This window comes from Thiomicrorhabdus heinhorstiae, from assembly GCF_013391765.2.
Classification (GTDB): Bacteria; Pseudomonadota; Gammaproteobacteria; order Thiomicrospirales; family Thiomicrospiraceae; genus Thiomicrorhabdus; species Thiomicrorhabdus heinhorstiae.
Map to the genome: position 1 here is coordinate 1 of NZ_JACBGI020000008.1, position 57,671 is coordinate 57,671.

54 protein-coding genes and 1 other RNA gene (1 of these 55 running past the window's edge) are annotated in these 57,671 nt (G+C 47.9%); 34 read left to right on the forward strand and 21 right to left on the reverse strand.

Annotation, left to right across the window (positions count from 1 at the left end; all coding sequences use genetic code 11):
- Positions 1–55: 55 nt before the first annotated feature.
- The 5 genes from H8792_RS05840 to H8792_RS05860 all read right to left on the reverse strand — a co-directional run bounded on the left by H8792_RS05840 (position 56) and on the right by H8792_RS05860 (position 4,735).
- Entirely contained in the window at positions 56–955 is a 900-nt protein-coding gene (locus H8792_RS05840) for a DMT family transporter (protein WP_185978006.1), read from the reverse strand.
- A gap of 22 nt (positions 956–977) precedes the next feature.
- Positions 978–1,820, reverse strand: a complete 843-nt coding sequence (locus H8792_RS05845) for a sugar phosphate isomerase/epimerase family protein (RefSeq protein ID WP_185978007.1) — start codon at positions 1,818–1,820, stop codon at positions 978–980.
- A gap of 16 nt (positions 1,821–1,836) precedes the next feature.
- Complete coding sequence (locus H8792_RS05850) at positions 1,837–2,619, reverse strand: N-acyl homoserine lactonase family protein (protein ID WP_185978008.1); 783 nt, start codon at positions 2,617–2,619, stop codon at positions 1,837–1,839.
- 16 nt (positions 2,620–2,635) lie between these two features.
- Complete coding sequence (locus H8792_RS05855; protein WP_185978009.1) at positions 2,636–3,649, reverse strand: fatty acid desaturase family protein; 1,014 nt, start codon at positions 3,647–3,649, stop codon at positions 2,636–2,638.
- 99 nt (positions 3,650–3,748) lie between these two features.
- Complete coding sequence (locus H8792_RS05860) at positions 3,749–4,735, reverse strand: ABC transporter substrate-binding protein (protein WP_185978010.1); 987 nt, start codon at positions 4,733–4,735, stop codon at positions 3,749–3,751.
- 651 nt (positions 4,736–5,386) lie between these two features.
- Between H8792_RS05860 and H8792_RS05865 the strand changes: the two genes are divergently transcribed.
- A complete protein-coding gene (locus H8792_RS05865) occupies positions 5,387–5,674 on the forward strand; it encodes a hypothetical protein (RefSeq protein ID WP_185978011.1) in 288 nt (95 codons plus the stop codon).
- Here the strand turns inward: H8792_RS05865 and H8792_RS05870 are convergent.
- The 6 genes from H8792_RS05870 to H8792_RS05895 form a co-directional block, all read right to left on the reverse strand.
- Positions 5,671–5,919 (reverse strand): hypothetical protein, encoded by a 249-nt coding sequence (locus H8792_RS05870; protein ID WP_185978012.1) that lies wholly within the window; start codon positions 5,917–5,919, stop codon positions 5,671–5,673. The genes H8792_RS05865 and H8792_RS05870 overlap by 4 nt on opposite strands.
- Before the next feature lie 114 nt (positions 5,920–6,033).
- The gene (locus H8792_RS05875) at positions 6,034–6,768 is read right to left on the reverse strand and encodes a transglutaminase-like cysteine peptidase (protein ID WP_194947649.1); all 735 of its coding nucleotides are present in this window, start codon (positions 6,766–6,768) and stop codon (positions 6,034–6,036) included.
- Positions 6,769–6,928: 160 nt separating this feature from the next.
- Positions 6,929–7,909 carry a glucokinase gene (gene glk / locus H8792_RS05880; RefSeq protein WP_185978014.1) on the reverse strand — a complete coding sequence of 327 codons (981 nt, stop codon included), beginning with the start codon at positions 7,907–7,909 and terminating at the stop codon, positions 6,929–6,931.
- A 53-nt stretch (positions 7,910–7,962) separates the two neighbouring features.
- Positions 7,963–11,151 carry a glycoside hydrolase family 15 protein gene (locus tag H8792_RS05885; protein ID WP_185978015.1) on the reverse strand — a complete coding sequence of 1,063 codons (3,189 nt, stop codon included), beginning with the start codon at positions 11,149–11,151 and terminating at the stop codon, positions 7,963–7,965.
- 409 nt (positions 11,152–11,560) lie between these two features.
- Positions 11,561–12,052 carry a hypothetical protein gene (locus H8792_RS05890; protein ID WP_185978016.1) on the reverse strand — a complete coding sequence of 164 codons (492 nt, stop codon included), beginning with the start codon at positions 12,050–12,052 and terminating at the stop codon, positions 11,561–11,563.
- A 190-nt stretch (positions 12,053–12,242) separates the two neighbouring features.
- The gene (locus H8792_RS05895; RefSeq protein WP_185978017.1) at positions 12,243–12,848 is read right to left on the reverse strand and encodes a TetR/AcrR family transcriptional regulator; all 606 of its coding nucleotides are present in this window, start codon (positions 12,846–12,848) and stop codon (positions 12,243–12,245) included.
- Between the two features lie 772 nt (positions 12,849–13,620).
- Between H8792_RS05895 and H8792_RS05900 the strand changes: the two genes are divergently transcribed.
- The 10 genes from H8792_RS05900 to eutB all read left to right on the forward strand — a co-directional run bounded on the left by H8792_RS05900 (position 13,621) and on the right by eutB (position 24,949).
- A complete protein-coding gene (locus tag H8792_RS05900; RefSeq protein ID WP_185978018.1) occupies positions 13,621–14,688 on the forward strand; it encodes an ABC transporter substrate-binding protein in 1,068 nt (355 codons plus the stop codon).
- A 30-nt stretch (positions 14,689–14,718) separates the two neighbouring features.
- A complete protein-coding gene (locus tag H8792_RS05905; RefSeq protein WP_185978019.1) occupies positions 14,719–15,984 on the forward strand; it encodes an NAD(P)/FAD-dependent oxidoreductase in 1,266 nt (421 codons plus the stop codon).
- 7 nt (positions 15,985–15,991) lie between these two features.
- Complete coding sequence (locus tag H8792_RS05910) at positions 15,992–17,233, forward strand: YlbE family protein (RefSeq protein WP_185978020.1); 1,242 nt, start codon at positions 15,992–15,994, stop codon at positions 17,231–17,233.
- Entirely contained in the window at positions 17,230–18,159 is a 930-nt protein-coding gene (locus H8792_RS05915) for an ABC transporter permease (RefSeq protein WP_185978021.1), read from the forward strand. Before H8792_RS05910 ends, H8792_RS05915 begins: the two co-directional genes overlap by 4 nt.
- Positions 18,156–18,989, forward strand: a complete 834-nt coding sequence (locus H8792_RS05920) for an ABC transporter ATP-binding protein (RefSeq protein WP_228766968.1) — start codon at positions 18,156–18,158, stop codon at positions 18,987–18,989. The genes H8792_RS05915 and H8792_RS05920 overlap by 4 nt, the downstream gene beginning before the upstream one ends.
- Before the next feature lie 44 nt (positions 18,990–19,033).
- A complete protein-coding gene (locus tag H8792_RS05925; protein ID WP_228766969.1) occupies positions 19,034–19,354 on the forward strand; it encodes a 2Fe-2S iron-sulfur cluster-binding protein in 321 nt (106 codons plus the stop codon).
- Between the two features lie 42 nt (positions 19,355–19,396).
- Complete coding sequence (locus tag H8792_RS05930; RefSeq protein WP_185978023.1) at positions 19,397–19,801, forward strand: RidA family protein; 405 nt, start codon at positions 19,397–19,399, stop codon at positions 19,799–19,801.
- A 1-nt stretch (position 19,802) separates the two neighbouring features.
- Entirely contained in the window at positions 19,803–21,038 is a 1,236-nt protein-coding gene (locus tag H8792_RS05935) for an NAD(P)/FAD-dependent oxidoreductase (protein WP_185978024.1), read from the forward strand.
- 283 nt (positions 21,039–21,321) lie between these two features.
- Entirely contained in the window at positions 21,322–22,740 is a 1,419-nt protein-coding gene (locus H8792_RS05940) for an ethanolamine ammonia-lyase reactivating factor EutA (protein ID WP_185978025.1), read from the forward strand.
- The gene (eutB, locus tag H8792_RS05945) at positions 22,733–24,949 is read left to right on the forward strand and encodes an ethanolamine ammonia-lyase subunit EutB (protein WP_185978026.1); all 2,217 of its coding nucleotides are present in this window, start codon (positions 22,733–22,735) and stop codon (positions 24,947–24,949) included. Before H8792_RS05940 ends, eutB begins: the two co-directional genes overlap by 8 nt.
- A 101-nt stretch (positions 24,950–25,050) precedes the next feature.
- Here eutB and ssrA read toward each other — a convergent pair.
- Positions 25,051–25,404: a transfer-messenger RNA gene (gene ssrA, locus H8792_RS05950) on the reverse strand.
- Between the two features lie 237 nt (positions 25,405–25,641).
- Here ssrA and H8792_RS05955 point away from each other — a divergent pair.
- Positions 25,642–27,033, forward strand: a complete 1,392-nt coding sequence (locus H8792_RS05955) for a sensor domain-containing diguanylate cyclase (protein ID WP_185978027.1) — start codon at positions 25,642–25,644, stop codon at positions 27,031–27,033.
- A gap of 80 nt (positions 27,034–27,113) precedes the next feature.
- Here the strand turns inward: H8792_RS05955 and smpB are convergent, their stop codons facing one another.
- Positions 27,114–27,593: an SsrA-binding protein SmpB gene (smpB, locus tag H8792_RS05960; protein ID WP_185978028.1), complete on the reverse strand. Its 480-nt coding sequence runs from the start codon at positions 27,591–27,593 to the stop codon at positions 27,114–27,116.
- Positions 27,594–27,671: 78 nt separating this feature from the next.
- Positions 27,672–28,421, reverse strand: coding sequence for a hypothetical protein (locus H8792_RS05965; protein ID WP_185978029.1), 750 nt, complete (start codon positions 28,419–28,421; stop codon positions 27,672–27,674).
- Positions 28,422–28,600: 179 nt separating this feature from the next.
- On the opposite strand from H8792_RS05965, the gene H8792_RS05970 reads away from it, so the two are divergent.
- Positions 28,601–29,032 carry a type II toxin-antitoxin system RatA family toxin gene (locus H8792_RS05970; RefSeq protein WP_185978030.1) on the forward strand — a complete coding sequence of 144 codons (432 nt, stop codon included), beginning with the start codon at positions 28,601–28,603 and terminating at the stop codon, positions 29,030–29,032.
- A gap of 17 nt (positions 29,033–29,049) precedes the next feature.
- On the forward strand, positions 29,050–29,328 hold the full coding sequence (locus H8792_RS05975) for an RnfH family protein (protein WP_185978031.1): 279 nt from the start codon (positions 29,050–29,052) through the stop codon (positions 29,326–29,328).
- Between the two features lie 32 nt (positions 29,329–29,360).
- Here the strand turns inward: H8792_RS05975 and H8792_RS12580 are convergent, their stop codons facing one another.
- Complete coding sequence (locus H8792_RS12580; protein ID WP_228766970.1) at positions 29,361–29,621, reverse strand: outer membrane protein assembly factor BamE; 261 nt, start codon at positions 29,619–29,621, stop codon at positions 29,361–29,363.
- Between the two features lie 310 nt (positions 29,622–29,931).
- Here H8792_RS12580 and fur point away from each other — a divergent pair, with 310 nt between their 5' ends.
- Positions 29,932–30,342, forward strand: coding sequence for a ferric iron uptake transcriptional regulator (gene fur / locus H8792_RS05985; RefSeq protein WP_185978033.1), 411 nt, complete (start codon positions 29,932–29,934; stop codon positions 30,340–30,342).
- 112 nt (positions 30,343–30,454) lie between these two features.
- Here fur and recN read toward each other — a convergent pair whose 3' ends face one another.
- On the reverse strand, positions 30,455–32,128 hold the full coding sequence (recN, locus tag H8792_RS05990) for a DNA repair protein RecN (RefSeq protein WP_185978034.1): 1,674 nt from the start codon (positions 32,126–32,128) through the stop codon (positions 30,455–30,457).
- 76 nt (positions 32,129–32,204) lie between these two features.
- Positions 32,205–33,080 (reverse strand): NAD(+) kinase, encoded by an 876-nt coding sequence (locus tag H8792_RS05995; protein WP_185978035.1) that lies wholly within the window; start codon positions 33,078–33,080, stop codon positions 32,205–32,207.
- Positions 33,081–33,249: 169 nt separating this feature from the next.
- On the opposite strand from H8792_RS05995, the gene hrcA reads away from it, so the two are divergent.
- The 14 genes from hrcA (at position 33,250) to H8792_RS06065 (ending at position 49,097) form a co-directional block, all read left to right on the forward strand.
- Positions 33,250–34,275 carry a heat-inducible transcriptional repressor HrcA gene (gene hrcA, locus H8792_RS06000; RefSeq protein ID WP_185978036.1) on the forward strand — a complete coding sequence of 342 codons (1,026 nt, stop codon included), beginning with the start codon at positions 33,250–33,252 and terminating at the stop codon, positions 34,273–34,275.
- A 112-nt stretch (positions 34,276–34,387) separates the two neighbouring features.
- Positions 34,388–34,951 carry a nucleotide exchange factor GrpE gene (grpE, locus tag H8792_RS06005; RefSeq protein ID WP_185978037.1) on the forward strand — a complete coding sequence of 188 codons (564 nt, stop codon included), beginning with the start codon at positions 34,388–34,390 and terminating at the stop codon, positions 34,949–34,951.
- 142 nt (positions 34,952–35,093) lie between these two features.
- Complete coding sequence (gene dnaK / locus H8792_RS06010; protein ID WP_185978038.1) at positions 35,094–37,010, forward strand: molecular chaperone DnaK; 1,917 nt, start codon at positions 35,094–35,096, stop codon at positions 37,008–37,010.
- A 318-nt stretch (positions 37,011–37,328) separates the two neighbouring features.
- Positions 37,329–38,483: a molecular chaperone DnaJ gene (dnaJ, locus tag H8792_RS06015; RefSeq protein ID WP_185978039.1), complete on the forward strand. Its 1,155-nt coding sequence runs from the start codon at positions 37,329–37,331 to the stop codon at positions 38,481–38,483.
- A 35-nt stretch (positions 38,484–38,518) separates the two neighbouring features.
- On the forward strand, positions 38,519–39,319 hold the full coding sequence (dapB, locus tag H8792_RS06020; RefSeq protein ID WP_185978040.1) for a 4-hydroxy-tetrahydrodipicolinate reductase: 801 nt from the start codon (positions 38,519–38,521) through the stop codon (positions 39,317–39,319).
- 182 nt (positions 39,320–39,501) lie between these two features.
- Complete coding sequence (locus H8792_RS06025; RefSeq protein WP_185978041.1) at positions 39,502–40,353, forward strand: NlpC/P60 family protein; 852 nt, start codon at positions 39,502–39,504, stop codon at positions 40,351–40,353.
- A 307-nt stretch (positions 40,354–40,660) separates the two neighbouring features.
- The gene (gene carA, locus H8792_RS06030; protein WP_228766971.1) at positions 40,661–41,806 is read left to right on the forward strand and encodes a glutamine-hydrolyzing carbamoyl-phosphate synthase small subunit; all 1,146 of its coding nucleotides are present in this window, start codon (positions 40,661–40,663) and stop codon (positions 41,804–41,806) included.
- A 25-nt stretch (positions 41,807–41,831) separates the two neighbouring features.
- On the forward strand, positions 41,832–45,047 hold the full coding sequence (gene carB / locus H8792_RS06035; protein WP_185978042.1) for a carbamoyl-phosphate synthase large subunit: 3,216 nt from the start codon (positions 41,832–41,834) through the stop codon (positions 45,045–45,047).
- Between the two features lie 112 nt (positions 45,048–45,159).
- On the forward strand, positions 45,160–45,636 hold the full coding sequence (gene greA, locus H8792_RS06040; protein WP_185978043.1) for a transcription elongation factor GreA: 477 nt from the start codon (positions 45,160–45,162) through the stop codon (positions 45,634–45,636).
- 230 nt (positions 45,637–45,866) lie between these two features.
- A complete protein-coding gene (locus H8792_RS06045) occupies positions 45,867–46,220 on the forward strand; it encodes a hypothetical protein (protein ID WP_185978044.1) in 354 nt (117 codons plus the stop codon).
- Positions 46,221–46,299: 79 nt separating this feature from the next.
- Positions 46,300–47,106, forward strand: coding sequence for a ferritin-like domain-containing protein (locus tag H8792_RS06050; RefSeq protein WP_407701667.1), 807 nt, complete (start codon positions 46,300–46,302; stop codon positions 47,104–47,106).
- Positions 47,088–47,762 (forward strand): class I SAM-dependent methyltransferase, encoded by a 675-nt coding sequence (locus H8792_RS06055; RefSeq protein WP_185978045.1) that lies wholly within the window; start codon positions 47,088–47,090, stop codon positions 47,760–47,762. The genes H8792_RS06050 and H8792_RS06055 overlap by 19 nt, the downstream gene beginning before the upstream one ends.
- A gap of 17 nt (positions 47,763–47,779) precedes the next feature.
- Positions 47,780–48,694 (forward strand): ROK family protein, encoded by a 915-nt coding sequence (locus H8792_RS06060; protein WP_324187599.1) that lies wholly within the window; start codon positions 47,780–47,782, stop codon positions 48,692–48,694.
- Positions 48,695–48,761: 67 nt separating this feature from the next.
- Positions 48,762–49,097, forward strand: a complete 336-nt coding sequence (locus H8792_RS06065) for a thioredoxin family protein (protein ID WP_185978046.1) — start codon at positions 48,762–48,764, stop codon at positions 49,095–49,097.
- A 14-nt stretch (positions 49,098–49,111) separates the two neighbouring features.
- On the opposite strand, the gene H8792_RS06070 is transcribed toward H8792_RS06065, so the two are convergent.
- The 3 genes from H8792_RS06070 to H8792_RS06080 form a co-directional block, all read right to left on the reverse strand.
- Complete coding sequence (locus H8792_RS06070) at positions 49,112–49,972, reverse strand: SDR family NAD(P)-dependent oxidoreductase (RefSeq protein ID WP_185978047.1); 861 nt, start codon at positions 49,970–49,972, stop codon at positions 49,112–49,114.
- Between the two features lie 83 nt (positions 49,973–50,055).
- The gene (gene trxA, locus H8792_RS06075; protein ID WP_185978048.1) at positions 50,056–50,430 is read right to left on the reverse strand and encodes a thioredoxin; all 375 of its coding nucleotides are present in this window, start codon (positions 50,428–50,430) and stop codon (positions 50,056–50,058) included.
- Positions 50,431–50,574: 144 nt separating this feature from the next.
- Positions 50,575–51,963 (reverse strand): class II fumarate hydratase, encoded by a 1,389-nt coding sequence (locus tag H8792_RS06080; RefSeq protein WP_185978049.1) that lies wholly within the window; start codon positions 51,961–51,963, stop codon positions 50,575–50,577.
- Positions 51,964–52,510: 547 nt separating this feature from the next.
- Here H8792_RS06080 and H8792_RS06085 point away from each other — a divergent pair.
- From H8792_RS06085 to H8792_RS06100, 4 genes are all read left to right on the forward strand, one after another.
- Complete coding sequence (locus tag H8792_RS06085; RefSeq protein WP_185978050.1) at positions 52,511–53,158, forward strand: response regulator; 648 nt, start codon at positions 52,511–52,513, stop codon at positions 53,156–53,158.
- 85 nt (positions 53,159–53,243) lie between these two features.
- The gene (locus tag H8792_RS06090) at positions 53,244–53,462 is read left to right on the forward strand and encodes a PilZ domain-containing protein (protein ID WP_185978051.1); all 219 of its coding nucleotides are present in this window, start codon (positions 53,244–53,246) and stop codon (positions 53,460–53,462) included.
- A gap of 11 nt (positions 53,463–53,473) precedes the next feature.
- A complete protein-coding gene (locus H8792_RS06095) occupies positions 53,474–54,748 on the forward strand; it encodes a hypothetical protein (RefSeq protein WP_185978052.1) in 1,275 nt (424 codons plus the stop codon).
- Entirely contained in the window at positions 54,736–56,235 is a 1,500-nt protein-coding gene (locus H8792_RS06100; protein WP_185978053.1) for a glycosyltransferase, read from the forward strand. Before H8792_RS06095 ends, H8792_RS06100 begins: the two co-directional genes overlap by 13 nt.
- Positions 56,236–56,288: 53 nt before the next feature.
- On the opposite strand, the gene H8792_RS06105 is transcribed toward H8792_RS06100, so the two are convergent.
- Entirely contained in the window at positions 56,289–56,912 is a 624-nt protein-coding gene (locus H8792_RS06105) for a DUF5610 domain-containing protein (RefSeq protein ID WP_185978054.1), read from the reverse strand.
- A gap of 207 nt (positions 56,913–57,119) precedes the next feature.
- Between H8792_RS06105 and prfB the strand changes: the two genes are divergently transcribed.
- Positions 57,120–57,671 (forward strand): peptide chain release factor 2 gene (prfB, locus tag H8792_RS06110; protein ID WP_185978055.1). Its coding sequence is split into 2 segments (ribosomal slippage): positions 57,120–57,191 and positions 57,193–57,671, totalling 1,095 coding nucleotides; it runs 544 nt beyond the window's last position; the frame shifts between segments, so codons are not numbered across the junction.

Consider the following 57,671-nt stretch of genomic DNA (forward strand, 5'->3'; position numbering starts at 1 on the left):
TAGTTAAATTATTTTTGAGTGGAGTTGGGTCTTTTTAACTATACAGAATGTTTTATTAAAGAGAGGAAACCTCTCCATTTTGGTGCGGTTTTTCCGGTTTACTTTTTTGTGGAATGGTTTCCAGAAGAGCGGCAACCAGAATCAATACGCCACCAAGCATCTCCAAACCGTCCATCGTTTCGCCGAGAATAAAGCTGGCAGACACCACTGCAGTCACCAGCTCCAGAATTAGAATAATCGACGATTTACCGGCCTCCATTTGCGTAACCGCCCATTGGGTTCCCAAGTTGGCTAATAGCACCCAGAGAACGGCAAAGGCCAACAGAGTCAGCCAAATATTGAACGAGACCTCCGGAATGACTTGTTCGTCCAGCTGGCTAAACGCCATCAGTGCAAGAACTGCTGCGCCCAAAAACATAAAATTCAGTTTCAGCATGACCGGAACTTTTGATGAAGCGCGGAAAACGATGTTGTTCATGGCAAACAGGAAGCCGGATAACAGGGCCAGACCGTCGATCCAGCTCGGCGGAGAATAAAAAGCATTCATGCCGCCGACGACCAAAAAGGCACCGATGATGGAAAGCCCCATACCAAGCCAGCGAAAGGGGGTGATCTGTTCACCCAGAAACAGACGCCCGCCAAGCACCCCCCACAAGGGAACCAGATAGAAGAGCACCATCACACGGATTACGTCACCGAAAATCATCGAAGTATTAAACGCCAGCTGAGCACCGCCGCCCAGCAGCATAATTCCCAGAAGTGCCGGCCAGTTTCCGGCGATCTCTTTTCTGAAGCGCCAGATAAGCGGGATGGTGATCGCAAACATGATCAGGTATACCAAGAAGGTGATGGCGATGCCGTTGAATCCCTGCTCATGCAGAAATTTCAAGGGCAGCCAGGTAAGCCCCCATAAAATGGAGGCACCAAGTAGAGCGATAATGGCGATAGATTGCATAGGTTTTAATATTCCGAAAAGGTTAAAGCGCGTCGAGACAATCTGAATAGGCTTGTCTTACCCGCTTGTTCATCCACTGGTTGACTTCCCACAGGTCGACAACGGGCATTTGTGTATAGGGTTGCAAATGGCAATAACCATCCGGGCCGAATTCCGGCGTCATGCTGATTTCATCCGCAGTATGCCGATGCTTGTACTGCCAGATCTGTTGCCAGAAATTAAGGTGCGAATCGACCGCCGTTTGATATTCAGGAGCGCGGGGATCCGGAACCTGCGGTCCTTGGTCGTAACCAACCCGGGCATGGATATGATAGATTTGCGGAATCAGTTGTTGCAGGGTTTCCATTTCCGAATCCATCAGCCTTTCGCAGACAACACACCAGTGACTGATATCGGCTGTCAATTTGAGTTCCGGCAGGGCTTCGGCAATCCGTAGTGTGCTCCAAGGATTAAAAGTCGGGCGGCTGCGGTGAGTTTCAAAGCTTAATAACAGACCGAATTCTTCCTCCAGACGCATCGCATGTTCGAAAAAAACAATCGCCTCCGATTCGGACCAGGCATCACAGCCGACGATACAGGTTGCAAACAGGGGACTGAGCGGTTGCGATTTCTCAATCTGCCGTTTGATATCATCCAGATGTTGCGGTATTGTCCAGCTGCGATCCGGCACATAGTCGTTGCCGGTGACGATTTCGGCAATATAATCGCACTGGTGAATCTGCAGGGTTTCCTGCCATTGCGCCTGTCTTTTCACCGACGGCGCCCGGCCTTCGATACCGTCAAAACCGGCGAATTTCGCTTGGGCGCAAGCGGATTCGATCGGCAGGGTATTTCCCCAAAGCGTTTTAAAAGTTTTTAGTCTCATGGCAGGTGTCTAGACTCTACTCGAAGTAGTTTGGAAAACGGTTTGTTTTCAGGTAAAACTGCCAGTCGTGGTTCGGCCAAAGGTCGGCTTTCTCTTTTTCGCTCAGCGACTTTAACTTGCGGATACTGTCGATCGCCAAGGCTTCGTTGTCCTGCCAGCAAAGTCCGGGCGCGACTTCATCCCGAATGTTTTCCACCAGATCGGCGGCATCGCCGGCCAGGATAATCGGCGGGCCTTTTGGCAGTTCGATCATCATCGACATGTGGCCGGCGGTATGCCCCGGTGTTTCGATGGCATTTACTCCGGGAACCAGTTCGTATTCGCCGGTTTGGATTTTCCAGTTCAGCGGCAGCTCGAAGTCGTTGGCGAAGTAGGCGTCGTCGGCCGGTTCTTTGGCGGCTTTCATTTCCTGTTGATGGACGTGAACTTCCGCGCCGCAGAATTCACACAATCCGCCGGCATGATCGAAGTGCAGATGGCTGCAGAATACCATGTCGATGTCTTCCGGTTGCAGTCCGAGGATTTCCAGTTTATTCGGCAGACGCTGTTCTTCGGTCATATCCGGCGGTCCGAAAGGAAAACCGTCGTGCTCGTAGTACTGGGCACGCAAATCCGGCTGATTGATTTTCTGATAGTCGCAGCCGACATCGAACAGGATGCGTCCGTTGTTGGTTTCGATCAGGTAGGCGAGAATCGGTGCCTTGATGATTTCGCCCTGGCCGCGTCCGCGGGTCGAAAGGGTTTTCTCATAGGTGTGTTCACCGGTGAGAATCGACCAGAATTTTTTCACTTGAGTCATGAGTCGGGTTCCGTATTTAGTGCGCCGTTAGGAATGACACGCCGTCGACACCGATAAAGGTTTCGCCTTCATCGTGTTTGACCGGCAGATCGATCGGATCGCCGTTGAGAATTCTTGGTATCCGGTAGTGATGGAAGCTTTTAATTAGGTGGCGGAAGGTTAAAACCTGCTGATCGTTATCGCCGTATATCTGCTGATGCAGTTTCGGCAGTCGATACCAGGGCTGAAGCTGCTGATGGTGATGCACATTGTGGTAGCAGAAATTCAACACTAGCAAATTAATCCACGGATATTTCACCGACAGCAAATTCGAGTAGGTGTTGTGCTCCTCGAACTCGCGATCTCTTAAACGTGCTTCCGGGCCACGCGGCGAGTCGAGGGTTTCATAGACTTCATAGGTGTGCTGATGTATATCCATAAAGCGCATGACGGTCAAGAACAGCAGATACGATAGGGCGTACAACCACAGGAAGTGAATCGAAATCGACGTCAGCCAGGCGAAGAGGGCAAGGCGCACGATCAGAACCGACAGCACGCGTACTCGTCTTTGACGGCGATTGGCCTTAACAAACGGTAACATAATCACCAGTAAGTGCATGAGGATTTCCAGAGCGGGAATATATGCCCACTCCAGCGTTTGCAAAGTCTTCAGAAGAATCGGATGTTTTTCCAGAATTGGGCGGAAGTCGAAACTGACGATGTCGGCTCGATCCGAATGATGGCGGTTATGCTTATGCACTATGTCGTCAAAGTGCGAGTAGCTGCAACCGGTAATCCATAACAGCAATTCGCCATACCAGCGATTAGCCTGCTTTTTACGGAAAACGCTTTGATGAGCCGCTTCATGAATAAGATAAGCGGCGATTACCATTGAATGGGCAAACCACAAGACCCCCAGCAGGTTGAAGTACCAGGTATCGATCAACATCCAGTATCCGCCGATCAAATATCCGCCCAGTGAATAAGCGGTCGCTAGCAGTGTAGGCAGTAGCGCATCGTCGTGTCTGAAGGTTTTCGAATTCGAAGGCATCGTGGTTTACTCACTTTCAGGTGAAAATAAAATGCAGCAACCTTATTGGGTTGCTGCGTTCGAGAGGGTTCGAAGTGTTGCTTCGATTTGATCCGGTACTTATAGACCGTTCGTCAGACTACCGTCAAAGTAAGCATCGACATCCTGTGGAGTGTCGTACACTTTGTTATTGACGTTGAAGTCGTCAGAGATTTTTGAAGAACCGTAGATAGAATCCAGACCCGGACCTTTTTTGTAAGCCGTTTTTGCTTCTTCCAAAGTCAGTAGTTTGGTTCCTTTCAAGAAAGGTGCATATTCTTCAGCGGTCAGACCTACGCGAGAAGCCATGATTTTCAAAGCGTCGTCACGAGTTTTAGGGTCATTGATGTAGGCAACGACTTCATACCAGACTTTTAATACTTTTTCCCAGTCCGCTCCGCGAGATGCCAAGCTTGCAGGGTTGACAGAAAGTCCGTCGTAAATGATTCCCGGTTTGTCGTGAGAGGTGAAAATAGCGGTTGAACCAGGAACCAGTTTTAGCGCCTGACCTGAGCTTGGTTGCCATGCAACGATAGCGTCAACTTCACCAGAAGCCAAAACTTGCGGAGTTTCGTTGGTAGGAACGTTAACCAAAGTCACGTCAGATTCGCTCATGCCGTTTGCTTCAAGTGCAGTCAAAAGCAGCAGGTGACCGACGAAACCAACTTCAACACCGACTTTTTTGCCTTTCAAATCTTTAACGGATTTGATTCCAGGCTGACCGACAACCATGTCGTTACCGTTAGAGTAGTCGTTGATAGCGATCATGACACTCGGCGCACCAGTTGAACCGGTAACCAGAGCGTCACCGTTGGTCATGCCGACGGCATCCAGTTGTCCGGCTGCGAAAGCTTCCATGGATGCAACGTAGTCGAACCATTCAAATTGCACATCGACGCCTTCTTTCTCAAACCATTTTTTCTCAATGGCAACTTCCCACGCTACCCAGCCCGGCCAGTCGCTGTAACCGATTTTCAATGGTTCGGCGGCATTGGCAATCCAGGAAAGGCTGCTTAAAGATAAAACCGCAGCAAATTTTGCCGCTTTCTTAAAGACTCCAAGGTTCATAGGTGATTCTCCGTTTTATTGATTATTACGAAACTTGTTAAAGGTAATAACTTATAAGCAAGAACTAATTTATGTTTTTAAAAAATACATATTTATCAATGTGTTACTATATTTTGGTGTTTTTATAATGGCGCTTAACTACTTGAATTTGATTTATTTTGGTTGTTTTTTGTTTTTTTGTGGTGCGAAAAGGGGCGCGTTGTACATTATTTTCTCCGGTTATTCAGAGAAGTTTTCCCGATATGTTTAATATTCAATCGTAGTGCTTTGATATTCATAGACAAGAACAGCACGATTTTGCGGATACTATTTTGCTTAGACGCGTAACAGATAGCATCCCGCGTTGTTTAACGGTTGGCTGCATTGTTTGTAAAGAAAGCCGGATGCGTAGACATCCGACAATAGGAGGAATAAAAGTATGAAAATCGATGAAATGGGCTGTGTTAAGCCTTTCATAAGTAGTCTTAGGGAAGAGCATTTTCTGACTTACATTATGTTGTAAGTTGGCGGATTCATTGATGATTTCAATCAAGTTGTCGGAAACTCATTCTGAAAAAGGCGATAAATCTTTTGTCAGACTTAAATAAGAGTGTGGCGGAGGAAGTGTGCTATATTAGATTTCACTAATAGAATTTATTAGGGAGAATAAATATGTTTGATTCCGTAGTTGAATTATCCGATTCGAGTTTTATACTTCTTGCTCTTGGCGAGGGTGCGAAACCGACCTTTAAAGCAGTTCACACCGATCGTAACTTTTTAGCGGCTTTGGGAGATGAAATGGTCTATCCCGAAAAATCGCAATTCGTTCGCTTTCAAGTGATTCCCGCCAAAGATATTTTCTCGCTTAATTACCCGGGTACGCACTTTGATCATGTTCTTGAAGCGATTATCAAGAATATTCTGCTGGGGCAGAATGTCGAGCAAGTGGTCAGAATTTAGGTTCGGCCGATTCCGAACATACGTCCAAGGAATCTGAGAAAAACAAATATCGCTACCGCTAACCAGGCAAATACAAACCACTTAAGCACTTCGTATAAAGATCTGAAATTATCCGCTTGGGCGGAAAGTCCTTCCACCGTTATCAGACCGTCTTCAGCCGTCGATAGAGCCTGAAGCGCGACGATTAGAAAAATCGCGCCAAGCAGTGCACCGCCGTACCAGGTGATTTTGCTCCAAATATCCATTCTCGTTCCTTCTATGGAGTGATTTGCTAGACGATATAGTCTATAGATTAATGGTTCGAAGATAAAGCGTCGATCTTCACTAGGGTTTGCTTGAATGCATAGCGAAATTAAAAACTAAAAAAAGCTAAAAAATCCGGATTTTTCTTCTTTATCCCGTTTTAACAGAGTGTAATTCGACGGTCTCTGAAGATAATTTTTCCACCGCTTGATTGTCGAGACATCAAAGGTTTTTTCATAGCCGTTTTTTTGCCCGTTAACCAGATAACCGGTTTTTTCGTTGAATTTATAAATAACCATCAGGTCAGCACGATCTTTGAGCGGAAATGCCACCTTAATTTCGTTGTCCAAAACCAGAGGCGAGTTATTGTCTTCTTCGCCGTAGAGCAGAACCATATGTGGTTCCAGTGTCGGAAGTTTGCGCACGTAAGCCAGATTGAGGGATGTGATCGGCACATTCAGATTGCGTAGAGCGGTGTATTTGGCGATCGAGTAATCCTCGCAATCACCGGCGTCTTTTGCCAGAAATTCAAACGGGGTAGCCCAGTAGTCCTCGGTTTTCCAGATTGAGTAATCGGAGTTGTAGGGAATTTCATTAAAGCGCTGATTAATGAATTTCACCTGTTGGATTTCAGGTAAGTTTTTGGCTTGTTGCAAAATCTCATTCCAGGTTTCCAATCGGCGGGGAGCGAAATAGCCGTAATTCTTTTCAGAATCGCGGATGACCTGATCCGAAATCAGAGTTGGCGAAGGCTCTTCACGATAGGTGGAACAGCTGGACAGGCTTAGAGTACCAATGAAAGCGAGCAAAAGCAGTCCAAGTGTGTAGCGGGGGTTTTTGAAATTAAGCATGAGACGTTTTTACTGGTTAACTGTTTGCTGAATACTTTACCGCAAAACCGTTTTCAGCGCTGGAGAAGATAGCAAAGGGCGTTTTCAGGTTAAAGTTATGGGTATTTTTTAGATAATTAACTACCTGAAGAAAGATAGATAATTATCTGTAATTCAAAGGTTATTTTATTACTTTTGATGCAAAGTGTGCTGCTCCAAGCAGAGGCGCTTCCGGATTGTCGACGATGCGAACCGGAATCTGCTCGATTGCGTGTTTCATCCGTCCCTTATCAAGGAATCCCTGCATAAATTCACCGGCTTCAAGTGCCGAACGAATTTTCGGTGCGATGCCTCCGGCAATATAGACGCCGCCAAGTGGCAAAGATTTCAAGGCGAGATTTCCAGCTTCGGTGCCGTAGATTCTGCAGAACAGCCGCATCGCTTCCTGACACAAAGCATCCTGCTGCTTCAGCGCCGCTATACTGATTACTGCATTGCGGTCGCCTTGCTGCATCTCCGCTTCAAGTTCAGGGGTTTCCTTGGCAAATCCGCTGCTTTTCAAAAAGTCGTATAGGTTACCGAAACCGTTGCCGGAGAGAATGCGTTCCATACTGACATGGCCGTTGAAGCGTTCTCTTAAAAAGAGCAGTAACTGATCTTCCTGAGCATTCTGCGGAGCAAATTCGCAGTGACCGCCTTCGGTCGGCATGGCATGGTGTTCCCGACCGTCAAAAAACAGGATCGCCTCGCCCAGGCCGGTTCCGGCGGCGATGACGGCGATGTGTCCCGGTTTTTCATCGGCATGCGGGTTCAGTTCATAGAATTGGTCGAGACGCAGGATGCCGTAAGCGGCCGATTCCAGATCGTTTAACAGATGGACTTTGGGAATGTTCAGTTCGGCACTGATTTCCGCGGCATCGATTATCCAGGGCAGGTTCGTTGTTACGCAACGTTGGGCTTTAATCGGCCCGGCGATTCCGAATACGGCTGCGGCAAGACCATCTTCACCGCCTAAAAATTCCAGCAACAGGTCTTCAAAACGCGAGTGTTGTCCGCTGGGGAAGGTCTCCTTACGGATTTCCTGCAGTTGGCCGCCATCGGTTTGGTAAATGGCCAGTACGGTTTTGGTTCCACCGACATCGCCTGCCAGAATTCGAGCCATAATCATCTCCTCTAGATGCCTCGAGAGCGAAAAAGTAATTCGCCTGTTGTTTCTTATTTTTCTTTATGCAGAAAACGGAAAGCTTCTACTATGGCATTGGCAACTTCATGTGGTGCCGAGTAGTAGAATTCCTGCCATGCCTGTTCGCGCATGCCTTCGTAGGCGATCATTTCATTGCCTTCTTTGGATAGCCAGCGCAAACGTACCGCATGACCGACCAGCACATCCAGGAACATGGAATCATCGGTATGCATGTCGGGATTGGCTTTCATTATCAGACCGAGCACCATCAGAGCTTCATAGTACAAGCGGCGAACTTCCGGTACAGGAGTCTTGTTCAGCAGATGGTCGACCTTATCCTGAAACAGTTTTTCGCCGCGAGTCATATTGGCGGATAAGGCGTGATCCAAGCGGCGTTTCGGATTCCATTGGTCGCCGATAATCAGCCCGGCTGTCTGGTTGACGACATCCCATACACCTTCGTAGAAACCTTCCGGATAACGTCCGATACTGCCGTTGATCTTACGCCAATGGTGCCAGTCGTCGGCATCTCCAAGTTCAGGGTCCATGTCGGCGGCAAATTGCGGAAGAACCAGATCGTCATCGCTATTGTCGAATTTCATCAGTTCGCGCTGGTAGAGTTCTTCCTGCACGTCGGCATAGTGTTCCAGAACATATTCAAGGGCCTGAGCGATTTCGAACGGTGCCTTGGTCATAAGCAGATCCAAGGCGTCGTCGGCGCTGAAATCCTCTTCGGTATGACGGATATGGCCGGCGAGAAGCTGTAACAGTTGTCCGGTACGGATCAGAGTCATATTGCTCAATAGTTTCGGGCGCGATTTGATGATTAGTCCGAGATTCAAAATCAGCTCTTGAGTCAGAATCTGCGCCCGAAGATCGTCGGAGTTGAACTCTTTGATGATGCGCATGATTTCACCGGCACCGGCCGGTTGTCTGAAAGTCGAATGCTTACTGTATTGGCGGGAAACGCTCAAAGCGATTTTACGCACCAGAATTTCGGTTACTGCGCCTTCCAGATTGATGTCGTGCTTATTGAGCCATGCGGCGGCTCGACGGGTAATATCCCAGGTGTTCTGTTCACTGGCGCGAATATAGACTTCTTCCATCAGCATTTCAAGCTGGCAGGCTTCGCCGCCAGAGCCTTTCAGGCCGGTATCAAATTCTCCGCTATGACGGCTGAACAGAACTTCCAGAATGCTGAACTGATCCTGCAGATTGTCGACATGGATCAATTGTGCGACCAGCGCTTCGTCACTCCATTCGTTGCATACGGCAAGGTCCAGTGTGGATTCGGATTCTTCGCCGATTGGTTGCAATACCAGGCAAGGGTTGCTGCGCATCTGCTGTTCTTCATCTCTACCCGGAGCTTGCTGAAGGTAATGCAAACTGCGGCGCGCCGAAGTCGGGATGAAATTCTTTATCGGACCTAATTTCACCGGAATATCACTGCATCGTCCGTGTCGACACTCTTCCATAAACTCCAGTAAGGCCTGGTTGCCGCCTTTGCTGAGCATTCCCTGATTGATCACCATCACGACTAGCGGTCGACCCGGTAAATTCCACTGGCGGTAAATATAGCCCATTTCCATTTTTAGACGTCGCACCAGCATACGATTGTCCTGGGTCAGATAGAAATCGTGGCGGTTGAGAAACTGTGGCTGGAAAATAAAGCGGTTGCCCTCAAATTCGTATACGCAGGAAGTTGCCAGACCGCGCGGGTTTCTGTGCGGGCGTCCGCTGAGTCCGAGGCGTTCGCAGCGTCCGAGCCATTCAAAGGCGTCGGCAAGCGAGCTGGCCTGCAGAATATGGATCGGTTTGAGTTGATCAAGGGTTTGCGTTACCAAGCCGTATTCATGCAGCTTGTCACGTACGCTGTCGTTTTCGGCAACCAGAGAGAATTGAATCTGTTTGCCGAGGTTTCTGCCGATGTAGGTGTGGCGATCCAGAGGATCGATGTCTTCGGCATCCAACAGGCCGTCCTGTACCAGTGAGCCGAGAATATACAGACTCTGTGCCCAGACCAGAGGAACGTTTTCATTTGGTTCGCGTTCCTGTGATCCCGGGTTTTCACGTTCGGCTTCGATTTTGTCCAATGGAACAAAATACAGTTCCGGCAGCAGTTTCTGGCCGTTCTGTTCGACCAGAAGTTCTTCGAGCTTTTCGCGGTATTCTCTGGCCAGTTCCGGTTGATCGGTAAACAGGTAGTGGAGCAGCAGATAGGTGAAGAACAGCGGCCATTCGCATTCGATATGTTCGAACTGTTTCATCTCTTCCGGTTCGTAGTGCAGTCGGTTATGATCTTCGTTCGCCGCCTGATGACCGTCGCGCAGGAAACGCTTGCATCCGTAACGTCCGGCTAGCTTTGTTACCACTTCGTTTAAAGTCAGGTCGACCAGTTCCGAGTCTTCAACCGCAAATGCCGGATAACCGATCACGCTCAGGGTGGCGGCGTCGACTTCCTTGGAAAGCGATTCGGACGGCAGGGCGGTTTCAAGGGTGATGCGTGCGCGGGCGATTTCGTCCGGAACGACATGGATTACGCTGTCGATACCGCCTTCGGAACCGAAACAGTTAAAACCGTCCATGGCTTCCAGAGCGGCTTTGGCCATCCCGACCGAGCTGCTGTTGACTTCGGCGATCCCGTGGTTGATTTTGTTGCCGCGCTCCCAGATGCCATAGTCAGGAGTACGGTAAGAGCGACCGATATAGTGAACGAGGTTTTGCACGAACTGCACTTCGTCCATCGAGAAGATGATTCGCAAACCGGAAGCGGTCATTTGGCCCAGCATCAGCAGATATAGACTGGTTGCATCCAATTGCAGGTGACCCCATTCGTCGTCACCGACGACCGGATCACCGCTGCCGGTAGCGTATTTTGCATGCAACGCATCCAGAGGGTCTTGTGTGTATTTAAAGGCTTCTACCTTGTGGGATTGCTTCATCATGGCGATCAAAAGACCGCGCATCAATTTTACAACGCTTTGTTCCAATAAGACCGCGCGTCCTTTGGTATCGTCTACCTTGCGATATGCCAAGCCAAGTCCCCAGGCTGCGAGAATACTGTAGACATTATCGCGGACCCAGGCATCGGTATAGTCGCCGTGGGCGGTGATGGCTGTACTGGCGGGGAGTAAACCGGTGATTGGGTTTTGGCGGGCAAGAATAATGTCTGATACTTGTTGGTAGTAGCGGTCTAATGTTGGTAAAACGTCATTGTTCATATTGTTTGTTTCCTATCTATCCTGATAGTTTCCGTGTAATGGGAGATGGATGTTTAGGGAATCTTTCAATCTTCTAACATGATTTCGGGAATAAGTGGAACCTAACGGTAGGTGTCCGCTTGTTCGCAAAAACATATTTTTGTATTTCGAGTGCTACCGGGCCTTGTGTTTTATTTTTGCTTGTCGAATGGTCTTGTTTTTAAGCCGTTCAATCGTAGTAAGGTCGGATTTGTAGGTTTTTTCGATTTAAAGGAATTCCAGAGAAATCTTGGATTAATAATAGCAGAGAGTAGGGAATGGTAAAGCTTCAATTAGCATAGTTAGTGAAATAATGGCTTCTCCGCTGATGAGCGAAGCGTCTGACGCTGTTATGGAGCGTTTCCGGTGTTAAAGACAAATTTATTCAACTTTATTTTACGGTGCAAACCGACGACCATCGTTTATAGGCTTTGCTAAATCCCTGCAATGAAATTTTGTCAGCGAGATAACCGTCGCTATAGGTTGATCGAGCCTTAATATAAAGATGATTGCCTCGTTTCATCTGGTGTACCAGCAAGAAGATTTGCGCCTGAGTAAAATCGGTAAAGGCAATTTTTTTATAGGTTGGCAATGAACCGGCGACCGACCCGGGTTCTCTTTTATCAATTCGAAAATCGATATTGGCGTTTGTGTTTTTTGCGGAAAAAATCCTGTTGGATCTTATCGTGTATTGCTTTTCCCCCTTAAAACACTCAAAGCCAATGCTGTTGCCTTTTTCGCCGGGTGAGGACAGTAACAGAGTCGATACATCATCGGTTATAGGGTCAATATCTATAGAAACTGCCCATTTTCCAAACTTTTCCGAGCCTGCAGCGGTGTTCGCCGATAGCAATGCCAGCGCTAGAAAGGCAATCGGATGCATGAAATATTTCCTGTTAATCACCGTCACGAATAAATTCTCAGTTATTGATGGAGCAAAGATAGTCTTTGAACAAAGATACTACGGATAAAGATATTACGAATTATGCCATCATGCAACGGATTTGCAGTTTGGAATCGTTAGGAACGAAGGAGTCGATTTTCTGGTTTTACCGGAGAAGTGGCAAACAGCATCAACTCTGTTCGATGGCAGTGTCTACAAGTACCTTGGCCGCCATTTTGGCGTGCATTGCCGGTTCCGAAGATTGTAGTGTCACTGCACCGACAATCGCACCGTCGACGAGTATGCCGAGTTGTTCAGTGATCAGGCGAGGGTCCATAACTCCGGCCGCTAAGGCCAGTTCACGGATAAAATTGTTGGTGTTTTCCCGGTGTTGCAGGGCGAGTTCCTGAATTGATTCGTCCTGCTTATGGTTTTCCATCACAGCGTTGATGAAAGCGCAGCCAAAAAATGACTCATCTTCGAACCACTCCTTAAGTGCATCGAATATGCATAGCAATCGATCGCGTGGCGAAACAGCGTTGTTATTTATATAGTCACGGAACCAGTCGAGCCATAATATGCTTTCTCGTTCCAGTACGGCACGCACAAGGTTTTCTTTGGAGTTGAAATGCTTATAGAGGGTTCGGCGTGCGACACCGGATTCGTCCAGCACTTTTTTAATGCCGGTGGCGTGAATGCCGTCACGACAGAACAGTTCGTTGGCCACAGATAACAGACGTTCCGAAGAACAGTTGTCCGTTTTGGTAGCATTGCGCTGGTAGCATACGCGTTTCAAGCCGATTCTCCTGACTGTTGTAAGCTTCTCGCTTTGAGTGACATGCTGAAGAGTTTCCTGCGAGATTATTTGACCGGATATTCCCAGGAAGTTAAGCCTCCGAGAGAATTGCCGGTTTTGCAGCCCTTTCAACAATGTGCTTGAGAGTTTTAATGACCAAGGTTCAAGTTAAGCAAAAATCACCTGCTTAGGGTGAAGATTCTCATCTCCAGGTTCCTTTAAGAACACCTCTTTCTATGCGCTTATGATGCTTTATCTCAGAGTTCAAATCACGCTATCAAAGATCTCATAATTCTGTTTTCAAGGTTCTGACGATCAGCGGCATTCTACAAGTGGGATGCTTGCAATATTGTTCTTCGATTTATTCGTTAGTATAAGTTCGAAGAATTCGGACCTTTAATTTCGCTATCTTAAGGATGAGGTCTCTTTTAGTCAATGTCTGTTGCTGGCTTGGAAAAGTGTTTCGAGCGTGAACATAAATCGAAAACCGTGTTACAGAATGGTGCGCAAGCATATTAGATGTTCCTTAATCGTGCGCAATATTCTTTCCGGGCGACGTCTTTTTTCTGTAGGTGGTAGTAAGTAAAAATATATAAAAATCAATAATTTATTGATTGTTTTTCGGTCTTTTAGGCTTCAGGTTTTTTATTGGCACGTCTTTTGTTTAGTTAGCATGGAGACCGATTGGTCTCCTCTCTTCCCATCGTTCAATGAGGGCAGCCAGATAATGACTGTCTGATTGATTACTTGTATTTTTGTAGGAGCTACACCCATGAAAAGCGACTTATTTAACTGGTTTCGATCTCACGACCTTATCAATAATAAAACTGATGAAACTGATCACGGACGCCGTGATTTTTTACGTACCGGCTGTTCTTGTTGTGCGACGCTTGCGCTGACTCCGGCGGCTGGCGTCATGCTTGCGGCGGCTGGTCGAGCGGAAGCCGCAGCTACCGGTACGACTCTTAAAGTCGGCCATTTACCTGCCGGATGTGTATCGCATGTATTACTGGCAAAAAAACGCGGTATGTTCGCCAAGGCCGGACTTAAGGTTGACCTGGTTCAGTTCAACGGCCCGGCAGATAATATCCGTGCATTGGTCGCCGGCGAACTGCAGATGATGCACAACCCTTGGACTACAACCATGGCTGCTTATGCCGAAGGCAGTAAAGACCTGCGCATCATCGGCGGTTCCGGTCTGGCCGGTATCGAGCTGGTAGCGCGTAAGGGCAGTGTTGCCAATGTTAACGAATTCATCGGAAAAGCCGGCAAGAAACTCCGCGTAGGTACATTGCGTCTGGATACGCTTGAATTGGTCGCCCACGGTGTGATGTCTCAAAACGGCGTCTCTTATGACGATTACGATATGACCTTCTTCCCAAGTATGGTTGGTATGGGTGAAGCACTCATCAACGGTTCCGTAGATGTATGTACCTTGGCTCAGCCTTATGCAGAAATGGTGGTGAAAGAATCGGGCGGTATCTATCTGGCCGACAGTAACGATGTATGGGGGCCTGAAGCGCCTGACTGCGTTATCACCTCTACGGAAGGTTTCATGAAAAGCGAAGGTGCCATGGCAACGGACTATATGGCTGTGCTAAAAGCATCCGCAGAATCTTTCTACAATGATTTCGATGCCGCGCTGGATGATTTGCAACCTCTGTACGGCGTACCACGCGAAATCCTTGCTATTGCTCTTAAACGTCAGTCACCGGACCCATTACTGAATGCCGCTGGTGTATCCGGTATTCGTAAGGGTGTGAAGTATCTGATCGAACTCGGTTACTTTAAAACCAATATTGCCGACGAAGTACTTAGTCTTGGCCATCAGCCGGTCTGATATTAAGGATGGATTTCAAAGGGAGCAATAATGAGTGAAATAAAACGATACGATACGGTGATCGTCGGCGCGCGCGCCGCTGGTGCATCGTTGGCGATCGAGCTGCAACGCCTTGGTCAGCGCGTTGCAGTGGTTGATCGCGCGACTTTTCCTTCGGATACCATGTCCAGCCACGTGGTGTATCCGAATACCCTGAAGCGCTTCGAGCGCCTGGGGGTTTTGCAGGAAATTCTTGATAACGGGCCACCGCCTCTGTACACCTCATGGATTCATGAAAACCGGATGTTTGTTGCACCGCACGCGCCGATCGACGGTCGCGACTGGGCCATCTGTATACGTCGCATAACTCTGGACGCCATTATGGTCAATAAGGCGCGCGAAGAGGGCGCGGACATTTATGAAGGTTGGACTATGACCGAACTACTGGGTTCAGGCACTGAAGAGGATCCGGTGAATGGTTTTATCGCCAAAAAAGGCGATCAGGTGATTCAGTTTGAAGCCGATGTTGTAGTGGGTGCCGATGGGGTCAATTCAACCGTTGCCCGATTGGTTGGAGCGCAAAAACGTAAGATCATGCCGACCGATACCATGTTGTATTTTGCCTACTGGAAAGATGTGGATACACGCAACACCCAGGATTTCTTTTTTGAACCACCGTGGGTTCACGCCCACTTTCCTGCAGATAACGGCTATCACGTGATCACCATGAACGGTCCGATCAGCGAACGTGCAAATATCAAAAACATGGATGATTTTTACATGGAACGGCTGAAGTCCATACCTGCACTCTGGTCGCGGTTGGAAAATGCGCAAAAGGTGTCACGCGTCATAGGTACGCCGAAGCTTGAAGGCTACTATCGTGATTCTGTTGGCCCGGGCTGGTTGCTGGTCGGTGATTCTTCTCACTTCAAACATCCTGCTGGTGCACAGGGAATCGGCGACGCTTTGCATGCCAGCGAAGCGGTAGCGCCGATGATTGTGGCAAACAACTATCGCAGCGAGTATCCGAAATGGCGTGAAAGCGTATCCCGCGAACTCTATGCGTTTTGTAAACACCTTGCCGAAGTGCCTACGGATGAAGGCATGCGCAAAGTAATCGATGCAGCAATTGCCGATCCGATTCTGGCACGCAATCTGATTGATGTGTGGTGCAGAACCTCCAGTCCGTGGAAGGATGTGATTCCTCGCGCGCCATTCCTTGCCGGCATTATGGGGGAAAGTGTCGATGCGGTACTGGCTCCTTATGAAGATGAGGCTGAACTTCCTCAAGTAGCGAACCAAGTAGCAACGGCTTGAGAATGCGATGATAAATCAGACAAACAATTACGACGCGGCCAATCGTCTTGCGTTGGATCGCATCATTGCCTGCGAACCCGCACTAGTCGGTATCGAACCGGCGCAGACCGCGCTCGGTTTACGCGAGGGGGAGCTGGGGCATGCAGGTCCTCCGTTCGCCGATGACGAAATCCTGCCGGCAACGGTACTCAATGCACTGGCCGGTGCCGCAATGATCGAAGGCTGGGCAAAAACGCTGCATGAGGCGCAAGGCATGATCGAAAATCGGGAGATTACACTGCACAGCAATCACGCTCTCGGCACAGTCTCGCCTATGGCTGGAGTGGTTCGACCGTCGCAACCTCTGATGCGGGTGGAAAATCGCAACGGCGAAGGTGTGTGTTATGCGACCTTTGCCGAAAGTGGCCGCCGGGCACTGCGTTTCGGTGTCTATGACGATCAGGTTGCCGAACAGCTGGCATTTCTGGAAGAGCGTGTGGCACCTGAAATTGCCGCCTGTCTGCCGAAAGAAGGTTTGGCAGTGTTGCCATTGGTGGCGGAAGGTGTACGCCTTGGCGACGACGTGCATCAACGCAACATTGGCGGGATGTATGCATTTATCAAGGCGCTGCCGAATCTCGATACTGAGGTTCGCAGTTGGTTGCTGGATAACCCGCAGCATTTTCTTAATTACGCCATGGCTTCCGCTAAATTATGTCTGGATCGTGCACGCGGTATCGAAGGCTCCAGTGTCGTCGTCGCCATCGCCCGTAACGGTAATATGTGCGGAATTCAGCTGGCGGGTACCGGAGAAGAATGGTTCTGCGCGCCGTCCGGCATTCCCGACGGAGGATTTTACCCGCCATTCGGTCTCGATGACGCTCAACCGGATCTTGGCGATAGTGCCATTATGGAGGCTTTCGGGCTTGGCGGTACTGCAGCACATTGTTCGCCTCAGATCGCCGGTCTGTTAAATACGCCATGGCCGGCAGCGGTGAACGCCGGGCGTTTGCAACGCAGCTTTTTTCTCGAAGGACATCCGTTAATGAACCCTGTACTGGCAGGAACCGAGGGTCTGGGTCTTGGGCTGGATGCACGCCGAGTCGTGAATGAAGGTGTCGGTGTGCGTATTCATACCGGCATAGCGCATCGAGACGGCAGTACCGGCTGGATCGGTATCGGTGCAGTGAATGCGCCATTAGATTGTTTTTCTCAGGCCTGCAAATATCTTGACGCCATCCCCCTAACGCAACTGGAGAAATGCGTATGACAGGTAATCGCCCCGAATCCAAACTGTTTGAAAATTCTATACCGAATACTGCGGAACACAATGGTTCAAAAACGGATAAATCAACCTCAGCCGAGGTTTCGCAAGTACGTACCCCTCGCAGTGCCACGGTTAAACCCAGCCGCATGAGTATGGCCTGGAGCGAAGCAGGCTGGTTATTGTTTGCCTGGCTGCTGATTGCCGCCCTTTGGGAATTGGGCGCTTATACCGAAGTGCTCAATCCGCGGATTTTACCGCCTCCGAGTGAAACGATTCCTTATCTGTTGCAGGGACCGGCACCGGCAGGCATCGGCGCACAACGCACGACGTTTATAGGCGCCATTCTCGATACCTTGAGCCGTGTGGCTATCGGCTATCTGCTGGGTATCTTCGCCGCAATGCTCGTGGGCGCTTTGATCGTGCGCTATAAGGCTTTGCGTCGAGTGTGTTTTCCTATCGTACAGACTCTGGCGCCGGTCTCGCCTGTAGCCTGGATTCCGTTTGCCATTGCGCTGGTTGGTATCGGTTCGCCGGCGGCGATATTTGTGGTGTTTATGGCGATTTTCGGATCGATGACGGTATCGGCGGTAGCCGCTTTCGACAGTGTTCCGGAAGAGATGCTGAAAGTGGGGAGAAGCCTGGGTACGAGCAGCACGCATATGTGGACCCGTGTGATTATCCCGGCCGCAGCGCCCGATTTAATGGTCATGGCTCGCATGAGTTTCTTTGCCGCTTGGATGGCGGTACTGGCCGGCGAGATGGCCGGCATCAATTCCGGGTTGGGTTATCTGATTATTCTCGGTCAGCAGATGTACAACATGAAACTGGTGATGGTAGGGATCATCACCATTGGGGTACTGGGCTTTGCTATTGATCGATTGCTGTTGCTGATCCAGCGTCGTTTGTTGTGGTGGGAGTATCGTCGATGACGGAAATGAATGGAAAAAAACGCCGACCGACACAAGTGGTGTTTGAAAACGTCAGTAAACGTTTTGGCGAAAAACAGGCGACTAAGGATGTCTCACTCAAGGTGCCGGGCGGTAGTTTTACCGTGATTATAGGACCCAGCGGCTGCGGGAAAAGTACCATGCTGGGTCTTGCCGCAGGGCTTGACGAACCGAGCGAGGGTTATGTATTTGTCGGTGGCCGCGAAGTGGCCGGACCAACCGAGAATGTGGCACTGCTGTTTCAGCACTACAACCTGTTTCCGTGGTTGTCCGCCTGCGACAATGTCGCCTTTGCATTTCGCAATCGCGGCATGCCTCGCAAGGAGGCACGTCGTCGTGCAATGGAATTGCTGGCCAATGTCGGTCTCGGTGATTATGCGGATAAGGTGCCGGACGAACTCAGCGGCGGTATGAAACAACGGGTGGCGCTGGTGCGGGCGTTTGCGATGCAACCGGGTCTGCTGTTGATGGACGAACCGTTCGCGGCACTGGATCATCAGACTCGACGCATTATGCAGAATTATCTGCTGATGACCTGGCAGGCCACCGATGCTACGGTAATTATGGTGACTCACGATCTTGATGAAGCCTTGTATCTGGCCGATCGTCTGGTGCTGTTTTCAGGTTCGCCGGGCACGATTAGCGAAGTCATCGATATCGATATTCCACGCCCGAGAAAACTTGATGAGGACTTCCTCGCGTCGATTCGCCAAAGGTTGGAAGCGCATCTGGAAAAAGAGGTGGCCTATGACGAATTCACCGAAGCCGAACTGGCCAAAGTAATGGGCTTCGCCAGTGCCGGTCAAGCATAGTAGAGCAAAACAAATTTAACTAACTAATCCAATAGGAGATATTGATGCAAATTACTTTTCTGACTTTTGACGGGACGCCTTACACGGTTGATGCGGATGAAGGGATGACGGCGATGGAAGCGGCAATTAATAATGGTGTCGACGGCATTGAAGGTGATTGCGGCGGTAACTGTAACTGTGCGACCTGTCATGTGTTTGTTGATCCGAAATGGAGTGGGCAGGTAGGCGAAGCCTCGCCGATGGAAGAAGCTTTGCTGGCTTCGCGATCGGACCTGGCGGAAAACAGTCGTCTGGCTTGTCAGATTGAACTGGTAGCGGAACTGGACGGACTGGTATTGCAGATGCCGGAATCGCAATTCATTTAACACATTATTTTCACTTTAACAGCAGTTTTTAAGGAGCTGATTTTGGAAGGGATTAAACATCATTTTGTAGAAAAGGCTGCGCCGCCGGCATCACCTTATCATCACGCGGTGGAAGCAGCTGGCTGGCTGCATGTTACCGGTCAATTGCCTACCGACCCGAAAGATCCGAAAGCACCTTTACCGGATGATATTCAGGCGCAGACGAAGCTGGTATTCGAGAATCTGCAATTGATTCTCGAACATGCCGGTTACACCTTCGACAATGTTATGTTTCTACGTATCTACATGACGCATTTCAAACGCGATTTCCATGCAATGAACGAGATTATTATCGGGCATTTCAAAGAAGAATATCTGCCGGGTCGTACGACTTTCGGCGTGGCCGAGTTAGGGCGGGATGCGCTGGTGGAAATCGACTTGGTTGCCTATAAAAAGCCGGTTGACTGATATGAGTGACGCTGGCGTAGTAATTATCGGAGCAGGGCAGGCCGGAGCAACCGTCGCTAGCGGTCTGGCACAGGCCGGTTATCAGGGTTCGATTACGCTGATCGGTGAAGAATCCTATGCACCCTATCAGCGACCGCCTTTATCCAAGGGGTTCATCAACGGCGATACCGGAATCGAAGGTCTATTGGTCAAGCCGGAATCCTATTATGCCCAGAAGCACATACAATTGATAAAAGGCTGTCGAGTGCAGTCTATTCAACCGGGAAGCTATAGTGTGCAATTGGATAACGGTGAACAACTGAGCTATGGCTCTTTGGTACTCTGCACCGGTTCAAGACCGCGTGCTCTGTCGATTAAAGGCGCCGATTTGAAGTATGTGTTTTCATTGCGCAACATCGATGATGCACAGGCGATTAAAGACGCCTTGCCTGAGAAGGGGCGTCTGGTGATTGTCGGTGCCGGTTATGTCGGATTGGAGCTGGCGGCATCCTGTGTGAAACAGGGCCTGACAGTGACAGTGCTGGAACGCGCCGCTCGTGTGATGGAACGCAGCGCATCGCCTCAGGTGTCGGAGCATTATCGCGCCATGCACGAAGCGGCAGGTGTGAATATTGTGTGTGACGTGAATGTGCTTGCCTTGCAAGGCGAGCAACAGGTGACGGCGGTCGAAGTCGAGGATGGCCGCGTCTGGCCCGCGGATGTGGTAGTGATTGGTGTCGGAGCCGTTGCCAATACCGAACTGGCTCAGTCTGTCGGCTTGCAGTGCGATGACGGTATTCTGATCGATGATCAGTGTCGCAGCAGTATTGAAAGCATCTACGCAGCCGGGGATTGTACTCGCCAGACTCACGCGTTATTACAGAAATCCTTGCGGCTGGAGTCGGTTCAGAATGCGACCGCTCAGGCGCGTATGATTGTCGCTCATATGATGAATAAACCGGCGCCGCGTAGCGAAGTGCCCTGGTTCTGGTCCGACCAGTTCGATGTCCGTTTACAGATTGCCGGCATTGTGCAGCCGGATTATACCCCCATTCTGCGCGGCGATCCCGACAGCGGCAGTTTCAGCGTTTTGCATATGCTGGACGATCGGTTACAGGCGCTGGAAGGGATAAACCGTCCAATGGATTTCACGCTGGGGCGAAAGCTGATCAGTGAACAAATTCAGGTAAATACGGATTCCCTTATGGATGAAAGTATTCCCCTGTATCCTCCGCCTGTGATGACCAAGTCTGGCTAAGCTTCTGTCACCAATGGGTGGTCACTTAAAAATGGCCGCCCCAGCTCCATTTTGAATGGAATCTCTTTAGTTGGGACTCAGTCCTTATCTCAATATTTTGGCTATCATGCCTTAATGGTTTTCTCTCGATAACTCGCATCTCTTTATTATTTCTCATAATGAATCTTTTTTTCTTTACAAGATATATTTGTTTTGGCAATATAAATTCGGTTTCAAGCTAAAAAGTTTTGTTTACACAATAACTTAACAGCGGGTTGGTATTTTTCTGTAATGCGGAAAGCAAGTGAAAAAAGTACACCTTTTCAGTCTGGATTTTGGTTCTACAACAAGCTGCGCAATGTTGGTCGAAGCCTATCTGGAAAAAAATCAGGTGACTGGAAAAATGTATTTTGAGAATCCCTGCATCGTTTACAAGTCCGAACCCGTTTTTACCCCGGTGGAAAACGATAAGGTAAATGAAATAAAGATAGGACAATATCTGCAACAGTGGCTCTCCGAGTCTCGGGTGGAAAAAGAGCAACTTTTCTCCGGCGGCGCGATCTTTACCGGATTGACGGCCAAGAAAGCCAATGTTGAGCAGATTGCCAGCCAAGTGGATAAATTCATCGGGCCTACCATTGCCAACACCATCGACGATCCTAATCTGGAATCCTGGCTGGCTTACTTGGGGAATTTTTCCTACAGTACCTTTGGCGACCAAGCGGTGTTGAATCTGGATATTGGCGGCGGCACCACCAACCCGGCGATTGGAATCGGCAAGAGCGTTTTATCAACCGGTTGCTATGCGATAGGCGCCAGACACTTTCAATTCGAACCCGGCTCCTACCTCCTTACCGCTCTGAGCGAGAGTGCGCAAGAAACATTGCAACAGCTGAATTTGAATTATCAGATCGGTGACACCGTCTTGACCGGAGATATCGAAAAGATTTGTGACTTTTACGTGGCGCAGCTTAAACGAATTAAACTGGGTCAATCTGCTTGCCAGCATTTGATCGAAGTACCGCTTGAAGTAAAAACGCCGGTAGACAAAGTACTTCTGTCGGGCGGGGTTGGAGAAGTCTACTACGATTTCCTTCGTTCCGGGGAATTGCCACCCACTACTTATTTTGGCGATCTGGGAGTGGATCTGGTCAAAGCCATTTTGCGCTCCAATCTTTTGCAGCATCAGGAGATACTTCCCAAAGAGAGCGGCCGCGCCACGGTCTACGGGATGGCACTCTTTAACACCGATATTTCCGGCTCAACCGTTTTTCTCGACCATCATACCGAGTTGCCACTGAATAAAATTCCCATTATCGGCTCCATTCGAATGGATACAGAGCAAAGCCCTACCTTTCTTGAGCAGCTGAAACAATTGCTTATGACTCAGATAAAAGTCGGCGGAGCTCTGTTTCTGGATTGGAATACCGCTTCGGTTACCGAGTTACGGGGTTTCGGCAAATTACTGCGAGAATTGATTAATGAGATCGTGTCAGATACCTCATTCAACATTCAAAAGCCGTTGATTTTCTTTGTTCCCGACGATGTTGCACTCACTTTTGGAAATTACCTGACCCAATGGCGTGAATGGACATTTCCAATCTTCATTATTGACGAAGTACCGCATAAAGACGCTTCTTTCGTCAATATCGGACGTAAACAACATCATGTCGTCCCGGTTTCATTCCACGGCATTCATCAAATGCGAGGCCTTTATGCGTAAACTGCAAGATATTTTCGTACCTTATCTCAAAGCACCCTTAGCTTATACTTTCAATTTTGAAGGCGAGGTTTTCTCTTTTCCGAACCTGAAAGTTTTGTTGGGAAAGGCGGATTACCCGAAGGCTGGAGATAAAAATGCCGGTCTCTGTGCCAAATCGGAAGTGGAAAGAGAGGCGGCCCGCAGCGTACTATCGGATTTGAGCATTCAGCACCTTTATGACAACCCCCTCTCCGTCAACGATCGAGTCGATGAAGTCATGAGAGTGAACTACGACATTGATCTGGACAAATTCAAATCCATAGCCCATCTGACGTTGGGAGAACTAAAAGACCATCTGATGGCCAGTGACGGAGATGAAATCAAAGCGGTCGGTCGCGCCTTGACCGGAGTAATGGCTTCCGCTCTAGCAAAGTTGTGCGACACTCATGAACTGATCTATATCGCTTCCAAAGTTGAAAATGCCAACAAGGCCAGAACCCTTCTTGGAACCCGTGGCACTCTGTCGTCGCGTTTGCAGCCTAACCATCCAACCGATGACCTGAACAGTATCGCCTTGCTGGTTTATACCGGTCTGTCGATGGGGTCCGGAGACGCTTTACTGGGCGTGAATCCCGCTAACGAAAATGTTGACACCATCAGCACCATTTACCGGGTTCTGGATGATATTCGTCGTAAAACCGGTGCGCCTACTCAGATATGCGTGCTGTCGCATGTCAAAACCGTGATGCAATGTCTGCTCGACGGCGCTCCGGTGGAGATACTTTTCCAGAGTCTTGCCGGCACCGAAAGCACCAACTTGACCGAATTCGATATTTCCGTACAAACGCTGGATGAAGCCTATCAGCTGGTTCAGGAAAAAAGTCCGTTGATTCAGGAAAACCCCGATGCCCGTTGCATGTATTTTGAAACCGGCCAGGGCAGCGAATACACCTACGGCAAACATGACGGTATGGACATGACTACCTGCGAAGCTCTATGTTACGGTCTGGCTCGTCGTTACGATCCGTTTATGGTGAATAATGTCACCGGCTTTATCGGCCCGGAAACCCATGTCGATAACTTTGAAATGATCATTTCCAACCTGCAGGATCATTTCATGGGCAAACTGCTTGGCCTGCCTATGGGCATGGCCCCCTGTTATACACTGCATTCGCAGATCACTCTGGAAGGTCAGCAGATGGCCACCCAACTGCTCACTTCGGCCGGAGCCAACTATTATATGGCAGTGCATCTGAATACCGATCGTATGCTCGCTTACTTTGATACCAGCGGGCACGACGATCAAACCATGCGTGAAATCCATAACCGTACTACGGCCCCGGAATTCACAGAATGGGCGATCAAACTCGGTATTTTTGAACAGAAAGAAGACGGTTCGGTTATCCGCGGACCTAACTGGGGAGACCCGAGCATTTTTATTTCCAAACAGGAAATCGAAGAACTGAAAGAATCGACTCCGGTCATGCACGATTTTGCCAATGCCGGACCGAGACCGATCAATCGTGTAAGTCGGGAAGTTAAAATGAATCAGGCTTACGCGCGGGATGCCATATACAAGGAATTGGAAGCGGAGCGACTACAGCAAAAGTATCACACTTTGATGTTGCAGACGCTGGCGGAAGACAAGCATGCCTATCTGAATGATCCGGAACTCGGTTCACGCCTGAATCCGACATCTGTAGAAACACTTTTAAAAACGAAAAGCAGCGACAAAATTGATGTGCAGATTGTGATTTCCGACGGTTTGAGCGCCAATGCAGTTCACGCCAACATTGATTCTCTGTTGGAAGTAATTACCGACGGCCTGAAGGCTCAAGGACTCTCTCTCGGACAAACCATAACAGTCAATTACGGTCGGGTAAAACTGGCGGATCATATTGCAGAATTAGTAAACCCCGAAATCATTGTTTACCTGATTGGCGAACGTCCTGGTGGAACCGCGGCAGCGACCAAAAGCCTGTCCTGTTACTACTGTTACAATCTGTCTGACCCGACTTCTCAAAAAGCCGCCGCCGAATTTTCAGGACACTCCGATATTCGCTATGAATATTCCGTGCTATCCAATATTTACGAAAAAGGCTTGTCTCCGATTGAAGCCGGAAGCGTGATTGTCGAAACCGTTAAAAGTATGAAAACTTATAAAGCGGCCGGAAACCGTCTGGAATCGCTAAGTAATAAAGAAAAGCGAGTCATGCCCATGTCAGGCTGAAATTCTCAATAAAGCCTATGTTTGACAGTTCATGGCTAAATTGATCGCCTAGTTTCAGCAGATATAAAAAAACCGAGCTGAAACTCGGTTTTATTTGAATTTGGTGGAGCTGGGGGGAGTCGAACCCCCGTCCGCAAAGCCGCCATCTAAAAATCTACATGTTTATTTGGTCTATTAATTTAACTTGGATGCTGCCCGACCAGCAGGGATCACACCAAGCGAGTTTGTCAGTTTAATGCAGACTACCCAAACACGCAGCCAACACGATCCTTTGTAAGTCGATACAGGCTAGGGGCCAAAGGCAACGGGCCCAGCCTGCACTAGCGGGATTAAGCCGCTAGAGCGTAGTTATCGTCGTTTGCAACTATAACAAAATGAACTAAGATTTACGTGCATCGTCCAGGCACGACATGCATTTTAAACTTTGAACTCCCCGTCGAAACCAGTACAGCCCCAAGTCTTCGCTAACTTACTCTGTAAATAAGCAGCCATATATTATAAACCAAAAATGAAAAATAAGCCGATATTTCCTAATGCTTCGGCCAGAAAAGCCGATCTCTTCTTTATGGCTGCAAAAGTTTGTTCCTAATGAACAAAAACTTTTTGGTTGTGAAATTTTAGTGTCATTGCTATAAAGATAAATTAGGATTAATCCTTAATAGCTGAATTTAGTCGAGTTAAAGAAATAGCCTATGGAAAATTGGACGGGTGGTGAAACCGGGCTGCAAGAGCGGGTTTCCAATTTAGTATTGAATTTCATAATTGTTTTTAGCGTGCCGATATTTACTTTATTGGCGCTCTATAACTTTATGCATTCTCAGCTGGGCTTTATGGCATTCTTCATTGCCATCGCTGCCGGATTGACAGCGGTTTATCTGCAGTTGAGAAAGGGGCGTCCGGTTGAGCAGATGGTACAGGTTTCTCTGGCGCTGCTGTTCGCCGTTTATTTCTTGACTGTTGCCCAGTCGGATATGCATACAGGTGCGCTCTATTGGGCTTTTGCCTTGCCTTTAATCGTGGTTATCTTAACACCGGTTTTCTGGACGTTAATTTGGTTGGCTGTTCTTCTTATAGGGATTATTGCTCCGTATGCAATGGCTAAATTCGGTTTATTCGAGGCGCGCTTCGACTCTGAAGTGATCGCGTTCTTTATTATCGCCAACGCGGCAATCGCTTTGTTGACCTACTACATTAAAGAGTTATTTATCGAATCGCAGATCTCCTTGACCCGCAGCAAGCAGGCTTTGGAAATGAATAAACGCATGATCGATCAGAAGATTCCGATTGTGCGCCTTGGTTTCGATTGCAGCATTCAAAAGCCGAACCAGGCGTTCTGTGAGTTAACCGGTTATTCAGAAAAAGAGTTGACCGGGAAGAGTTTTACCTTCTTAAAGCTGGCCGAGCTTGGCGATCTTTCGCAAAATCATGATTTCATTCTCGACCTGTGCGACGGTAACTGGCATGGCGAATTATATGGTCACAAAAGGAATGGTAAAGAGTATTGGGTTAAAGCAAGTTTGAAAGAGTCGTATGATTCTCAATTCAAGAAAGACGGCATGTTAATGCTGTGCGAAGATGTCACCGATCACCAATTACTTGAACGCCAGGCGAACTACGACCAGCTAACCGGTGTTTATAATCGTCGTATGTTTGACGAATTAACCCGTCGTGCGATTATGGATTTTCAACGTTACCGCGAGCCGATCTGTCTATTAATCACCGATATTGATCACTTCAAACGTGTGAATGACGAGTTCGGCCATCATTTCGGTGATGAAATTTTGAAAGGGATGGCCGAGGTCCTGTCCGCCAATCTTCGTAAAACCGATACGGTTGCCAGATGGGGTGGGGAGGAATTCGCTGTATTGTTGCCGAAGGCCGATGTTCATCAAGCGCACGATATTGCCGATAAACTACGTCGGATGATCGAGAAAGAGAAGTTTTATGAAGGCTTCCATATCACGGCCAGTTTTGGCGTGACGGAGTTGAGAATCGATGAGAGTGCCGACGATTGGTTTCGACGTGCCGACAGTGCTCTCTATGACGCCAAAGAGAGTGGACGAAACCGCGTCTGTTTTGCCTAGCCTCTGTTAAAGCATACATAAAAAAGCCAAGCATTTAGCTTGGCTTTTTTGTGGGCAAACTGCCGAAAGCAGTCTTGTTATCAGCGAGTCATTTTCATGATACGCTGCTTTTCGCGGTTCCAGTCGCGTTCTTTTTCGGTCGCACGTTTGTCATGAAGTTTTTTACCTTTTGCCAGACCGATCGAAATTTTGACCCTGCCTTTGGACCAGTGCAGGTTCAAGGGGATCAAGGTATAGCCTTTCAGATCGATCATGCCGATCAGACGGTCGATCTCACGGCGGTGCATCAGTAGTTTACGCAGTCTTAAAGGATCGTTGCTTGTATGGGAGGACGCCGAAATCAGAGGTGTTATCAAGGCTCCGAATAGCCAGGCTTCATTGTTTTTCAACAGGATGTAGCTTTCGTTGAGCTGAATCTTTCCCTGGCGCAAGCTTTTTACTTCCCAGCCTTCAAGGGCGAGCCCGGCTTCGTATTCTTGCTCGATAAAGTAGTCAAAACGCGCTCTTTTATTGACGGCGATACTGTTCGAGTTTTCTTTCTTATTTGTTTTTTTTGCCATGCTTTTGAAATTCGAGAATCATTTTTTGGAATGGCGCCTATTATAGCGACATCCTCGGCTTAGTCGATAATTAGTGCATTATTCGTCGCGCAACTCTCGGTCGATTACGCAGAATTCAAGCACATTTTCCGGCGCAAAACTCTTTAGGCGCTCGCTATCGAAGCTGAATTTATGTACACGGCTGTTTGGAGAGAAGAGTTCAAACTCCAGAGGTTTGCCGGTTTTAAGAGCCTGTTTGAGCTGTTTGAAGAAACGGCGGCTGTTATCGTCGCTGTTTTTGCTGGTAAAAGACGGCATGTCCTTGAAATAAAACTCAAAATGAAAACTCATCGACAGCAGGTCCGGTGTGTTCGGTACATCGGCTTTGAACAGCGGAGTCAGATTGCGTGTCTGGCCGCCGACGGCGATATCATAATTCTCACTGTCTCCGTCGACAGAGACTTTTAAGCGCTGTTCGTCGTGATAGATAAATCCGCCTTTGGCGAACTTTTTGGAACGATTGGTCAGGGAACCGTCGGAATTTTCCAGATATTTTTGCTCTTCGAGAAATTGCACGCTGAAATTGGTTGAATAGTTCAGACAGCGGAAAAAATAGCTCTGCTGTTCGGCAAAGTTTTTCGGAGCGAAGATTATCTGCGCGCGGGTGACTTCATCACTGAAATCGTCGGCTTCGTATTGCAGCATCCAGGTATCGACGGGTTTGTCTTGGAAGCTGCGTTCGTTTTCACTGTAATCGGAGGCGCTTACCGGGCCGGTTATGCATAAACCTAAAGCGAAAAGGCTGGTTTTCAAGTTGCGGCGCTTTGCTGACAAAATATTGGTAAACATAATATATTCTCCGATTTACGTAGCAAGGACAGGGGTTCAATTGTAACAATATCTTGAAGACTTTGCGTTTGAATGCTGAGCGTGAAAGTTTTGCGTCTCTGTTATAATGTGCAGCCTTTAAAGATGAATGCTTGCGAGCGCTGAATTTTCCTGCCGGCTCCGACTAAAAGAAGGTTTTCATGAAAAAAATAGCCCGAACGGCCCTGTTGCCTTATTCCGCCAAGCAGATGTACGATCTGGTGAATGATGTTGCACGTTATCCGGAGTTTTTGCCATGGTGCGGGGGCTCGGAAGTCCTGTCCGCAACCGACAGCTATATGGAAGCCAGTGTGACAATTGCCAAAGCCGGTATTAAGCAGACTTTTCAAACGCGGAACCATCTGGTTCCCGGGCAACGCATAGAAATGCAGCTGATAGAAGGTCCTTTCAAATATTTGAGGGGAGAGTGGCAGTTTAAAGTGCTGGATACGGATGCGTGTAAAATCCTGTTCGAAATCGAATTTGAAATGAGCAGCGGTTTGTTAAGTGCCGCAATCGGTCCTATTTTTGAACAGATTGCTTCGACACTAGTCGACTCTTTCTGCGAGAGAGCCAAGCAGATTTACGTTTAAGGAAAAACGGAACGGATATGTTGATTGAAATTGCTTATGCGCTTGAGGAAGAACAGTTCCTTTGGCAGCAAGAGGTTGAAGAGGGGTGTACGATCGAGCAGGCGTTGGCGGTGTCCGAATTTAAAAAGCGTTTTCCGCAAGTGAACGACGACAAAGTTGGAATTTTCGGCAAGCTGGCATCGAAAGATACCGTTCTCCGAGAAGGTGATCGTATTGAGATATATCGACCTTTGAAGGCTGATCCTCGAGATCGTCGCCGTCAGAAGGTCGAAGAAGAGCGCCAGGGCTCTAAGTAAAACAGCGTGAGAATCGGCTGAGGGACTGGATTTTAGTTGCCCCAGAAGCCGCGGTCTTTGATGATCTGTTTCTTGGCGGCACTGCGTTTCCAGCTTTTCAACATCTGATCTTCATCAAACTCCAGATCCAGATGTTCGCTGATTCCCGCATAAATATCCCCTTCGGTACTGAAGAAAATATACTCCCAATGATCCGGTTGAAAAGCGTCCTGACCCATTGGCGGCCCAAGCAGTTGGCGTACTTGATCTTTAGTCAGTCCTTCCTGAAGGTACTGTAATGACTCGGTAGTCATAACGTTGCCTTGGGTAATCGGCGGTTTGTACGGTGACAGCCAAGAACAGCCGCTACTCAATAGCAATGCGCAGATTAAACCCAATGAGCTCAATGTTTTAACTGGAAGGTTGAATGTCTGATTGGAATTTAATGGAGAATCGAATCTTTTCATTTCGTTTTAGCTATTGATGAGTTTTAGGGTATTATACACACTAATTGCGATTACAAAATCTTAGAAAGGCGATTATTATTCCTAAATCGGCTTGGAAAAAGAGAACTCTACTTGGTGGATCGCAGACAAATAAGATAGAGGACAATTTGAGGTAGCTATGAGCGGAGCGGAGCTAAAAAAAGTTGGATTGAAAGTCACTTTGCCAAGATTGAAAATTCTGGAAATTTTGGAAAGTGCCGGCGAAGATCACCATCTTTCTGCTGAAGACGTATATAAGATTTTATTGGAACAAGGTGAAGAAGTCGGATTGGCTACCGTCTACCGAGTTTTGACTCAGTTTGAGCAAGCGGGGATTGTTCGTCGCTTGAACTTTGAGAATAATATTTCGATTTTTGAATTGGACACCGGCGATAACCACGATCATATCGTTTGTATCAAAAGCGGGCGTGTTAAAGAGTTTGTCGATCCGGTTATCGAAGAGAGAATTCAACAGATTGCTAAAGAAAACGGCTATGAATTATCCGGTCACAGTTTGGTAATCTATGGTGCCTTAACCGAAGAGTGCTGAGCACGGCTTTAAACTGATTGGTCAGTTTAAAGAAAATGGTTAGTAAAAACGGCCCGTCGGATTTTTCGGCGGGCCGTTTTTGTTTTAGGGGTGGGGTGGTGTCTTATTAGGCTTAGGCTTTTTTAGCTTGTGCGACCTTTAACATCTCTTCGGCAAGTGCCAGGGTTTGTTCGGTAATTTCCATGCCGCCGGCCATGCGCGCCAGTTCTTGAATACGCTGTTGAGAATCCAGTTCTCTAACTTGTGTAAAGGTTTTTCCGTCGCGACTCTGTTTTTCGATGAACAGGTGCTGATCACCGTGTGCGGCAACTTGTGCCAAGTGGGTGATGGAAAGAATCTGCTTGTCATTGCGACCCAAGGTTTGTAATTTTTCCCCGACAATCTCGGCAATGCCTCCACCGATTCCGACGTCCACCTCATCAAAGATCAGGGTCGGCAGTTGAGTGACTTCCGCTGTGGCGACCTGTATCGACAGACTGATACGGGAAAGCTCACCGCCGGAGGCGACTTTTGCAAGCGGTTGCGGCGGTTGTCCCTGGTTGGCGCTAACGAAAAATTCCACCTTGTCGATCCCTTTGGCGGAGACTTTTTCCGCTTCGCTGATGCGCACTTCAAAACGGCCGTTTTGCATGCCGAGCTGATGCATGCCGTCGGTAATCGCTTTGGAGAGGGCAAGAGCCGCTTTATGTCTCGTCTTGCTCAGTGATTGAGCCGATTTCAGGAAGTTTTGCTCTGCTTGTTCGGCCTCTTGCTGCAGTTGGTTCAGATATTGATCGCCTTGCTCTATTTGCGCCAGATCGCCTTCAATCTGTTTCTGCTTACCAAGCAGATTCTCCGGCTCCAAATGGTATTTTTTCGCCATGGCGTACAATTCTCCAAGGCGGTCTTCCACTTCCTCAAGCTGTGCCGGGTCCAATTCGATGTTCTCCGCATAAGATAACAGTTCGCCGGCAGCATCCTGTGCATCGATTAAAGCGCTCTGCAAGGGCTGCAAAACCGACTGCAGCGCTGGAGCGAAGGCAATAATGGATTCCAGATTGTGGATGGCCAGATTTAACTGATGCGATGCACCGTCCTCACCTTCGATGGCTTGATAAGCGTTATGGCAAGCGAGTTTGATTTCGTTGGCATGCGAGAGCTCTTTTTGTTGTTCGGACAGGGTTTGGTATTCATCCGTTTGCGGTGCCAGCTGTTCGAATTCCTGCTGCTGAAAGCTTAGCAGCTCCAGTCGGGCTTGCAGTTCCTGTTGTTTTTGACGTTCGCCTTGCAGCGCTTTTTGCTTGTGCTGCCACTGCTTGTAATGGGTTTGTGCGCTTTCCAGTTGTTGCGGCTGATTGCTGTAGGCGTCCAGCAGTTCCAGTTGTTTGCTACTTGAGGTGAGCGACTGGTGTTCGTGCTGGCCGTGGATGTCGATCAGCATCGGCGCCAATGTTTTCAAAAGGGTCAGCGGCACCGCTACACCATTGATATAGGCTTTGGAGCGGCCTTCCTGGTTGACGGTACGGCGTAATAGACAGTGCAGTTCGCTATCGAGTTCCTGTTCTGCAAGCCAATTCTGTACTTCAGGTAGATCGCCGATGTCGAATAGTGCCGTCACGTCGGCACGATTGCAGTCGTGGCGAACTAAAGAGCTGTCGGCACGATCCCCAAGAGCTAGTCCAAGGGCGTCTAGAAGAATGGATTTCCCGGCACCGGTTTCCCCGGTGAGACTACTGAAGCCTTTTGCAAAGTTTAGGCGTAGTTGTTCGATTAGAGCCAAATTTTGGATAGATAATTCGACTAGCATGACACTCTCTTAATTCATGTCCGCAGTTGAGCGGACTTGGCCGTTGGTATAAATAATTTCAGTTGTTTCGACGAGGTTAGAACTTGTCGCCCCAACGCAGTTTGGCACGTAATAGTTCAAAATGATCGTGACCTTTCGGATGGATCATTTTAATGAATTTTGTGTGCCGAGTAACGGTTGTGTGATGCTCGGTATCAATATGATGCGTCAGCTGGCCGTCGCAGATAATGTGCGCCGAACCGTTGCAGTTTTTGTGCGGACGGATTTCTACCGTGCTGGAACCCGGAATCACATACGGGCGGGTGCTCATGGTATGTGGGTTGATCGAGACCAGGCTCAGTACATCCAGACGCGGGTCGAGAATTGGGCCGCCGGCCGACAGAGCGTAAGCGGTTGAGCCGGTCGGAGTGGCGATAATCATGCCGTCGGATCTTTGGCTGTTTAGCAGACGGCCGTCGACCATGGTTTCAAACTCGATCATGCGCGGCGATTCGGTTTTGTGTATGACGACATCGTTGAAAGCCAACTGATCAAACTCGATCTGACCGTTTTTTTCGATGGTGACATGGATCAGATTGCGGTGTTCGCTTTCGTAAATACCGTTCATGACTTCGTCGATTGTGGTCAGCATTTCGGACGGGGAGATGTCGGTCAGGAATCCCAGGCGTCCCAAGTTAATGCCGAGTATCGGAATCTCTTCGTCGACGATCGAGCGGGCAACATCCAGAAAGGTACCATCGCCGCCAACAACGATTGCCACATCGATGTGTTCCGCCAGTTGGCCGCGATCCATAGTTTCGATGCCGTAGCGGTCACACGGAAAATCCCGGCACGAAGCGGAATCGAGCAGCACATATTTGTTTCTTGCTACCAGATGGCGCACTAATTTATCGATGTGCTCCCAGCTTTCGATTCCGTTGTATTTGCCAAAAATTCCGACACGTTTAAACATTTACTCTCTCCCTGAGCGGGTTCGCATTGAAAAGGCTTGAATAAGCGCCCAAGCAAATTATAATTTAGCACTCTAGGGCTTAGAGTGCTGATCGAAGGTTTTTGAAACGCTCAAGCCGTCGATCAAATGTTTTCAATTAAACCCTGTTGAAGTTAAACGAACGATTGCCATGTTAAATGACCGTTATCAGCTTTTATTTCGCAGTCTCATGGGATTATACCTAAATGAGGGTAAGCCGGTAGGCTCAACTGCGCTTGCGAAATTGCCGGAAGTCGGCCTGAGCTCTGCGACCGTACGCAATGTGATGGCCGATCTGGAGAGGATGGGGCTGATTAAGGCGCCGCATACCTCCGCCGGACGGATACCGACTCAGAAGGGCTATCGCTTCTTTGTCGATTCGATTGCAACTTTTAATCTGCCGAATGACGATTATGCAACTTCGGTTCGTTCCGCTTTGGAAAACGATCTTAATCAGGATGCGCTTCTGCAGGGCGCTTCACGGGTGCTTTCTGGTGTGACCGGTATGGCCAGTCTGGTATTGATGCCGAAGAAAGAGAGCGAAGTCCTTAAATACATCGATTTTATTCCGCTTTCCGAGAGTCGCATTCTCGTGTTACTGGTTTTTAACGACCGCGATGCGCAAAACCGTATCGTCGAGTTGGATCGGCCGTTTAACGCCGATGAGTTGCAAAAGGTCGCGCGCTTTTTAAATGAATATTGTGGCGGTAAAACTTTGGATCAGGCCCGAGAATTTTTGGTGTCGAGAATGTCGCAGATTCGAGAAAGTGCCAATGAATTGATGATGTCGGTGATTTCGGCTACCGACCGGGTTTTACAGAATCAGGTCCAACAAACCCTGCCGTTTCTGGTGATGGGTAAGACCAAGTTGCTGAATTATCAGGAGTTGGCGGATTCGGAGAAGTTAAAAGCGCTGTTTCAGGCATTCGATCAGCACAACAATATCTTGGGGCTGCTGGATAAAAGTATGCAGGCGAAAGGCGTGCAGGTGTTCATCGGTAACGAGTGCGGCAGCGACATTTATCAGGATTGCAGTATCGTTACCCGCCCGTATGAGGTGGAAGGTGAAATCCTCGGGGTGCTTGGAGTTGTGGGTCCTTCACGTATGGACTATCAAAAAGTGGTTCCGAAAGTGGACGTCACGGCAAAAATTTTAGAATCGCTCTTGAAAAAATAACGATCATCCCTACAAAACATAGCAAATTTTCAATTGTTGGAAGCCGGGTGTCATCAGCCCGATTTTCGGCAGTTTTAGCAGATTTAATTTTAAGAACATAGGAAGTAAGTTTGTGAGTGAGAAAAACTTGTCTGAAGAGCAAATCCCAACGGTAGATTCTGCAACAGAAGAAATGCAGGAAGAGACGTTGGAGCAGGTGGAAGAAGCGGTTAGCGAAGATATCAGCGCTTTATTGGACGAGGCCCGCGAAGAAGCCTCCAAGCACAAAGATATGGCTTTGCGTTTGCAGGCGGATATGGAAAACCTGCGTCGTCGTACGCGTTTGGATATCGAAAGCGCACATAAATATGCTTTGGAAAAATTTGTGGATGCTTTGTTGCCGGCAATGGATTCTATGGAAATGGGAATCCAGGCGGCGGCACAGGATGGTGCAAACATTGAAAATATCCGTGAAGGGGTGGAAATGACCTTTAAGCAGATGATTGACGTTTTACAGAATTTCAATGTTGAACGCATCGATCCGAAAGGCGAAAAGTTTAACCCTCAGGATCATGAGGCTTTGACGATGATTCCGTCGCCTGAGCATGAATCGCAGACTGTGGTTGATGTCATTCAAAAGGGTTACAAGCTGAACGAGCGTCTGGTGCGCCCGGCACGAGTCATTGTTGCGCAATAAAAACAGAAAAAATTGCGAAAAATTGTTTTACAAGGCTTGAAACAGTTAATTCGAACCCTATAAACAGCTCAAGCGAAATTAAATTATTGAATATCGATTTCCGGCTCAGGCCTGAGATCAAACAGTTTTGGAGAAAGAACAGATGGCTAAAATCATTGGTATCGACTTAGGAACGACTAACTCTTGTGTCGCCGTAATGGAAGGCAAAGAAGTTAAGGTTATCCCGAATGCGGAGGGTGCGCGAACTACGCCTTCAATCGTTGCTTACACTGACGACGAAATTTTGGTTGGTGATACAGCAAAACGTCAGGCTGTGACTAACCCTGAAAACACCCTGTTTGCGATCAAGCGTCTGATCGGTCGTCGTGCTGACGATGCGGTTGTGGCGAAAGATAAAGACATGGTGCCATACGCGATTGTTGCGGCTGACAACGGTGATGCCTGGGTTCAGGTTAAAGACAAGAAGTTGTCGCCTCAGGAAGTGTCTGCACGTACTTTGATTAAAATGAAAAAGACTGCTGAAGATTATCTCGGACATGAAGTAACCGAAGCGGTTATCACGGTTCCTGCATATTTCAACGATGCGCAGCGCCAAGCGACAAAAGATGCCGGTAAAATTGCTGGTTTGGAAGTTAAGCGTATTATTAACGAGCCGACTGCCGCCGCACTTGCTTACGGTATGGATAAAGTTAAGAGCGACAGCAAAATCGCGGTTTACGATTTAGGTGGTGGTACTTTCGATATTTCGATTATCGAAGTAGCCGATCTGGACGGTGAAAAGCAGATCGAAGTTCTATCGACCAATGGGGATACTTTCCTGGGCGGTGAAGACTTCGATAACGTGATCGTTGATTACATTGCAACCGAATTCAAAAAAGATCAAAACGTTGATCTGAAATTGGATAAGTTGGCGTTGCAGCGTGTACGTGAAGCGGCAGAAAAAGCGAAAATCGAACTTTCTTCCCGCGAGCAGACCGATATCAACCTGCCATACGTAACAGCGGATGCGACCGGTCCTAAGCACTTGAACATGAAAATTACTCGTGCCAAATTCGAATCTCTAATCGAAGATCTGGTTAAGCGTTCTATCGAGCCTTGCCGTATTGCATTGAAAGATGCGGGGCTTTCAGCTTCTGAAATCGATGATGTAATCCTGGTTGGTGGTTCAACTCGCGTACCGATGGTTCAAGCAGCGGTTAAAGAGTTCTTCGGTAAAGAGCCGCGTAAAGACGTTAACCCTGATGAAGCGGTTGCGATGGGTGCAGCGATTCAAGGTGGGGTTCTATCCGGCGATGTTAGCGATGTTCTTCTACTTGACGTTACTCCGCTTTCACTTGGTATCGAAACCATGGGTGGAGTTATGACCAAATTGATCGAGAAAAACACCACTATCCCGACTCGTAAGTCGCAAGTGTTCTCGACAGCGGAAGACAATCAGTCTGCGGTAACCATCCACGTGCTGCAAGGTGAGCGTGAAATGGCGTCCGGTAACAAGTCTCTAGGTCAATTCAACCTGGACGAAATTCCGGCTGCACCACGCGGTATGCCGCAAATCGAAGTGACTTTCGATATCGATGCTAACGGTATCTTGAACGTTTCTGCGAAAGATAAGAACACCGGTAAAGAGCAGCATATTACTATCCAGGCATCTTCAGGTTTGTCTGAAGAAGAGATCGAAGCGATGGTGAAAGATGCCGAAGCGCATGCTGAGGAAGATGCCAAGCTGAAAGAGTTGGTTGAAGCTCGTAACCAGGCGGATGCTATGGTTCACGCAACCAATAAAATGATCAAAGATGCCGGTGATGCGGTAAGCGAAGCTGAGAAAGCTCCGGTAGAAGAAGCGATCAAAGTTGTTGAAGAAGCCATTAAAGGTGACGACAAAGCGAAGATCGAAGAATCTGTTCAGAAGCTGATGGAAGCGAGTCAGGCGATTGCTCAAAAAGCGCAAGCCGGACAGCAAGCCGGTGGCGAAGAAGCTCAGCCGCAAGGTTCGAGCAAAGCGGATGACGATGATATCGTAGATGCAGAGTTTGAAGAGGTTAATGACAATAAGAAATAATTTTGTCTAGCGCTTAGCTTCGTTTAAGCGGTCAACTTCGGTGTCGGGAAATGGTTGGCTACTATTTTTAGCTTCACATTTCCCTCTTGGAATCTGACATACTTAAACAGTGCTACCCACTGACAAAAAGATTGTCATTACATATAAGCGCGAAGTAAAGAAAGGTATAAGACTTTTCCTAGCTTCGTGCTTTTGTGTTTAAATACCGCCAAATTTAATTGTTCATAAAGTTATTAAACGAAAGCTCATAATTGTTATGTGCGTTTTGGTTTATTAATTTTGTTATTTCCCTAAACACACAAAGCCAAAGAATAGAATATGTCGAAAAGAGATTATTATGAGGTTCTTGGAGTTTCCAAGAGTGCTTCGGATGGTGAAATCAAAAAAGCTTACCGTAAACTGGCGATGAAGTATCATCCGGATCGTAATCCGGATGATAAGGAAGCCGAGGATAAGTTCAAAGAGGCTTCCGAAGCCTACGAAGTATTGTCCGATGCGCAGAAGCGTGCAACCTATGATCAGTTCGGGCATGCCGGGTTGGACGGACAAGGCGGCGGCCATGGTGGTTTCGGCGGCGGATTTGGTGGTTTCGGAGATATTTTCGAAGACCTGTTCGGCGGCGGTTTCGGCGGTGGACGTCGTGGTCCTCAACCGGGGAATGATTTGCAGTATGAACTGGAAATTTCTCTGGAAGAAGCGGTAGCCGGTACAACGGTTGATATCCGTATTCCGACTAAAGACCTTTGTGATGCCTGTGATGGAACTGGAGCTGAAGCGGGTAGTGATGTCGAAACCTGTCCGACCTGCCACGGTGCCGGTCAAGTTCGCATGCAGCAAGGTTTTTTTGCGGTAAATACCACCTGTCCGACCTGTCACGGTAGTGGAAAAATCATCAAGACACCTTGTAAGAAGTGTCATGGCGAAGGTTATGTGCACAGCCATAAGACTTTGTCGGTCAAAATCCCGGCGGGTGTTGATAACGGTGACCGAATTCGTCTTCAAGGTGAGGGGGAAGCGGGTGAACCGGGTGCGCCGCGCGGAGATCTGTACGTTCGTGTTCGCGTTAAACCGCATTCAATTTTTAAACGTGATGGAAATACGCTTTACTGTGAAATTCCGCTAAGCTTTACTACCGCAGCTTTGGGCGGCAGTGTTGAAGTGCCGACACTTGGCGGGCGTGCAACCTTGAAGATTCCGGCAGGAACACAATCCGGACAGCGTTTCAAGATGGCCGGCAAGGGTGTGAAATCGGTTCGATCTTCATATGCAGGCGATATGATTGTATTGGTGCATATTGAAACTCCGGTGAAGTTAACCGCGCGTCAGAAAGCGCTTTTGGAAGAGTTCGACGAAACTCTGAAAGGCAAGCATCAGAAACAGCACAGTCCGAAAACCCACAGTTTCTTTGACTCCGTTAAATCGTTTTTTACCGGAGAAGATAAGGATGATGGCTCCGACGGGCCGTGGAAGTAACGTCCGCTGATAACGACTAAGAAGAGAGATATGGAATGAGAGTAGCCATTATCGGTGCCTCCGGGCGCATGGGGAAAGCGTTGATTGATGCGGTCAATCAAACGGAAGGTTTGAGTGTTTCGGCGGCAATTGCCCGTCCTGAAAGCTCCTTGATCGGCGCCGATGCCGGAGAAATTGCCGGAATCGGTAAAATCGGTGTGGCTCTGGTCGGTTCGATTGAGGAGGTGGTGAATGATTTTGATGTATTGATCGACTTTACTACGCCCTCGGCGACGGTTCATAATCTGGGCGTCTGTGTGGAGCATGATAAGAAAATCGTTATCGGCACTACCGGTTTTGATGATGTGGGTCTGGCGGCAATTGACGCGGCAGCACAGAAAATTGCTGTGATTTTTGCAGCCAACTTTTCAGTCGGCGTTAACCTGTGCCTGAAGCTGCTGGCGCAGGCCGCTGCGGTTTTAAACGAAGGCTACGACATTGAAGTTATCGAAGGGCATCATCGTCACAAAGTCGATGCGCCGTCCGGTACGGCTTTGAGAATGGGGCAGGTTGTGGCCGATACCTTGGGTCGCGACTTAAAAGAGTGTGCGGTTTACGGACGTGAAGGGATTACCGGTGCGCGTGATCCGAATACCATCGGTTTTGCCACCGTGCGTGCCGGTGATATTGTCGGCGATCATACCGTGCTATTCGCTACTGAAGGTGAGCGTGTCGAGATTACTCATAAGGCGTCCAGCCGTATGACTTTTGCCAAAGGGGCTGCGAGATCTTGTTTGTGGTTGTCCGATAAAAACAGTGGTTTATTTGATATGCAGGATGTGTTGAACCTGAGATAAATTGCAGATTTTCGTTCAAAATCCAGTCGTTTTTAAAAGCCTTTTGAGCCTTGTATCAAAAGGTTTTTTTGTTTTTGCTAGTATGGAAGTTGAAGGTAAATAGGGAAATTCTGTATTTACAATAGAAAAAAACTATTGTTAGAATGGTGGCGTTTTGAAATTTAAGGTAGCTTTAAGCATTTATGAGAAGAATTTCTTGTGTCGTTCTGGGGCGAGTGCTATTGCTATCCTCCAGTGTGTTATTAAGCGCTTGCATTAATCCTACTGCAACAGATGATCAGTCAACCGATCAGGCGCAGTTTTCTCCAGGTATTCTCTCTCCTGTATATACTCAGGAAGGTGTTCAAGCTCCAACGGCGGCTCAGGATACGGCCGCAAGTTCCCTGGTTGTTTCTGCTCTCCCTGGGCAGGCCTCTAATACGCCTCACGCAACCAGAACTCTATCCGAAAAAACACCGCAGCAAAGTAAAGCCCGTACTGAAGCGATTGGTTCGGATGTGACGATGTTGCAAAGCGTCAGTGTCCGTGCCGAGAAAGAGGGTGAAGTAGAGTCGGATGAAGGTGCGGGAATTATTCCGCAAACATCGAATTTAGGAAAGATAAATTCGGATGTCGTGCTTTACTCGCGAATGATGCAGGATCGTCTGCAGAACCTGAAATCGGCTTTAATGAAGATTTACGGTAAGTGGAAGGGAACTCCGTATAGATGGGGCGGAGCTTCCAAAAAGGGAATCGACTGTTCGGCTTTTGTTCAGACCGCTTTCCGTTCCGCTTTTAAATATGACTTGCCAAGAACGACACAGACGCAGATCCAGGTCGGGCTTTACGTTAAGAAACAGGATTTAAGAGTTGGCGATGTACTGTTCTTTAAAACCGGACCACACCAGTTTCATAACGGCATCTATCTCGGCAATAACGAGTTTATGCATTCTTCGACGACGTATGGAGTGAAAATTTCCCGTCTGGATTCCCGCTATTGGCAAAAACGTTACATCAAAGCACGCCGTTTTTTAAATAGTTTCGAGGCAATGTAAAACCCTCTCTGAAAGATCGATAAAATTCAGTGCTTGCAAACAGGAGTGAATGGATTGCAATGATCTATTGGTTCCAGCCGAATAAGTCCCCTTTATTTATAGACAAAAAATGCCAAATCAAGTAAAATCCGCGTAATTAATTTTTGTGACTAAAATTAAGCAATTACTGCTTTACGGGGTATAGTGCGGAGATGGCATTTGTCATTTAGCAAAGAAGAACGGAGTGAGTCCCTTTCGGGGGACTGACTCCGTTTTTTTATATAGGCACTCGGAAAAGTCGGCTTAATTTTACTCTGGGCTCATTTGGATGGACGAATCGATGACACAGGCTTTGCTTGCATTAGAAGATGGCACCCTGTTTTGGGGGATTTCACTAGGCGCGGAAGGAGAGACAGTCGGTGAGGTAGTGTTTAACACTGCGTTAACCGGTTATCAAGAGATCCTGACCGACCCTTCTTATTTCAAACAGATTGTTACTTTGACCTACCCGCATATCGGGAATGTCGGGGTGAATGCGGAAGATGAAGAATCTCCGCGCATTATGGCTCAGGGATTGATCGTTAAAGATTGTCCTCCGTTGATCAGTAACTTTCGTGCCGAAAAAAGTCTGCCTGAATATCTGCAAGAACAAAACGTAGTGGCCATTGCCGACATCGATACACGTAAGCTAACCAGAATTTTGCGTGATAAAGGCGCTCAGTCTGGCGTAATTATCGCCGGTGATGCTATCGATGCTGAAGAAGCGGTTAAGAAAGCGCAGGCTTTCAGCGGTTTGAAAGGGATGGATCTCGCCAAAGAGGTGACGACTGCCGAAGCGTACGAATGGAGCGAAGGAACCTGGAAACTGGGACAAGGTCATGTCGACAAGTCCTCAGAGCAGGCTTTTCATGTCGTTGCTTATGATTACGGTGTTAAGCGCAATATTCTGCGCATGTTGGCAGATCGCGGTTGCCGCTTGACGGTTGTTCCGGCCAAAACTCCTGCGGAAGAAGTTTTGGCCATGAATCCGGACGGTGTTTTCCTGTCCAACGGTCCGGGTGATCCTGAGCCGTGTGACTATGCGATCGAAGCCATTCGGTCGGTATTGGAAACCGAAGTGCCGGTTTTCGGAATTTGTCTTGGTCATCAGCTGCTGGCTTTGGCCTCCGGAGCACAAACCGTCAAAATGAAATTCGGTCATCATGGTGCCAACCATCCGGTTCAGGATATCGAGAGCGGTAAGGTGATGATCACTTCACAGAACCACGGTTTTGCGGTTGACGAAACGACCTTGCCGGCCAATCTGCAAGCAACGCATAAATCTTTATTTGACGGTTCTTTGCAAGGGATTTCCCGTACTGACAAGCGTGCTTTCAGTTTCCAGGGGCATCCGGAAGCAAGCCCAGGTCCGCATGATGTGGCACCGTTGTTTGATCTGTTTATTGAAAATATGAAAGTCGCCAAAGGCGCATAACGATAGTTTAGTAGGAATTAGATAGATGCCAAAGAGAAGTGATATACAGAGTATTATGATTATTGGTGCCGGTCCTATTATTATCGGACAGGCCTGTGAATTCGATTACTCTGGTGTGCAAGCGTGTAAAGCTCTGAAAGAAGAGGGTTATAGAGTCATCCTGGTTAATTCGAACCCGGCGACGATTATGACCGATCCGGAATTGGCGGATGCCACTTATATCGAGCCGATCGAGTGGAAAACTGTTGAAAGTATTATCGCCCAGGAACGCCCGGATGCGATTCTGCCGACAATGGGCGGGCAGACAGCACTGAACTGCGCGCTGGATCTGCACGACAAAGGTGTTCTGGAAAAATATGGCGTGGAATTGATCGGTGCGAATGCCGATGCAATCGACAAAGCGGAAAACCGCGACCGTTTCCGTCAGGCTATGCAGAAAATCGGCTTGGATATGCCGAAGTCTGCAGTGGCGCATAACATGGAAGAAGCCTGGAAAATTCAGGCAGAAGTCGGTTTCCCGACTGTTATTCGTCCATCTTTTACTCTGGGTGGTTCCGGTGGTGGTATTGCCTATAATAAAGACGAATTCGAACAGATCTGTAAATTCGGTCTGGATCTTTCGCCAACCAAAGAGTTATTGATTGAAGAGTCGATTCTGGGCTGGAAAGAGTACGAAATGGAAGTGGTTCGCGACCGCAACGATAACGCGATTATCGTCTGTTCGATCGAAAACCTGGATCCAATGGGGGTTCATACCGGTGACTCGATCACTGTTGCGCCTGCCCAGACTCTGACCGATAAAGAATATCAGATCATGCGTAACGCTTCTTTGGCGGTATTGCGTGAAATCGGTGTCGAAACCGGTGGTTCCAACGTTCAGTTTTCGATCAACCCGGAAACCGGGCGTATGATCATTATCGAAATGAACCCGCGTGTATCACGTTCTTCGGCGTTGGCGTCCAAAGCAACCGGCTTCCCGATTGCAAAAGTGGCGGCGAAACTGGCTGTAGGTTATACGTTGGACGAACTTCAGAACGATATTACCAACGGTGCGACGCCGGCTTCTTTCGAACCGACCATCGATTATGTCGTGACCAAGATTCCTCGTTTTACTTTCGAGAAATTCCCGCAAGCGCAACAACGCCTGTCCACGCAGATGAAGTCGGTAGGTGAAGTCATGGCGATGGGCCGTAACTTCCAGGAGTCTTTGCAAAAAGCGTTGCGTGGTTTGGAAACCGATAAAAACGGCTTGGACGAAATCATGCCTCTGGCCAGCATGGATGAGAAAGAGATCAAGGATACCTTGCGTCAGGAATTGCGCGATCCGGGCCCTGAACGTCTTTGGTATGTTGCGGATGCTTTCCGTGCCGGTTGGAGCCTGGAAGCGGTATTCGATACCTGTAAAATCGACCCTTGGTTTCTGGCGCAAATTAAAGAGTTGGTTGATATGGAAGACGATATTAAGCAACGCGGCCTGGATGCTTTGGACGAAATCAATCTGCGTAATATGAAGCGAAAAGGTTTCTCGGATAATCGTATTGCCAAATTGTTGAATACCGATGCGGCTTTGATTCGCAAATTCCGTCACACCTTGAATGTTCGTCCGGTCTTCAAGCGTGTCGATACCTGTGCGGCCGAGTTTGAAACTTCGACCGCTTACATGTATTCGACCTACGACGAAGAGTGTGAAGCGAATCCGTCGGATCGCGAAAAAATCATGGTTTTGGGCGGTGGTCCAAACCGTATCGGTCAAGGGATTGAGTTCGACTACTGCTGTGTTCATGCCGCGATGGCGATGCGTGAAGACGGTTATGAAACGATTATGGTCAACTGTAACCCGGAAACGGTTTCTACTGACTACGATACTTCTGATCGTCTGTATTTCGAACCGCTGACTCTGGAAGATGTGTTGGAAATCGTTGAAGTCGAACAGCCGAAAGGGGTGATTGTTCAATATGGTGGACAAACTCCGTTGAAACTGGCGGAAGATCTGGAAGAAGCGGGTGTACCGATTATAGGAACCTCGCCTGAATCGATCGATCTGGCGGAAGACCGTGAGCGCTTCCAAAAGATTCTGAATGATCTTGATCTGTTGCAACCACCTAACCGTACGGCTTCAAGCGCTGAAGAAGCTGCGACTCTGGCAAACGAAATCGGTTATCCGCTGGTGGTTCGTCCGTCTTACGTATTGGGCGGACGCGGTATGGAAATCGTCTATACCGAAACCGATCTGATGCGCTATATGAAAGAAGCGGTTAAAGTTTCGAATGATTCTCCGGTTCTATTGGATCGCTTCCTGGATGATGCCGTCGAGCTGGATGTCGATGCGGTGTGTGATGGTGAACAGGTTGTGATTGGTGGCGTTATGGAGCATATCGAACAGGCCGGTATTCACTCTGGTGACTCGGCATGTTCTCTGCCTCCGTACAGCATCTCTGATGAGATTCAGGATCGTATTCGCGATCAGGTTGAGAAAATGGCTAAGGCGTTGGGTGTTGTCGGTTTGATGAATACTCAGTTTGCGGTGAAGGGCGATGATATCTACGTTCTGGAAGTGAACCCTCGTGCATCGCGTACCGTACCTTTTGTGTCCAAAGCGATCGGTCAACCGCTGGCGAAAATTGCCGCACGTTGTATGGTAGGCCAGAAACTGGAAGAGCAAGGGTTTACTCAAGAAGTGAAACCTCAGCACTATTCGGTGAAAGAAGCGGTCTTCCCGTTCATCAAATTCCTGGGGGTTGATCCGATTCTTGGGCCGGAAATGAAGTCGACCGGTGAAGTCATGGGTATCGGAACCAGCTTTGCGCAAGCCTATGCGAAGGCGCAATTGGCTGCCGGCACGGTGTTGCCTCGTTCCGGTACTGCATTCTTGAGCGTACGTAAGGCCGATCGTGAAAGAGTGGTCGAATTGGCGAAACAGTTGATTGAGAAAGGCTTTAAAGTCGTTGCAACTCGTGGAACGGCGGCTTCTTTGAAGGAAGCCGGTGTCGAGTGTGAAGCGGTTAACAAGGTGACGGAAGGACGTCCGAATATTGTGGATTCGATTGTTAACGAAGAAATCGATCTGATCGTAAATACTTCGGACGGTTCGGTCAGTATTCAGGATTCTTCGAGCATCCGTCGTGAAGCTCTGATGCACAAAACCTGTTATACCACGACGATCGCCGGTGCGTTTGCGATGGTGGCAGCGATGGACTATTTGGACAATCAGCCGGTTTCGCGTCTGCAAAATATTCACTAAATTAACGATTAATCAGTCTATACAGCGCCAAAGCCTTTATCGGCTTTGGCGTTTGCGTTTACGGCAAGGTGGAATGAATTGCCGTAATATTGAGAAAAGAGGGCTAAGAACAATGAATAAACATCCTATGACAAAAGAAGGTGCGGATGCACTGCAAAGCGAATTAAACCGCTTGAAGAAAGAAGAGCGTCCGCGCATTACCGAAGCGATTGCCGAGGCCCGCGAGCACGGCGATTTGAAAGAAAATGCCGAATATCATGCCGCTCGTGAACAGCAGGGATTGATCGAAGCGCGTATTAAGCAGATCGAAAGTATTCTGTCGCATGCGCAGGTGATCGACGTGACAAAATTGAATGCCAACGGTAAAGTGGTTTTTGGAGCGACGGTGACTATCTTGAATATCGATACCGATGAAGAAGTGACCTATAAGATCGTCGGTAATGACGAAGCCGATATCAAACATTTTAAAGTCTCGGTAAACTCTCCTATCGCTCGTGCTTTAATAGGCAAGGAAGAAGGCGATGAGATTGTTGTGGAAGCACCTAGCGGGAATATCGATTACGAAATTCTTAGTGTGGAATATAGATAATTTAATGCTTTGATTTTTAAGCTGTTTGTTTGGTTTCTTTGCCTGTCGGTTGAATCCGTACCGCGGCATCTGGCGATAACTTTAATCATGCTTAATTTTAATCTTATGATGAATAAAAAATGTTTATAAGCATTTCATTATTTTCTAAGGTGATTCACTTGCAATTTAATTTGAAAAGCGGCAGAATTGACCCGTTTAAGCGACAAACGAAACTTCGGAGTTTATCTAAAATGAAACACTTAACACTAAAAGCGCTGTTTATCTCTGCAGTTGCTGCATTCTCAATGAATGCCCAAGCAGAAGACGTATACGGTCAATGCATCGCTGATGCTGAAAACGTAATTGCAACTGCTAAGAAAGAAGGCGGTCCTGCTGCACGTGCCATCGAGCAAAAAACAACTGTTGATCAATGTATGGCTGAATTGGCTAAGATTGAAGCGAAATACGGTGACAAAACTGTTGCGCTAAATCCTTCATACGTTATGACTCCTGAAGATCGCGCTAAGTGGGCGAAGCTGTTTGACGCTGTCGACGCTAAGAAATTCAAAGGTGTTCGTTACAGCATGGCTTCTTACTACCGTTAATTGTAGTTCGATCTCATGTGAAAAGCCGGTTTTTACCGGCTTTTTGTTTTTATGGCTGTAAGTGTTAGGAAATTCTTTTATGAGTAGTTCGCAAAGCAATCTTTTTTCCACTGTCTACGACTGTTTAATGGAAAACGATCTGGATCGCAAGATGAAGCGTCTGGACGGTTTGCTGGAAGGTTGGTCGGAAGATCGTTTTGAAATGACTCCACTTGAAGAAGTTCATCGGGTTCCTGATCCTGGCCGTCCGCAAAAACCGCAGTTGGTGCCGCCGAAAGACCTGCCGAAGAGAGGGCTGGGTACACCGGAAGGGCATGCGGCCTTGATGCACTCCATCGCACATATCGAATTCAATGCGGTCAATCTCGCGCTGGATGCGGTGTATCGTTTCCAGGATATGCCGAAAGCCTATTATCACGACTGGCTGGGTGTGGCAGGAGAAGAGTCGTTCCATTTTCAAATGATCCGCGAGCACCTCTATCACCTGGGTTATGAATACGGAGATTTCACCGCGCATGACGGTCTGTGGATGACGACATTTGAAACCGATCACGATCCATTGGTGCGTATGGCTCTGGTGCCGAGAACGCTGGAAGCCAGAGGGCTGGATGTGACGCCGCCGATGATTCAGAAATTGCGTGCAATTGGTGACAAACGCGGCGTGGAGATTCTGAAGATTCTTTTGCGTGATGAAATCGGTCATGTCGAGGTCGGCACCCGCTGGTTTCGTTATCTATGCGAACAGCTCGATTTAAACCCGTTTAAAGCGTTTCAGGATATTATTCAGACGTATTTTCATGGTGACTTGAGAGGGCCTTTCAATTACGAAGCGCGCGAACAGGCCGGTTTTTCCCAAGAAGAGATTGCATGGCTGAAAACTTTGTGAGTGCATCGACATCTTTGCTGAATGATGAGCAGCGTTTGCGAATTGCTCGCCGGCATGAAGATTCGATCCAGCGTTATGGTTATAAACCGCAGGCGCTCTACTGGAGCTCGAAGGAGATTCAGGAAATACGTTTCCATATGCTGTTTGATGGCATTCCGGAGGTTTTACGCTTCGGTAAGGAATTCACTTTGCTGGATGTCGGCTGTGGATTCGGCGATTTAGCGGATTATCTCTCAAGGCATGGAGTTTCCATTGACTATAGCGGTATTGATCTCGCTCCGGCCATGGTCACTGCTGCCAGAAACCTTCAGCCGCAAGGGAAGTTCTTTTGCGGTGATCTATTCGATGCCTCCTTTGCCGAAGAAAGTTTTGATTTCGTGGTTTTATCCGGCGCTCTAAACGAAGTGGTCGACTCTGCGATTGAGGGGCAGACCGGTCTCTATGCCAAAGCCGTTATTGCAAAAATGTTTGTCTTAAGTCGTAACGGTGTTGCTTTTAATCTGTTGGATCGGAGAAATGAGTGGGTTGCATCCCGTCCGGATTTGCAGAGTTTTTATCCTCAGGATATCGTCGAATATTGCCGAAGTTTCTGTTCTCATGTAGAGTGGCGCGATGACTATCTGGATAACGATTTTACCGTTTATCTGTATAAATGAACTGTGGTTGAACTTGCGTGAATAAAGCAAATGCATTTCATATCGGTATTGATCTGGGCGGAACCAAGATCGAAATTATTGCCCTAGATGCAAGTGGAGAGCAGATTTACCGTAGGCGTGTCGATACGCCGAAAGGTGATTATCCGGCAACGGTCGATGCCATTGTTTCCTTGATTAATCAATGTGAAGAGGCGTTGAATGGCCGTGGTACGATTGGAGTCGGTATTCCGGGTGCCGTATCGCGTAAAACCGGACTGATTAAAAATGCCAATTCTACCTGGTTGATCGGCGAAGATTTACAGGGTGATTTAACGACGGCGTTGCAACGCCCGGTTGCCTTACAGAATGATGCCAACTGTTTTGTGCTATCTGAAGCGGTAGATGGTTCGGCTGCCGGCGCTCAGTGCGTTTTTGGCGTGATTATCGGTACCGGGTGCGGCGGTGGAATCGTCTTTGGCGGGCAAGTGATCAGCGGAGTCAATGCCATAGGTGGAGAGTGGGGGCATAACCCGCTGCCCTGGTCGTGTGAAGAAACGCAATTGGACTGTTATTGCGGTCTTATCGGCTGCAATGAAACGTTTCTGTCCGGGAGTGGCTTGGAACGTCATTACCAGCAGCGTAGCGGCAAGAATTTAACAGCCAAACAGATTGAAGCGGCTGCTTTACAGGGCGATGAAACGGCTGAAAAACTACTGGATGATTATGTTATCTGGCTGGCCAAAGGACTGGCTGCGGTGATTAATGTTGTTGATCCGGATGTGATCGTGTTGGGCGGCGGCATGTCCAACTTTTCCCGCTTGTATGCAGAAGTCCCAACGATCTGGCATCAATGGGTGTTCAGCGATCAGGTCGATACCCGATTGGTGGCGCCGAAATTCGGTGATTCCAGTGGAGTCAGGGGTGCGGCCTGGTTAGGTAAATCGGCACTCTGAACGAGCAGATACTCGGGCAGGTAGTTTAAAACAATCCTGGAATGACCTTTTTAATTAGGAAAAATGCATGAGAACACTTTCTAGTTTGCAGGAACTTGATGAAATGAAAATGCAGAGCGAAGCTCTGATGGTGCTGTTCGGCGGTACCGAGTGCAATGTCTGTCACGTTGTCAAACCCAAGTTGCAGGAGCTGATCGGAGAACGTTATCCAAAAATGCAGCAGGTGTACATCGACTGTCACCAAACTACGGATATTTGTGCGCAAAACGGCATTTTCTCTCTACCGGTTGTGCAGATCTTTTTTGGCGGTCAGAAATTTATTGAAGAAGTACGCAGTTTCAGCGTTGCTAAAGTGGCCGACGAAATAGCCCGTCCTTATTCAATGATGTTCAACGAAGTCTAAAGGTCTGATCGGTTTTAGCGCTTACCATCGCCGCCGGCTTTGATCAGTACGCGATCCAGCAGTCGCGTCGGCAAGATACGCTTAAGTACTGCAAAGATTCGCGTCGGCACTGTAACAGGGTAACGGATAGCAGCACGTTTCTTTTGCAAGGCATCCACAACTGCTGCCGTCACTGCTTCAGGGCCCAAGGTGAAAGGGGCACTCGGTCCCACCGTTTCCAAACGATTAATCATTGCCTGGTATTGGGCGTGGTGATCACTGTTCTCTGGTCTGATCCAACGTTTGAATTGCGCAAAAGCGTTGCTGCGGAATTGCGAAATAATCGGCCCCGGTTCGATTAGCACGACTTGGATATTATCTTTTTTGACTTCCAAACGCAGAGTGTCGGCAAAGCCTTCAATCGCAAATTTACTGGCATTATAGGCGCCGCGGTATTGCATGGCGGCAAAGCCGAGAATTGAGCTGTTATAAAGTACCTTGCCATATCCTTGTCTGCGCATGATCGGAATAACTAAGTTGGTCAATTCCTGAGTGCCGAAGACATTGGTTTCAAACTGAAAACGCATCGCCTCGCGGCTCAAATCTTCCACTGCACCGGGAACGCCGAACGCGGCATTGTTGAATAGAGCATCCAATTTCCCACCGGTCAGTTGTAGAGCTTCTTCCAAGCCTTGGCGAACCGAATGACTATCGCTGATATCCATCTGGACACAACTTAATCCTTCCTTGCGCAGTTGTTCGACATCTTCGGCCTTTCGTGCGCTGGCAATGACCTGGTAACCGAGTTGATGCAGGTGAATGGCACAGTGGCGTCCGATACCGCTGGAACATCCGGTAATTAAAATACTACTGGGTGGTTTTAAAGAAGTGTTCATACTGAACCTCTAAGTCGGATCGAGAGGTGACGATCGGGAGAGAAAAGGGAGGCCGAACGCAATTTACGTCCGGCAAAAGGGGATTAAGCGTTTTGCTCTGCTTGTGCGGCAGCGATATCTTTATGGACCTGTTCCATATCCAGCTCTTTCAGCTGTTTGATACCTTCTTCCAGAGCGCTTCCTGGAATTGCACCCGGGTTTGAGAAAACAACGATTTTTTCACGCATGAAAACCAAAGTCGGGATAGAACGAACCTGGAACATGCCTGCCAGCTCCTGTTCTTCTTCAACGTTTACTTTACAGAAGGCAATGTCAGGGTGTTTTCCTGAAACTTCTTCGAAGACCGGACCGAACTGTTTACAAGGTCCGCACCACTCAGCCCAGAAATCAAAAATAACGATGTCGTTGTTGGTGATGGTATCTTCGAACTGTTCGGTTTTTAGGTCGATAACGGCCATGATAGCTCCTTTTTTGGAATACATTTTCAAATTGAGACCGCGTTATTGTAACAATTGGGCCCCATTCTTGGAGGTTTTTAAACAAAAAGGCATTGATAGGGAAATGCCTTTAAGCTTTATGGATTAGCGCAGCAAATTCTACTGTTACAAGCTGGGATTCCCGCCTTGGGTCAAGAGCGCCGGATCAAGGTATTTTTTTAAAGTCTCTTCATCCAGATCCGTCATTTCCAGGGCAACCTCCAGAACCGGACGATTAGAAGCATAGGCTTCCTTGGCAATGGCGGCGCCTTTCTCGTAACCGACGACCGTGTTGAGTGCGGTAACCAGAATCGGGTTGACGTCTAACGCCTTTTTCAGGTGATCCTGATTAACGGTAAAACCTTTAAGGGCCAGATCGGCAAGCTGAATCGAAGCGTTTGCGGCGATTTCCAGGCTTTGCAGCAGATTTAAAGCGATCATCGGCAGCATTACATTCAATTGGAAGTTGCCTGCCTGTGCTCCAATGGTAATGGCGGTGTTATTTCCCATGATTTGCGCGGCAACCATACAAACCGCTTCCGGAATAACCGGATTGACTTTCCCGGGCATTATCGAGCTTCCCGGTTGCAGAGCCGGTAGTTGAATTTCTCCTAATCCAGCGAGAGGACCTGAGTTCATCCAGCGCAGGTCATTGGCGATCTTCATTAAACTGGCAGCTAGAACATTTAGCTGACCGCTCAATTCCAAGGCTGTGTCCTGAGAACTCAAACCGACAAACAGGTTATCCATCGGCTCGAAGTGGATTGCAGTAATGGTAGCCAGATTGGCACAGACCAGACGGCTGAATTGCGGGTCGGCGTTGACGCCTGTTCCGACCGCTGTGCCGCCTTGAGGCAGTTTTTGAATGCGTTTCTGAGTGTCCGACAGGCGAAGAATATTATCTTCGATCTGCGCTCTCCAGCCGGCAAGTTCCTGGCTTAAACGCACCGGCATCGCATCCATCAAGTGAGTACGACCGGTTTTAACCACGTCTTTCAGTTCTACTTCACGATCGGCGATGATCTCGCACAAATGGCGCAGAGCCGGCAGCAATTTTTCTTCCAGAGCGATGGCAGCCGCAACGTGGATTGTGGTTGGAATCACGTCATTGGAGCTTTGACTCATATTAATATCGTCGTTTGGGTGAACTTTTACGCCGGTTAACTGTTCCGCCAAGCTTGCCAGAACTTCGTTTGCATTCATGTTGGTGCTGGTTCCGGAACCGGTCTGGAATACGTCGATAGGGAATTGCTGCAAGTAATTACCTTGGATGACGGCTTTGGCAGCGGTTTGAATTGCATCCGCTTTTTGTTCACTGAGCAGCCCCAGTTCCAGGTTGCTGTCCGAGCAGGCAAATTTTACGTAGCAAAGCGCGTCGATAAAGCTCTTTGGCAGAGGTGTGCCGCTGATCGGGAAATTGTTGATTGCTCTTTGTGTTTGAGCACCGTAGAGAGCGTCGGCTGGAACTTCAAGGGTTCCCATGCTGTCGCTGACGAATCGAGTAGAATTGGTCATAAGATTATTGATGATAATTTAGTGGAATTGTAAACATTAAAATTTTATGGGGATTTAGGCGAATCTGTAGTGGATTCACTTATAAATTGCTACTATTCTACGCATCTTTTTTATAAAAGAACAGTGTGCCGCGAGAGCGAAAAAGATCGTTGTTGCCGCAGAATGACGGCTCATTAAAAATGGGTTGGTAGTTCAATACGCTGATTTCTTTATCCTTGCCGAAAAATTAACCTTTTTTTCTAAAGTTTTGCTTAAGGTTGGCGATATAAGATATCAGATTAAAGGATTAGGCCGGGATTTCGGGTGTTCCCAGCTTAAAACGAATTCGTTTTTTCTGTATACAGGTGCTTTTTAGCCTGAAGATTCCTGAAATTTATTCGGGGTTCGTTAAAATAAACAATTAGTTACGCTTTGTTTCTATTACAATTAATGGATTAAAAGATAATAATAAGAACAAAAGGGTAAATGCGAACCGTTTTCGAATGGAAGGGTGAGAATTTAAATAGCATCTTTTACCCAAAATATATTCTGGTGGGAATAAAAAATTATGACTGATAAAATTTCTATTGTTTTAGCGGAAGAGCAGGCATTGGTTCGTGCAGGAATCAAGGCGGTTCTGGAAAATGATGCCAATATCGAGATCGTCGGAGAGGCGGTTGACGGTATTGAGTGTCTGGAATTAATTCGCGCCTATAAGCCTAAAATGGTATTGCTTGATTTGAGCTTGCCGCGTCTGACCGGGATCGGTGTCATTTCACATATCCATAAGCGTTATGCGGATACCAAGGTATTTGTCTTGTCTGATGCCAATATGGGCAGTGTCTGGCAAGAAGCGTTTGAACTTGGTATTAACGGTTCTGCGATGAAAAGTATTTCCGTAGACGGCCTGTTGGCTGCCGTACACCAGGTTGCCGCCGGTGATGACTATATTGACCCTGCCGTGCAGGCGATTATCGATTCAGCCGATTTGGAAAACAAGAAAGTTCTATCGATTCGCGAAAAACAGGTAGTTAAATTGGTTGCCGAAGGTTACAAAACCAAAGCGATCGCTGAACTGTTGGAGATCAGTGACCGTACTGTCTCTAAACATCGTGAGAATTTGATGACCAAAATGGGCGCGACTTCTACTGCAGAGCTGACTAATTACGCTAACCAATCCGGTTTGACCAAAGTTGAGTTAAGCGAAATCGAATAAGCTGTTTTCGAACAATTAAGACGACTGTTAGAGCCGCCCGTGAGCCGAGAGTTCTGGGCGGTTTATTTTTGATGGAGAAATGATTATGGCCGATACTTTTGCAGTGAGCGCCTCAGGTCGACGCAAACACCCTCGTGTAAGTATCAAGGGTATTCGTCTGTTTTATAAAGATAAAGAATATGCCATCAAGAATATCAGTTCGGGGGGTATGGCATTTTTTTCTTCCGGTGAAGAAACTTTCGATGCCGGACAAGAGATCGAGTTTGACCTGAACAGTGAACTGCTGGACGGTTTCTTTTCCTAAAAGCAAAAGTCGTGAATACTTCCGGTGATCTGGTGATGGTTGAATTTACCAGCTTCAACCCTAACGGAAAGAAACTACTCGATCGTTTGATTGAAAATTACCTGACCGGAGAACTGGAAGAAAACCAGAAATTATTAACATCGGTCATGGGTTTTCGCGATGTAGAGTCGGAGCAGAAACGTAACCGCCAGAGAAATTATCTTTCCTTCGCAATGTCTTCGCTGATGGTGGTCGTTGCGGTTTATCTGGTTTGGCATCTGATTTCGGTTATTCGTCCCGATTATTCCATGGTCACTAAAGAGGTGACGGAGTTACGCTCGCCGGTTGAAGGTAAGGTTAATTTTAACGGGTTGCAGGAAGGGCAGTTGCTCACCGCCGATCAGGAGATGTTCCGTTTCCAAAACAAAGAAGTCGAGCGTGACCGCCGGGCTTTGATGACACAGATTCGTGTGCTTGAAACGCAGATCGATACTAAAGAAAAACAGTTGGGTGATGCGCAGGCGATTTTAAGTAATCATATCAAGACGCTGCAAACCAGCGAGACCAATGCATTGGCTTATTTGCAGTATCTGCGCGACCAGATTAAAAACGCACGAACCACTTCCGATGCGTATCGGAATTTAAAAGGCGCAACCAGCAAAATTGATTATCTGTCGAGTGTGAACGATTATCTGGCTCTGCAGGTTGAATATGAGCAGGCTAATAACGTGCTGGCTAATATTCAAAGTGATATACGTAATGCGAGAAACGGTTTTTACTCTAAAAACGGTATTTTTGAAGAGTCGTTCGCTTCGCCGAAGAAAATTAAACGGGAATTGGAACAGATCACAGTTACTCTGAACGAGCAAAAAGGCGCGCTCAAGGATATGGACGACTCGGTGTATATCAAAAGTCTGCATAAGGGGATGTTGGACAAAATTCTGGTTGAATCCGGAAACGGTGTAACTAACGGGGAAGTTCTGGCTTTGATTTCTCAACCGAGTAGCAAGAAATTCATTGTATCGGTAATCGATGCGCAAAAAGCCGAGCGAATCAGTGAAAATTCCAAAGTGACCGTCAAGATCAACCAAAAAGAAGTGCCGGCTAAGATTGTTAAATTAAAACACAGTTACAAGCAGTTATTCTTTACCGATCAAGGTGGAATTATCTACGGTTTGGACAGCTTGCGTTCTCCTGGAAAGAGCTTCGTATTTATCGAGGTGGCCTCGTCTGACCTGAAGGACCTTGAAATCGGCACGCCTTTGGAGGTTCGTATCGACTCGAGGATTCAGGATTGGCTAATCTAAACTATTCGGATGGCATGGCCAGCCAGATTTACTATGCAGCGGTGCTGTTTTTGCTGGTCAGTCTGGCGATCTACTACATCCCTGGTGATGTCTGGTACAGCGATGCCAGCAATTATTTCTGGCTGATCGGAGTGATTGCCGTCTGGCGTTATTCCTGGAAACTGCTCAATTTGGGGCGAGCCTTACTCTACAAACATACCGTCTATCCGTTCATCAAATCGCAAGCGCTGAAAAATTACCGTGATCCGCAAGCGTTGTATGTTTTGATTACTAGCTACCGAATGGACCCGAAAATGAATTTCAGGGTCTATCAGTCGTTGGTAGAAGAGGCTCAGGCGTTAAATTGTCCGGTGCATATCGTGGCTTTGATTACCGATGAAGCCGATCTGAGAATTTTTAAGATTCTCCAGTCGCATATCGAACATAAGCAGAACATCTTTTTTCACAACATCTTTCAGAAGGGAACCGGTAAACGCTCGGCGATGTATGACGGTTTGAAATTTATCAAAGAGCTTGGACCGCCGCCTAAGGCTCCGGTAATTTTTATGGATGGTGATACCATGGTCGGTAAGGATGCGATCAAAAACGCCTACGCGGTTTTGAATAACGACGCCAAGTTGGGTGCGGTCACCACTAATAACCGCGCTCTGGTTCAGGATGATCGCAGTTTTGTGCGCGAATGGTATCGATTGCGCATGATGAACCGCGACATGTATATGAGTTCGCACTCTTTATCCCGAAAAGTATTGGTACTGACCGGGCGTTTTTCGATGTTTAAGGCGCAGGTGGTGATGTCCAACGAATTCATCCAGAGCATCAATTTCGATATGATCGACCACTGGCGTCTGCAGAAGGTGCGGATGTTGACCGGGGACGACAAGACGACTTGGTTTTATACCTTGAAAGCCGGGTGGGACATGCTCTATCTGCCAGACACCTATGTTTATCCGATAGAGGTGTTGCCGAAACGAAACTTTTTCGCTTCTTCAATTTCTTTGACCCAGCGCTGGTCGGGAAATATGCTGCGCAATAATTATCGAGCGCTGCGACTCGGTTGGAAAAAGTTAAATATTTTTCCATGGATTGCAGTATTGGATCAGAGGATCTCGATCTGGACGACCTTATCGGGACCGCTATTTGCAACCGCGATTATGGTGTGGCAGAGTGCAGACTTCTTTTGGGTGTACCTGTTGTGGATTATCGTCTCGCGCTTTTTTCAATCGATGTTGCTGTTTATCAGTTGCGGACAATTCCATCCGGTGCATATTATGCTTCTGTTCTACGATCAGTTTATGGGATCGATCGTAAAAAGTTTTAATACCTTTTTTCTCGATCGGCAACGCTGGGAGCGACACAATACCGGTCGTATAAACGATCAGCAGAAAAACCTTGGTTCGGGGGTTATGTGGGTTGCGTCGATGGTGTTTATTTTCGTGGCGATTATCTATGTTATCGTCAACACCCCGAGTTTGGTGTTGATCAGATAGAAAAAAGAAAAAGCCCTCGAGAAAGAGGGCTTGATCTAAATTAGATGGAAGGCTTATTCTTCGGAAGTTTCCTGTTTTTCGGCAGAACTCATATGCGTTTCTTTGAACTCGTTTAGCAATTTCTGCACTTCCTGATAAGTCTGCTCGACTGTATCGGCAATCGAACCTTCATAAACATTCAAATCGCCAAGAAAGCCTTTCGCCTCGGCGAAACCCTGCTCGATACCTCCGCCGATTACCTCGACAAAACGCTCGATGAGCGCATCGCCTTCCAATTCTGGATGAGCATTCTGAAAGGCACCCAGAAATGCAGTTGAACCCTGCACAATTCGTCCGGCGGTATTTTCCGGGCTCCAGTAATCCATGCCACCTTGTTCTTCCAGACGTTTTTGGCTGATTAAAGGTTCCGCCTGGGGATCAAGACCTAGATCGGCACTGAGTTGTTCGTTCAGTTTCTCGATTGCACTTTGATAGGTAATTTTCAACGCGTTTTGCTTGGCGTTTTGCGGATCGGCAAATAAATGCTCAACCAGGCTCGCCTGGGTCTGGATTTTGATGTCGTTGACTTCCAAGGAAAACTCTTGATCCGAAGCGCTCTTTTCTACATTAGTGTTTTGTTGCACGCCGGTTGAGTTTTTATAGACTGCAGCACCGCCGATTCCTTTGAGGTTATCCATAGCTGGCTCCTTGCACCTGACGGTGCAGATTAATAGTAGGTTGTTTATTCCGATAACTATTTATCGGCTGAAGAATGCTTTTCTGAAGTTAATATTCGACATGCTTCAATCATGGGCTGTTCGCTTGATCGAGAGAATTTTGCAGGCAAAAATATCGAAAAATGGTACAATTTCATACTTTGTTTTAGCTTTTAGGGAAGCAATTAAATGGAATTGAATCCGATCTATTCTCGTATCGATGATTACCGCCAAAGAACCGATGTTCTAAGGGGGTATCTTTGACTTCGATGTGAAGTCAGAGCGCTTGGTGGAAGTTAGCCGCGAGCTGGAGGATCCGAATATCTGGAACGATCCGGAACGTGCTCAGGCGTTAGGAAAAGAAAAATCTCAGCTGGAAAATATAGTCAATACCATCAATGATCTGGAAGGGGGCTGTGAATCTTCTAAAGAGTTGTTGGAAATGGCTGAGATGGAAAACGATCAGGAAATGGTCGACGAAGTTGTCGGAGAATGCGATCGTTTAGGCGAATTGATCGATAAGCTGGAATTCCAGCGTATGTTCAGCGGCGAGCTGGATGCCAATAACTGCTATCTGGAAATTCAGGCCGGTTCCGGCGGAACCGAAGCGCAGGATTGGGCCAATATGTTGCTACGTATGTATCTGCGCTGGGCCGATTCTCACAGTTTTAAAGCGGAGATTGTCGAGATCACTGCCGGGGAAGTCGCCGGTATTAAAGGTGCGACGGTGCATGTTCAAGG

Bases quoted from the DNA above. Each gene is read 5' to 3' on its own strand.
- H8792_RS05840 (WP_185978006.1), bottom strand. From the start codon at position 955: ATGCAATCTATCGCCATTATCGCTCTACTTGGTGCCTCCATTTTATGG.
- H8792_RS05845 (WP_185978007.1), bottom strand. From the start codon at position 1,820: ATGAGACTAAAAACTTTTAAAACGCTTTGGGGAAATACCCTGCCGATC.
- H8792_RS05850 (WP_185978008.1), bottom strand. From the start codon at position 2,619: ATGACTCAAGTGAAAAAATTCTGGTCGATTCTCACCGGTGAACACACC.
- H8792_RS05855 (WP_185978009.1), bottom strand. From the start codon at position 3,649: ATGCCTTCGAATTCGAAAACCTTCAGACACGACGATGCGCTACTGCCT.
- H8792_RS05860 (WP_185978010.1), bottom strand. From the start codon at position 4,735: ATGAACCTTGGAGTCTTTAAGAAAGCGGCAAAATTTGCTGCGGTTTTA.
- H8792_RS05865 (WP_185978011.1), top strand. From the start codon at position 5,387: ATGTTTGATTCCGTAGTTGAATTATCCGATTCGAGTTTTATACTTCTT.
- H8792_RS05870 (WP_185978012.1), bottom strand. From the start codon at position 5,919: ATGGATATTTGGAGCAAAATCACCTGGTACGGCGGTGCACTGCTTGGC.
- H8792_RS05875 (WP_194947649.1), bottom strand. From the start codon at position 6,768: ATGCTTAATTTCAAAAACCCCCGCTACACACTTGGACTGCTTTTGCTC.
- glk (WP_185978014.1), bottom strand. From the start codon at position 7,909: ATGGCTCGAATTCTGGCAGGCGATGTCGGTGGAACCAAAACCGTACTG.
- H8792_RS05885 (WP_185978015.1), bottom strand. From the start codon at position 11,151: ATGAACAATGACGTTTTACCAACATTAGACCGCTACTACCAACAAGTA.
- H8792_RS05890 (WP_185978016.1), bottom strand. From the start codon at position 12,052: ATGCATCCGATTGCCTTTCTAGCGCTGGCATTGCTATCGGCGAACACC.
- H8792_RS05900 (WP_185978018.1), top strand. From the start codon at position 13,621: ATGAAAAGCGACTTATTTAACTGGTTTCGATCTCACGACCTTATCAAT.
- H8792_RS05905 (WP_185978019.1), top strand. From the start codon at position 14,719: ATGAGTGAAATAAAACGATACGATACGGTGATCGTCGGCGCGCGCGCC.
- H8792_RS05910 (WP_185978020.1), top strand. From the start codon at position 15,992: ATGATAAATCAGACAAACAATTACGACGCGGCCAATCGTCTTGCGTTG.
- H8792_RS05915 (WP_185978021.1), top strand. From the start codon at position 17,230: ATGACAGGTAATCGCCCCGAATCCAAACTGTTTGAAAATTCTATACCG.
- H8792_RS05920 (WP_228766968.1), top strand. From the start codon at position 18,156: ATGACGGAAATGAATGGAAAAAAACGCCGACCGACACAAGTGGTGTTT.
- H8792_RS05925 (WP_228766969.1), top strand. From the start codon at position 19,034: ATGCAAATTACTTTTCTGACTTTTGACGGGACGCCTTACACGGTTGAT.
- H8792_RS05935 (WP_185978024.1), top strand. From the start codon at position 19,803: ATGAGTGACGCTGGCGTAGTAATTATCGGAGCAGGGCAGGCCGGAGCA.
- eutB (WP_185978026.1), top strand. From the start codon at position 22,733: ATGCGTAAACTGCAAGATATTTTCGTACCTTATCTCAAAGCACCCTTA.
- H8792_RS05955 (WP_185978027.1), top strand. From the start codon at position 25,642: ATGGAAAATTGGACGGGTGGTGAAACCGGGCTGCAAGAGCGGGTTTCC.
- smpB (WP_185978028.1), bottom strand. From the start codon at position 27,593: ATGGCAAAAAAAACAAATAAGAAAGAAAACTCGAACAGTATCGCCGTC.
- H8792_RS05965 (WP_185978029.1), bottom strand. From the start codon at position 28,421: ATGTTTACCAATATTTTGTCAGCAAAGCGCCGCAACTTGAAAACCAGC.
- H8792_RS05970 (WP_185978030.1), top strand. From the start codon at position 28,601: ATGAAAAAAATAGCCCGAACGGCCCTGTTGCCTTATTCCGCCAAGCAG.
- H8792_RS05975 (WP_185978031.1), top strand. From the start codon at position 29,050: ATGTTGATTGAAATTGCTTATGCGCTTGAGGAAGAACAGTTCCTTTGG.
- H8792_RS12580 (WP_228766970.1), bottom strand. From the start codon at position 29,621: ATGACTACCGAGTCATTACAGTACCTTCAGGAAGGACTGACTAAAGAT.
- fur (WP_185978033.1), top strand. From the start codon at position 29,932: ATGAGCGGAGCGGAGCTAAAAAAAGTTGGATTGAAAGTCACTTTGCCA.
- recN (WP_185978034.1), bottom strand. From the start codon at position 32,128: ATGCTAGTCGAATTATCTATCCAAAATTTGGCTCTAATCGAACAACTA.
- H8792_RS05995 (WP_185978035.1), bottom strand. From the start codon at position 33,080: ATGTTTAAACGTGTCGGAATTTTTGGCAAATACAACGGAATCGAAAGC.
- hrcA (WP_185978036.1), top strand. From the start codon at position 33,250: ATGTTAAATGACCGTTATCAGCTTTTATTTCGCAGTCTCATGGGATTA.
- dnaK (WP_185978038.1), top strand. From the start codon at position 35,094: ATGGCTAAAATCATTGGTATCGACTTAGGAACGACTAACTCTTGTGTC.
- dnaJ (WP_185978039.1), top strand. From the start codon at position 37,329: ATGTCGAAAAGAGATTATTATGAGGTTCTTGGAGTTTCCAAGAGTGCT.
- dapB (WP_185978040.1), top strand. From the start codon at position 38,519: ATGAGAGTAGCCATTATCGGTGCCTCCGGGCGCATGGGGAAAGCGTTG.
- H8792_RS06025 (WP_185978041.1), top strand. From the start codon at position 39,502: ATGAGAAGAATTTCTTGTGTCGTTCTGGGGCGAGTGCTATTGCTATCC.
- carA (WP_228766971.1), top strand. From the start codon at position 40,661: ATGGACGAATCGATGACACAGGCTTTGCTTGCATTAGAAGATGGCACC.
- carB (WP_185978042.1), top strand. From the start codon at position 41,832: ATGCCAAAGAGAAGTGATATACAGAGTATTATGATTATTGGTGCCGGT.
- greA (WP_185978043.1), top strand. From the start codon at position 45,160: ATGAATAAACATCCTATGACAAAAGAAGGTGCGGATGCACTGCAAAGC.
- H8792_RS06045 (WP_185978044.1), top strand. From the start codon at position 45,867: ATGAAACACTTAACACTAAAAGCGCTGTTTATCTCTGCAGTTGCTGCA.
- H8792_RS06050 (WP_407701667.1), top strand. From the start codon at position 46,300: ATGAGTAGTTCGCAAAGCAATCTTTTTTCCACTGTCTACGACTGTTTA.
- H8792_RS06055 (WP_185978045.1), top strand. From the start codon at position 47,088: ATGGCTGAAAACTTTGTGAGTGCATCGACATCTTTGCTGAATGATGAG.
- H8792_RS06065 (WP_185978046.1), top strand. From the start codon at position 48,762: ATGAGAACACTTTCTAGTTTGCAGGAACTTGATGAAATGAAAATGCAG.
- H8792_RS06070 (WP_185978047.1), bottom strand. From the start codon at position 49,972: ATGAACACTTCTTTAAAACCACCCAGTAGTATTTTAATTACCGGATGT.
- trxA (WP_185978048.1), bottom strand. From the start codon at position 50,430: ATGGCCGTTATCGACCTAAAAACCGAACAGTTCGAAGATACCATCACC.
- H8792_RS06080 (WP_185978049.1), bottom strand. From the start codon at position 51,963: ATGACCAATTCTACTCGATTCGTCAGCGACAGCATGGGAACCCTTGAA.
- H8792_RS06085 (WP_185978050.1), top strand. From the start codon at position 52,511: ATGACTGATAAAATTTCTATTGTTTTAGCGGAAGAGCAGGCATTGGTT.
- H8792_RS06090 (WP_185978051.1), top strand. From the start codon at position 53,244: ATGGCCGATACTTTTGCAGTGAGCGCCTCAGGTCGACGCAAACACCCT.
- H8792_RS06105 (WP_185978054.1), bottom strand. From the start codon at position 56,912: ATGGATAACCTCAAAGGAATCGGCGGTGCTGCAGTCTATAAAAACTCA.